Source organism: Cutibacterium namnetense, assembly GCF_001642025.1.
GTDB lineage: Bacteria > Actinomycetota > Actinomycetes > Propionibacteriales > Propionibacteriaceae > Cutibacterium > Cutibacterium namnetense.
Window position 1 is genome coordinate 507,216 of record NZ_LWHO01000001.1, and the last position, 57,137, is coordinate 564,352.

Genomic DNA, 57,137 nt, shown 5'->3' on the forward strand with positions numbered 1-57,137 from the left:
AATGTCGAGGTTGAGCTTGCTGACGGCTGCGCGATCGGTGCCCGGGTAAACCCGAGTCGCCTCTTTGTATTGCACGGTTGCCATGACCGTTGTTCCTTTCCACGGGCAGGTACGTGCCCGACGATCCGTTGTGGAAAATCGGCGACGGATGTCACCGGGGCTCTCCGAGGCTTCGAGGAACCAGAATTGATCATAATGGACACGAACCATCAAGGAGGCCCGGGGGATGAAACCGGGGTGATTCTCCTTGCTGCCACCATTTTTTGCCGTGCCTGACAAAAAATGCCGATGATAACGTCACCACTACCAATCCAGACTGCTTTTGGCAGGAACGGACAACCTGCCGAACTGTCGATCCCGGTCCCTGATGCGTCGAGCTGCTAGCACTCGACGATGTTCACGGCTAAGCCGCCACGCGCCGTCTCCTTGTACTTGACCTTCATGTCGTGTCCAGTCTCCATCATCGTCTTCATGACCTGATCCAAGCTGACGATCTGGGAACCATCCCCGGCCATGGCTAGGCGGGCAGCCGTGACCGCCTTGATAGCGCCCAGGGCGTTGCGTTCAATGCAAGGGATCTGCACCAAGCCGCCGACGGGGTCGCAGGTGAGCCCAAGGTGGTGCTCTAGGCCGATCTCGGCGGCGTTGCAGACCTGGGCCGGCGTCCCGCCCATGACCTGAGCTAGTCCAGCTGCAGCCATTGAGCAGGCCACCCCGACCTCACCCTGGCAGCCGACCTCGGCCCCAGAGATCGACGCAGACTGCTGATAGATCTCCCCGACGGCGCCAGCCGCTAGCAGAAAGTCGACAATGAGCTCGTCATCACCGGTGTCAACACCAGGAGTACCCGAATCAATATCCGAACCGGGGGAAAGGAACTTCACCGCAAAGTGCAGGCAAGACGGGATAATACCTGCCGCGCCGTTAGTAGGGGCAGTAACAATACGTCCACCCGCGGCATTCTCCTCATTGACTGCTAGAGCCCACACCGTTAGCCAGTCAACGGAACCGAATGGTTCTGGCTTACCGGGGGCGATCCGCTCCCGAGTGACAAGATCGCGGTGCATCTTCATGGCGCGGCGGCGCACATGCAGACCGCCCGGAAGAACCCCGCAGCGCGAGCAACCGCGCTCGACGCAGGCGTGCATAACTGCCCAGATATCGAGGAGCTGGCCGCGTACCTCCTCCTGTTCACGAACGGTCGTTTCATTGGCCATTGCGACCTCGGGGATGCTCATCCGATAGTCCGAGCACTGCTGGAGGAGTTCTTTGCCGGTCTTGAAGGGGTAAGGGACCGGTGCCGAGTCGCGCACGATGGCGGGATGCTCGTCCTCTCCATGCTCAACGACGAAACCGCCACCGATAGAATAGAAGGTGCGCTCGACTACGACGTCCTGACCAGACCAAGCGGTGAACGTCATGCCGTTGGGATGGAAAGGTAGGGACCGGTTGCGGTGGAGGATGAGGTCAGTCGCGACGTCGAAGGGAATCTCCCGGCCGCCATCAACAGCATCCAGGGTGATACGGCCGTCATCGGCGATGGTCGCGGCTCTAACCGGAGTCTGATCCGTGTCGACGGTGGCCGGATCCTCTCCCTCCAGACCCAGCAAGACGGCGGCCTCAGATCCGTGTCCATGCCCAGTCGCTCCCAGCGAGCCGAACAACTCGGCGCGCACGCGGGTGACCTCGGGCCACACCGGTGACTGGGCCAAATCAGTCACGAAAATCCGGGCGGCTCGCATGGGGCCGACGGTATGAGAGCTGGACGGACCGATGCCGACCTTGAAGATGTCGAAAACGCTGACTGCCACGCCGCTGATTTTGCCAAAGACTCGGACGTCATGTCAGCGAATCGCAATGGCTGGGTCGCAGCAGATTGTCTTCGTTGGCACTGGTGTCGGAGCGCCGGCGATGAGCGAAACGGTGATGAATTTTTCGTAACCCCTTGACCAACTCGTCAAGGTGATCCATGCTCATCCTAAGCGGGAAATGAAACCACGTTTTGAAATGCATCTTCACAAAGGTCGTGAAGGGGTGGATCGTGAGCCGTGGATTCGGAAATGGAGTGACTGACAGTGACCAAGCGTGATCGACGCAGCGAACGAGCTGACGACGTCCTGCTCGAACTGCGTGCCGGAGATGCGATGAGTACTGCTGACCTGGTGAAAGCCACCGGTATATCTCGTCCGACCGTCATCTCGATCCTCAGCGACCTCGAATCGTCCGGGTGGGTGGTCCGTGGCACCTCCGACCCCGGTGGTTTGGGGCGGCCTGCCACAACGTGGTCGCTCGGCGATGACGTGGGAATCATTATCGGGGCTGACATCCTCGCTGATTCCATGATGCTGGTGGCGGTGACTTTCGGCGGGGCCATCATGGATGTTCGGAGCTCCCGGCTCGACCAACAACGCTCTGACACTCGTGTTGAAGTCGTTGTCGACGCTATCGAGTCGCTGCGGGACTCCTGTCGAAGCAAGGGACCTTTACTGCATGTGGCTATCTCCACGACAGGTGTCATCGACGGGGAGGGCCGCGTCATCCGGAGCGATCTTGTACCACAATGGACCGGGCTAGATCTAGGCCATGTACTCGCCCAACGTCTCGATGTTCCCGTCACCGTCGATAACGACATCAACATGGCTGCCTACGGCGAGTTTTGTCAACGTCGCCAGTGCGGCGAACTGAGCCCCGACGCTGACATGCTCCTGGTGCGAATGAGTCGTGGTCTGCACACCGGGCTTGTGCTCAACGGACAGCTGCACCACGGGCGGACGTGGAACGCCGGTGAAATCAGCGATGTGCTTGACCTGCGACTGGACGGCGACGAGATGCCCGACGACGGCTGGATTGACCGGGCGGCCCTGACGACTGGTTCAGTAGCAGCGGTCATTGATCCAGACGTCATCGTCATGTCCGGGCCTACAGACGCTTCCGTCAAGGTGATCGGTAGGGTCATCGCGCGACTCATTGCCAGGCGTCCTCCCGGCTCGGAGACGATGAGCGCCGAGATCGAAGAGTTAGGCAGGGCCGCGTCGGTCATCGGGGCTGTCAACACCGCATTGGAAGTGGTGACGAGGGAGGCCCTCGGTACGAAGCGTCCACATCCCGTCGCCCTGCGAGGAATGGCCAAGGTCGCTTCCGAAGTCGAGAAAGGACAGCACAGCGTCATGACGACACATCGAGAAGGACGCCCAGATGATCATATGAAGGTAGGCGTCGTTGGCGTCGGAGCTCGTTGTCGGCTTGCCCTCAACGCCGAACTGAAGGGCAACGAAGGCGTCGTCACTGCGGCCTGCGAGCCACATCACTTGGCCCGCAAACGGGTAGCAGAGCGATTGGGGAAGGATCCCGACTCCATCACGATCACCTCCGACGTTACCGGACTCATCGCCTCAGGTATCGACGTTGCCTTCGTCACCTCCCCCGACGACACTCACGCTGAGATCACCTGCCAGCTCTTAGAGGCTGGGATTCCGGTGTATCTGGAGAAGCCCTTGGCTATTACGGTGACCTCGGCTACTAGGGTCCTGACAACCGCCTTCGAGACCGGTACAAAACTTTATGTCGGTCACAACATGAGGCATATGAACGTAGTTCGGTCCATGCGCGACCTCATCCGCACTGGTCGGATCGGTGAGGTCAAGGCGATCTGGTGCCGTCATTTCGTAGGGTCGGGCGGCGACTTTTACTTTAAGGACTGGCACGCCACCCGGGAGCACGGTACAGGTCTGCTGTTGCAGAAGGCTGCCCATGACATCGACGTCATGCACTGGTTCGCAGACTCTCACACCACCGATGTCGTCGGCATGGGGGGATTGACCCTCTACGATCAGGTCACCGATCGCCGTGACAACTCAGACCAGCTCATGGGGGACTGGTTCTCGCTGGATAACTGGCCACCGCTGACCCAGAAAGGTCTCAATCCGATCATCGATGTTGAAGATATTTCGATGATGCTCATGCGCATGGAATCAGGGGTTTTTGCCTCCTATCAGCAATGTCACTACACCCCCGACTATTGGCGCAACTATACCGTCATCGGTACGGAGGGCCGGATCGAGAATTTCGGGGATGGTGAAGGAGGCGTTATTCGGCTGTGGAATAAGCGAACCCACTACGACGCCAACGGTGACGAAACCTTCCCGATAATAGGGGATGCTAATGGACACGGCGACGCCGACGTATTGACGGTTACCGAATTCCTTAACTTCGTGAGGAACGGAACCCCTACGGATACCTCGCCGTTGGGTGCCTGGTACGCCGTCGCTGCGGGAATCGAGGCCACTGAGTCGTTGCGTCATGGGTCGACGCCGCGTCAGGTGCCGACGCTGGATGACGAGACCATTCGGTACTTCAACAACAACCAGGTCAAGTGATCACAACGAGACAGAGAGGTCAATCATGGATCGCAGAGTTTTCCTCGAGGCTGCGCTCGCCGCCTTAGCCATTGCCGGATGCTCATCTAATAACAAAGATGAGTCGGACATCTCGCCAAGCGTCGACTCCAAAACGTCGGCTGAGCTGACCTTGGCTTACTGGGACAAGAACCAGACGAAGACAATTGAGGAAAACCTTAAGTCCTTCGCTAAGAAGTACCCACACATCAGGGTCAAGACGGACTTGGCTGGGTTCAAGGACTACTGGAACAAGCTGCGCACCCAGGCCCAGGGCAACGAACTTCCCGACGTTTTCTGGATGAATGGCCCCAACATTCAACTTTACGCTGCCAATGGCATGCTCGCCCCCGTCGACAAGATCACCGATGCGGGTGTCAAATGGTCTGACTATCCGAAGGCGTTGGTAGATCTCTATATGTATGAAGGCAAGCATTACGGCGTTCCCAAGGATTTTGACACCATTGGTGTTTTCTACAGCAAGAAGATTTTCAGAGAAGCTGGAGTCGAGGCACCTACTGCAGACTGGACCTGGGACGACTTCCACGACAAGGCCAAGAAGATCTCTGACTGGGGGAAATCCAAGGGCATCTACGGATGCGCTACCGCCATCAATGGTGATGGCCAGAGCACGTATTACAACACCATCGCTCAGGCTGGTGGTTATGTCATCAAAGACGGCGTTTCGGGGTTCGACGATGCCAAGAGCATCGAGGGTTTACAGTGCTGGGCCGACTGGGTTGACGATGGATCGGTTGCATCGCCAAGGATCGTCACCGACACGAAACCGTCACAAATGTTCAGGAGCGATAAGTCCGCCATGTTCTGGACGGGTGACTGGACAGCTTCCGAGTTGGCCGAGGAGTTTAAAGGTAAAGAAAGCGATTACGACGTCATTGACCTGCCCAGGAAGGCAAAGAGGGCCACCATCATCCATGGCCTTGGCTGGGTCGCGTCCGCCAAAAGTGAGAATATGGCGGCGGCTCTAGCCCTCATCGCCCACATGTCCGGCAGGGAGAGCCAGGATGTCGAGGCGAAGAACGGCACAGCCATCCCGGCGTTCAACGGTACTCAGGACGCATGGGTCAAGAGTTTTCCGAAGTGGAACTGCAAGATATTCGTCGACGCGGCGACCAACTATGCCGTGACCTACCCGGTGAGCCGGAGCACTAATTCCTGGGCCGACCGGGAGGCCGATTTCCTAAATCCTGCCTTTGGTGGCGAGAAGCCGGTTTCCGAAGCAGCCAAGAAGCTGGCGGCCTTCATGAACGACGCCTTGAATAAGGAACGGCGATGACCCCGTCCAGTGCGCGAAGTGGTCAGGCGCGCGTTTCGACCTCCCGGCTGGGGCCCCACCGGCCTGGCCGACGGAATCCGACGAGTGTGGGGGCGTGGCCTATCCTTTTCGTGGGCCCGCTCATGCTCGGCATCGCGGTGTTCTATTACTGGCCCATCGTCAAGAACATCGTCTCTTCGTTACAGCAGACCGACGCTTTCGGGCGGCATGCTGAGTTCGTCGGGCTGCAGAACTACAGCGACCTGTTCTCGAGTCCGGACCTGAGTTCGGCGATGCTCAATACCCTGCTGTACACGTTGAGTGTCCTGCTGGGCATTCCCCTGTCGGTCATCATAGCGTCGATGATCGAATTGCCGGGTCTGCGGTTTAAAGGGTTATATCGAGCCTTGTACTTTATGCCCTATCTGGCGATGCCGATGGCTGTCGCCCAGGTCTGGAAGATCGTCTACAACGGGCAGTTTGGCTTATTGAACCAGATCCTCCGAGGTTTGGGAGTTAATGATCCACCTTACTGGCTCGTCACGCCAGGATGGGCCTTAGCTGCGGTCGCGCTGTTCGGGTTATGGGCATCTATTGGGTTCAACGTCATCATTCTGTCAGCCGGCTTAAAGTCGATACCTCGAGAGATGTACGAGGCCGCATCGATCGATGGCGCCTCGAGATGGCGCCAGTTCCGGTCGATCACAGTTCCACTACTATCCCCATCGATTTTCTTCCTGGTGATCATGACGTCAATCAGTGGCTTCCAGCTGTTTGACGCTTTGTACGCCATGATCGGTACTGGTAACCCAGCCGAGCCTAAGACGCGGTCGTTAGTTTCGCTATTTTATCGGGAGGCATTCATTGACAATAACCAGGGGGTCGGAGCTGCGATCGCCATCGTCATCTTTCTCCTGGTAGCCTTCGTCACCTTCGTTCGGTTTCTGGGTCAGAAGAGGTGGGTCAACTATGTCTGAAATTTCACGGGCAGGTGTGGCCTTGAGTCAGCAGGAGATCGATCGGCTTATCAAGAAGGGGGATCGGAATCCCCAAAAGAGTCTGCTGGGCGTTCATGCGTTGTTGCTCCTCGGCGGAATTTTCATGGTATTCCCGTTCGTCTATCAGGTGCTTATGTCGTTGTCGACGAATGCTGAGATTCAAGCCGTCCCGCCCAAATTTGTTCCTGACAAGTGGCAGGTTAGGAATTATGCCGAGGTCTTCACGAGGTTGCCTTTTCTCAAGCAATTCGGTGTCTCTGTGACGATCACCGTGCTGCGAACTGTCGCACAGCTGGCCTTGTGCGCTATGGGCGGGTACGCGTTCGCTCGGATGAAGTTTGGGGGCAGGTCGATCTTCTTCGGTCTCGTGTTGGTCATCCTGATGGTGCCGGGACAGTCGTACCTCATTGGGCAGTACCAGATCATTCGTGGCCTTGGCTTGCTGGAGACGCCGTGGGGCATTGTGCTGCCTGGTTTCTTTTCTGCCTTTGGTGTTTTTCTCATGCGACAGTCGTTCATGAGTATTCCTGTCGAACTTGAAGAGGCCGCCCGGCTGGATGGCTGCAACCCTTGGCAGACCTTTTGGCGAGTCATGGTTCCCGTCGTCAAACCAGGGTTGTTCGCCGTCATGATCACCACCGTTCTATGGTCCTGGAACGACTTACTGTGGCCACTGATCGTGACTACTCGGGAGGAATCCATGCCGTTGAGCGTTGGTATTGCCACCCTGGCAGGCCAGCACTCTAGTGACTTCGCCGTCATGATGGCTGCCTCAGTGATGGCCATGGCACCGATTTTCCTGCTGTTCTTCACGATGCAGAAGAGGGTCATCGAGGGGCTAGCTAGCTCTGGTTTGAAGGGCTGAGCCGATGGTTGCCGGCTGGGTGTGCATCCTCGGTCGGGTAGTGGCAGAGTTGTTGCTGTCACAAGGATGTGGTTTGGGGGCGGTCCCCCGGAAAGGTGAGCGACGATGAAGGCCTTGGCAAAGACCCGGCCAGAACCCGGGCTTGAACTTATTGACATTCCAGACCCGATACCGGGGCCCAACGATGTCGTCGTTAAAGTGCTGCGCAGTGGGATTTGCGGCACCGACGTCCACATCGACAAGTGGGACGGCTGGGCCGCCAAAACGGTGCACACCCCGCTGGTCCTCGGTCACGAGTTCTGCGGCGAGATCGTCGAGCTCGGTTCGGAGGTTAACGATCTGGAGGTTGGACAGTTCGTCTCCGGTGAGGGCCACTATGTCTGCGGACGCTGCCGGGCCTGCTTAGCGGGCAGACGTCATCTGTGCCGCAATACCCAAGGTATCGGATATGCCGTAGATGGAGCCTACTGTCAGTACTTCGTCATGCCGGCTGGCAATATCTGGGTACATCACATCCCGGACCTTGATCCCGATATCGCGGCAATCTTTGATCCGTTCGGCAATGCCGTACACACCGCTCTCCAATTCCCCTGCCTGGCTGAGGACGTCCTCGTGTCCGGGGCTGGGCCAATCGGGATCATGGCGGCTCTAGTAGCTCAATTTCAGGGGGCGCGGAACGTCATCGTCACCGACCTGTCCGATGAGAGGCTGGAGCTGGCCCAGCAATTGGGCTTGAAGAACACTGTCAATGTTTCCCGCGAGGGTTTGGAGACGGTGTGGAACAGGTTTGACATGAAGGAGGGGTTCGACATCGGGCTGGAGATGTCCGGATCTGGCGCAGCTTTGACGTCCATGATCGGCAATATGACTCATGGTGGACGGATCGCGTTGCTGGGAACACCGAGCAAGGACATCACCCTCGACGTCTCCAAGATCATCTTCAACATGATCACAATTCAGGGAGTGACCGGCCGTCAGATCTTCGAAACCTGGTATACCATGGCGTCCCTCATCCGTTCTGGTCTGGACATCTCCGGAATCATCACCGATCGATACCCCATTACTGAATTCCGCGAGGCTTTTGACGTTGCAGGCTCGGGTCATGGCGGCAAGGTCGTCATGAACTGGGAATGCCTCGACTGATAAGACGCCTCACAGAAAGGACAATTATGTACGGATCTATGAAAGACGAACTCAGCTCTAAGATCGCAGCCCTTAAGGAGGAGGGGCTGTACAAGGCTGAGGCTCCGTTGACCAGCCCTCAGTCGGGCGAGATTACCGTCGATGATGGGCGCGAGGTTATCAACCTGTGCGCGAATAACTACCTCGGCTTGGCTGATTCCCCGGTACTCATTGAGGCTGCCAAGAAGGCCCTCGACGAATGGGGCTTCGGAATGGCCTCGGTGCGGTTTATTTGCGGCACTCAGACCCTTCACCAGAAGCTCGAGCGGGCCATCACTGAGTTCCTTCACCCCGATGATCCCGATAACTGGGACACCATTCTTTACTCGTCCTGCTTCGACGCCAACGGCGGTCTCTTTGAGGTCCTTCTCGGCCCCGATGACGCGATCATTTCCGACGAGCTCAACCATGCCTCGATCATCGACGGAGTCCGGCTCTGCAAAGCTCAGCGCTTCCGCTACCGCAACCAGGACATGGCCGATCTAGAGGCCCAGCTGCAGGCTGCCAAAGACTGCAGGCACATCATGATCGCCACTGACGGTGTCTTCTCGATGGATGGGTTTGTTGCCCCGCTGCCGCAGATCTGTGATCTCGCCGAGAAGTATGGCGCCATGGTCATGGTCGACGACTCCCACGCCGTCGGATTCGTCGGTGAGCACGGCGCCGGAACGCCCGAACAGTGGGGTGTCCGCGACCGCGTCGATGTCCTCACCGGCACCCTTGGCAAGGCACTGGGTGGAGCTTCAGGTGGTTACACCTGCTCCCATCGGGAGGTCGTCGAGATGCTGCGGCAGAATTCGCGACCCTACCTGTTTTCTAACTCGCTTGCCCCATCGATCGCTGGAGCATCGCTTGCCACCCTTGACTTGCTGAAGTCCTCCGGCGACCTGCTCACCAAACTGCGCGAGAACACTGAGTACTTCCGCTCCGAGATGACGCGTCGCGGTTTCGAAATCCCCGAGTCGGACCACCCAATCGTGCCCGTCATGGTGGGTGACGCCGTCAAGGCCGCGAAGATGGCCGACGCCATGCTCGCCAAAGGCATCTACGTTCGTGCCTTCAGCTACCCGGTGGTTCCCAAGGGGAAGGCACGCATCCGTACCCAGATGTCTGCCGGGCTCACCCGGGAACAGCTCGACAAGGCTATTAAGGCTTTCGAGGAGGCACGCGCGGAAATAGGCTAAACCATTGGCTGGCCGATCATGAGGCCAGCCCCTTTTTCGCTAGCCAATCCTTGGCGATGGTGGCTGCCGATGCTTTCTCGTCGCCCTGGGAACGTTGATTCATCCCGATGAGATCGTCGGTGGTCAGCACCTTCGACACCTTGGCCAGCTGAGCACGTGCCTTACCGTTAACCTTCTTACTCAAAAGCGGGACGACGTTTTGCGGCACGATGAGGTGCTTGGGGTCGGAGAGGACGACGAGGTGCTGTTCTTTGATTGCGGGGGTCGTTGTGTATAGGTCAATGAGATCAACGGCCCCCGTGGTAAGTGTTTTGACGGTGAGCGGTCCAGAGGAATCTGACAGGGCAGTGAACTTGATGATGGATGCTGGCACGCCGTACGCCTTCGTCAATCCCTTCGGGCCGTAGGGGCGTTCCTTGAGTTCTGGATTGCCGCCCACCTTGAGAGAACTCAGCTTGGCCAAATCGGCTAGGGAAGTCACCTTGTGGGTTCGTGAGAATTCGGCAGTGACGCACCAGGAATCGGCATCCTGAGCTGCTGAGGGCTCTCCCACCGACATACCGGCGGGAAGGACCTTGCGTAGGGTCGCCATGACGGATTTCTCGTCGGAGGCGGACGACGCTGCCTGAAAGAACTGCAGCAGATTTCCCGAGTACTCCGGGATGAGATCGACCGAACCGTCTTGAAGGGCCTTGACGTAGACGTCTCGGGCACCGATCTGCATGCGTCGCTTGACCGTGATCCCGGCTGTCTCAAGACTCTGGGCGTAGAGCTCGGCGATGATCTCGGACTCGGTGAAATTCGCCGAACCGACAGTGAGATTTGCGCTACCGGATCCCGAGTCATTCGAGTCGAGAGGATCGTTCGAGGAACACGCTGTCAGGCCGGTCAGCAACGCTGCTCCGAGCAGGGTTCGACGGGTCATGGTCGTTGTGGTCATCGGGTGCTCCATTCGGTCGGATCACTGCGGGGTAAGGGCCAAGGCGTGTCTGACACCCGGGCCAGTGAGTAAGCGGGTAGCGAGGGAGAGCAGCCCGTCAACTATCAGGGCCAGCACGATGATGACGATGGAACCGGCGAGCATCTGCGGGTAGTCGGAGACCGCGAGCCCGTCAAGGATGAAACGGCCGAGGCCTCCCATACCCACATACGAGCAGATCGTCGTCGTCGCGATCACCTGCAAGGCGGCCGATCTCAGCCCGCCCAACAGGAGGGGAGTGGCTAGTGGCAACTCGACGCGGCCTAGAACCTGCATTTCTGTCATGCCGCAGGCTCGAGCGCCGTCGGCTACCTCGTCGTCAACGGCCTCTACACCGGCGTAACTACCGGCCAGCAAGGGCGGAATTGCCAGGATGGCTAGCACGATGGTGGAGGGTACGACGGGATTCTTGATTCCGATCGTCGTCGAGATCGTTAGCAACGTGAGCAGCCCGAGAGAGGGCAGAGCACGCAAAGCTCCAGAACATGCCACCGCAACGGTCTTTCCGCGGCCAGTATGACCGATGGCTAGCCCGGCGGGAGTAGCGATGATGGCGGCGACGGCGAGTGCCAGCAAGGTGTACCAGAGGTGCTCGCCAATGCGGACCCCGATAGAGCCGGAACCGGTCCAATGGGAGGAGGCCGTTAGCCAGGCCAGAGCAGCTGCGATCTGGTTCATGTCGTTGCTGCTGTCTGCCACGGTGTCAGGAGCCGACCGACACAGACGATGACGAGGTCGAAGACGATTGCCAGTACGAGGGTCCCGATGATCCCTACCCAGATCTCGGTAGGGAAGGAGCGCTGGTAGCCGTCGGTGAAAAAGTAGCCCAGCGAGGGGACGCCGACGAGAGCTCCAACGCTGACTAAGGACAAGGTGGATGCCGAAACTACCCGCATTCCGGCAACGAGGGCCGGGACGGCGAGCGGGAGGGCAACCCGCCAGAACACCTGGGACTTCGAATGACCCATGGCGACGGCTTCACGGCGTACCGCTCGTCCCACCGAATCGAAGGCATCAGTGGCGGTGCGTACCAGCAGCGCGATGCCGTATAGGGTCAGCGCGACGACGACGTTGATCGGATCAAGGATTTTTGTTCCGAGGATGAGCGGCAAGAGGACGAACAGTGGCAGAGATGGGAGGGCGAAGAGGATCGATGCGCTTGGCACAAGAATGCGCCTGGCGGTTCGCGAGCGGTGCGCCCACCATCCCAGCGGGACCGACAACAGCAAGCTCACTAGTACAGGAGTGACGCCTAGCATCGCGTGGTGGCTAGTCAGTTGCCATATCTGATCCCAGTTCTCGCTAATCCATCGGGTGTTCACGAACTCTCCTGGACGGTTGTGGACGTCTGATCGGCGAAACGTCCTACGAGTCGACCACCGGCGTCAACGATGGTCGGATAGTCGTCATGGCGCTCCATGTGAAGGTTTCGGCGATCACCGCCGATGAAGGAGGAGACGAAGTCGTCAACCGGGTGGAGGAGAATATCGTCGGGTCGTCCTCGTTGCGCGACCTGGGCTCCCCGCCGCAAGACGAGAACCTCGTCGCCGAGCAGGAATGCCTCGTCAACGTCATGGGTGACGAACACGATCGTCTTCGCTAGATCCGCCTGGATTTGTAGCAGGCCCTGCTGCAAATCGGCCCGCACAACCGGATCGACAGCGCCGAACGGCTCGTCCATGAGGAGGATGTTGGGGTTGGCGGCCAGGGCGCGTGCTACCCCGACCCGTTGCCGCTGCCCGCCTGATAGCTGGGCGGGGTATCGACGGGCCAGGGAAGAATCTAAGCCGACCCGTTCGAGTAAGTCCATCGCCCGGGTGCGGGCAGTAGCTCGGGGAACCCCCGAGAGGAGAGGCACAGTGGCAATGTTGTCGACAACAGTGTGATGAGGGAGTAACCCGCCCGATTGCATGACATATCCGATCTGACGGCGCAACGTGACCGGATTGACGGTGGCGACATCGGTGTCATCGATGAGTATTCGTCCCTCAGATGGATCAACCATCCGGTTGACCATTCGCAGCAGGGTTGTCTTGCCACACCCCGAAGACCCCAGGAGGACCACTAGGTGGTGTGATTCCACTCTCAGATTGAAGTTGTCGACGGCGACTGTTCCGTCATCGAAACGCTTGCTGACGTGGTCGAAACGGATCATGTGGTCCTTCCTCGCCCGGCGGGGTTCGCGTGTGCTGGGTGAAGCGAGTTACTACGCTAGCGCTGAGACAGTGCTGTGAGCAGGGTGTTTCCCCCTCGGCAGATATTGCCGATGCCGGGTTGTCACCGGTTCTGGGTATCCTCAACGGCGTGCAGGACGAGATGAGCACTGCGGTGGCAGGTGAAAAGGATTCCTTCGCCGTTGCCGCTACTTCCCTGGCTGTGGCTGAAGATGAACTGGCGCGATCTTCCGCCGGAACTGACTCCGCAGTAGAGGAGGAGTGGTGGAAAGCCGAGGGCATGCCGTGGAACCACAAGCCGGGTCGCTCTGACTATTGGTGCATGGGGTGGATCGGGTTCCTTGGCATTTTCTCCTTGGTGATGCTCCCATTGCGCGGTTGGCTGCTCGGCCTTGATCCGCCCATCCTCATGGGGTTAACCGGGTCTCGTACCGGCGCTGCCGCAACCGGGGCGCTGGCATCAGTGGGGCAGGCTCCGTACTGGTTTTTGTGGCTGTTGCTGGGCTCGATCATGTCGATCAAACTCGACTGGGTCTACTGGTGGGCTGGAAAGCTGTGGGGCCGGGGCATGATTGAGGTCTGGGCTGGACGATCCGAGCGGGCGCGTCGCAAGTATGACCAGGCGGAGAAGTGGGCCCGCAAACTTGGCTGGCTGGGAGTGCTCGTCGCCTACGTGCCGATCCCCCTTCCGATCATGCCGGTTGTCTTCGTCTTGACGGGGGCATCCGGAATGAAGGTGAGGTGGTTTGTTGCCCTGGACTTCATCGCTGCAACGATCTGGAATCTCGGCTATTTGGGGCTGGGATGGGGCATTGGCGACCCCATCGTCGGAGCGCTGAAGTACTACGCCAAGATCGCTAACTGGGTGGCCATCGCCCTCCTCATCGTCATCTTGGTGCCCATCTTCTTCAAGAAGAAGCAGAAGGCTTAATCCCCGCGTGACACAGTTGAGGTCATGACGACCTTCCATGCAGTAAATATTCGTGACGACCTCAAAGAGGGCCCTGCCCAGGGGTACCGGGTCTTGGTTGATCGGATGTGGCCGCGAGGAGTCAAGAAGGATGACGCTGCCCTGGACGAACGGCGTACCGATTTGGCCCCGTCCGCCGATCTGCGCACGTGGTGGAACCACGATCCTGAGCGCTTCGATGAGTTCGCAGGTCGCTATGAGGCTGAGCTTGACGAGTCCGGTGCGGCGAAGAAATTCCTGGCCGAATGTGCCGAGCGTGACGAGGTGATCTTGCTCTATGGTGCCGGCGATCGCGAAGTCAATCACGCCGTTGTGCTAGAACGTATTCTTACTGAGCTGGCCAGCTGAATTGTCCGTGCCTTCGTCCGAATACCCGGATCACTCGAGGGCAGCTCGATAACCTGCTTCGGCCTCGGCATTGAACGCAACAAGGTAGATCATCTCTACCTTGGTGCCAGTGTGGCGGCAGGTCTCGACGGCGATCCTGGTGGCCTCGTCCATCGGGTAGCCATAGACCCCGGCAGAGATGGTCGGAAAAGCGATTGTTCGTGCGCCGATCTCGTCGGCGACCTGCAGGGAAGTCCGGTAGCAGGAGGCGAGTTGATCAGACTTGTCGATGGTTTTGGCCCATACCGGGCCGACGGTGTGGATGACCCACTTCGCGGGCATCTTCCCGGCAGTGGTGGCCACCGACTGACCGGTGGGTAGACCGTCGGGCAGCGTGGTCTGGCGTAGCTTCCGGCAGGCAGCCGACAGCTCCGGCCCGGCAGCCCGGTGGATGGCCCCATCAACCCCGCCGCCACCGGCCAGTTGACGATTTGCTGCGTTGACGACAGCCTCGACGTCGAGGGTGGTGATGTCTGCTCGGAGGATCGTAATGCCGGCCATAGCCCCTATTGTGCATGACCCACGATCACCCTCCGCGGAATCGTCTGGTGCGATCGTGCCGCTCGCGCAAAGGTTAGCTAGGAAAGCTGTATCGGTGTCGAGAAGAGGAGTACTTCCATGAACACCACACGTCCCACGACCACCCGTGCCGTCCACCTGGCCTCCCGTCCAGACGGCGTACCGACCCAGGACAACTTCCGTATCGAGGAGATCAGCCTCCCTGAGCTGTCCGACGGCCAAATCCTAGTTGCCAATGACGTCATGTCTGTGGATCCGTACATGCGCGGTCGGATGAATGACGTCAAGTCCTATGTGCCGCCCTTCCAAATTGACCAGCCCCTCGACGGGGGTGTCGTCGGGACCGTCATCGAGTCGCGTAGCGAGGGGGTTCCGGAAGGTAGCCACGTCGTTCACCAGCTCGGGTGGAGAGAGCATGCCGTCCTCAACGCCGATGATGCCCGCATCATTGACACCGACATTGCCCCTGCGTCCGCATATCTAAGTGTGCTGGGAATGACGGGGCTCACCGCTTACGCTGGCTTGACTCGTGCTGCCGAAATGAAGGCCGGTGACGTCGTCTTTGTCTCCGGGGCCGCCGGAGCCGTCGGATCGATGGTCGGTCAGCTGGCGCGGCTGCTTGGTGCCTCGCGGGTCATTGGTTCGGCAGGCACCGACGCTAAAGTTGCCCGGTTGCGCGACCTCGGTTTCGACGCCGCTTTCAACTATCACGATGGGCCAGCCACGAAATTGCTCGGCCAGGCTGCACCTGACGGCATTGACGTCTACTACGACAACGTCGGGGGAGACCACCTGGAGGCCGCCATCAACCACCTCAACACCGATGGTCGCGTGGCCATGTGTGGGGCGATCTCCCAGTACAACTCCGTCGAGCCGCCGTGTGCCCCGCGCAATCTGGGGCTGGCCATCGGCAAGCGGCTGACGCTGCGGGGTTTCGTCATCGCCAAGTACGCCGAGGAAGTCCGTCCGGAGTTCCAGCAGAAGATGGCCCAGTGGTTGGCCAACGACGAGATCCACTGGGACGAGACCTACCGGGATGGCCTCGACGCGGCACCCAAGGCCTTCATCGACATGCTCGAGGGTGCCAACACCGGGAAGATGCTCGTGAGACTGTGAGATTCCCCGGCACGGAATCTCACAGGTCCGGAAGGCTCTCCACCAGCTCGTGCAGGTCGATATCCCGGTACATGACGATCCCATTCGTCAGCGCGAGGGAGTAGTCGCAGTCACGGTGGGTGCCTCCGGACAGGGCCGACAGCATGACGCGCAGGGTGTCCCCGTGACTGACCATGACGACGGCCTCGGGGGGATTCTGGGCAAGCTCGTCCAACAGATCGCGACAGCGTCGCCAGACGTCGAGAAGTGACTCCCCGCCACCCCAGCCGACCTCGGCAATGTCGGCATCCTCGGGGATCGGCATCTCGTGCAGTTCACTGGACAGCTTGCCCTCCATGTCACCCAAGTACTGCTCCCGCAGCCGGGCGTCAGCCTGAGGTGTCGACCCGATCGCGCAACCCACACGTTGAGCGGTCTGCAGGGCACGTTTCTGGTCCGAACTCAGCAGTGCGGTGTGACGAGGCACCAATACGGCGACCTTCCGTCCGGCCTCACCGGCCTGACGATGGCCTCTCCTGGTCAGGGGGACCTCCATCGTCTGTCCCTGGACGCGGTGCTCCAGGTTCCAGGTGGACTGGCCGTGGCGTACCAGGACGATTCGAGTCATTGCCGTAGCCTAACCCCCCATGACGAATGTCATGGCGAAGTCGTGACGCCGGACCATGGGCGGAACCACGCCTGGTGGGGTGTCATGGAGGCATGAACGAAACAGCGGTGGTCGTCGAGGATCTCGTCAAGGCCTTCCCTGCCAAGGGAGGACACCTGACGGCCGTCGACCACATCAATTTCACCATCAAGCAAGGGGAGGTTGTCGCCTTCCTCGGCCCCAACGGCGCCGGCAAGACGACAACCATCGACATGTTGTTGGGGATCACCGACCCGACCTCCGGCCGAGTCGAGTTGATGGGCCGGAACGCCGAGGAGGGGGCCCGATTCGGCCGGGTCTCGGCGGTACAACAGACCCGTGGCCTGCTCGACAACTTCACTGTCCACGAGACCCTGCGAGTCATCGGATCGACCTTCAAGCTCCCGCGCTCCCGGATCGATGAGCAGATGCGGGTCTGGGAGCTGGAGGATTTCGCCTCCCGGAAGGTCGGAAAGTGTTCAGGCGGTCAGCAACAGCGGTTGCGCTTCGCCCTGGCGATGCTGCCCGATCCGGATCTCCTGGTTCTGGACGAGCCGACGATGGGTCTCGACGTCGATGGACGGCGTCACTTCTGGGCCCAGATGCACAAGGCCGCTGACGACGGCCGCACCATCATCTTCGCCACCCACTACATTGCCGAGGCGGACGAGTTCGCCGACCGGGTCATCCTCATCAACCACGGCCGCATCATCGCAGACGGACCGATCGCCGAGATCCGTGCGTCGGTCTCCGGTTCGACGGTGACCGTCGTCTGGCCCGACGTGGATCCCGCGACCCTCGATCGCCTGCCCTACGTCAACCACTACGACATCAAGTCCGACACCGTCACCTTCACCACCGACGACTCCGACGAGTTGGTGCGCCATTTGCTCAACCACACCGAGGCCCACGACGTGCTGGTCGCCCGCACCACTCTGGAGGACGCATTCCTCTCACTCACCAGCGAGAGCATCGACCGGGCGGAGAGTGCCTCATGAACATCACCTACTCCCTTCTCGACATCCGGCGGATGGTTCGCACCCCGTCGATCATCATCTTCGCCTTCGTCATGCCGGTCGCGATGTACGTGCTCTTCGGTGCAATCCAGGACTACGGCACCATCCTGGTGGCACATGGAAACGTCAATGCCGCGGTGATGGCGTCGATGGCCCTCTATGGCACTGCCACCGCCGCCTCAGGTCTGGGGTCGTCGTCGGCTCTGGAGCAACAGGCGGGATGGGGACGGCAGCTGGCGACCACCCCGATGACCCAGTGGAACTACCTCGTCACCAAGATCGTCTCGATCCAGGTCGTCGCGGCCGTGCCGGTGGCCCTCGTGCTGCTCGTCGGCGCCCTCTCGGGTGCGCGTATCGACGGCATCGGATGGCTGTGGACCTTCCTCCTGGCATGGGTGTGCTGCGTTCCCTACACCATCTTCGGTCTTGGAATGGCGATACTCATCCGCAACGAGAACGCTGCCTCCCTGGTGTCCTTCTTCGTGCTGGCCTTCGCTTTTCTCGGCAATGTCTTCATGCCCTTGGGCGGGTTCATGCTCAAGCTCTCCCGCTTCACCCCGCTGTGGGGTGTTAACCTGCTGCCGCGGTGGCCGATCATGGGAGGATACGAGATGACGACCCAGGGGCCGGTCGAGGTCGACCTCTTCCGTGCCATCATCAGCGCAGTGGCGTGGGCTGTTGTCTTCGTCGTGTTGGCATGGCTGGTCTCCCGCCGTCACAGGGACTGCTGAGAGGCCAGTTGGGAGGAGAACAGGCCGATGCGCAAACGCTCCAGACGCTCGCTGTCGATATGGGGCGCGCGCGGGACGCAGACCTTGTACGCCGGGATTTGGACGATCTTCCTTGCCTATCCCATCGAGCACATAGCTGCCAACCCCGAGCTCGTGAGGTCCCAGCGGGTCACCGGGTTCGTCCTCATCGGCCTCTTCGTGCTGGTCTACCTGTTCGGATTCTGGCTGGGGGTCGACACGCTGGAGACCTGGCTCTCGCGACGTTGGATGCCTCGCTGGCCTTGGGCATTTCTGGCCGTAATATGTCTGCTCAACGGCGGGGTGGCCCTCGTTGATCCGCCGGCGGCCGTCGAGATGTTCGCCTTTCCGTTGGCCTTCACCCTCTTCCTAATGTCGACATCCGCAGTCCTGATGGTCCTCGTGCTCGAGGTCGCCGCGCTGTTGGTGGCCCGGATCGTCGACGACCAGCGACAGTGGTGGCTCATCGGACTGCCGTCAATGGCCATGATTCTGCTGGCCGGATGCATCAGGCGGGTGTGGCGCAACAACCGACTCGAGCAGAACAAGCAGCACAAGATCGAGGCCACCTATGCCGAGCGGGAGAGGATCGCCTCCGACGTCCATGACCTTCTCGGCCAGAGCCTGACGGTGATCTCCATGAAAGCCGAACTCATCGGCAAACTCATCGACATCAACCCGGAGGCTGCCAAGGAACAGGCAGCGGACACGCACAACCTGACTCGCGAGGCCCTGGCGCAGGTTCGAGGCCTGGTCAGTGACCTCAACGAGGCTGACCTGGACTCCCAACTCGCCACCGCGGCGACAGCCCTGACGACAGCTGGCATCTCCCTTCGGGTCCGCGACGAGCGGACCGGTGAGTCCGACCATGACGCCGTGTGGGGATGGGTGGTGCGTGAGGCCGTCACCAACATCATCCGCCACTCTCAGGCCAGGTGCTGTTGGATCGATCTGTCCGACGACCGGATGTGCATCATCGATGACGGCATCGGTGTCGGCGACGCCGAGGAAGGTTCCGGTCGGGCGGGGATGAGGCGTCGGGTCGAGGGCGTCGGTGGGCAGCTGGACATCGGTTCGGGGGACAATGGTCGGGGAACCAAGGTGGTGGTGTTATGACCGACGAGTCGATCAAACTCGTTCTCGCCGATGATCAGGCCTTGGTACGCGGTGCCCTTGTCGCTCTGCTCTCCCTGGAACCCGACATCGAGGTGGTCGGCCAGTGCAGTCGTGGCGACGAGGTCGTCCTGACGGTTGAGAAGACCCGTCCCGATGTGCTGCTGCTCGACATCGAGATGCCCGGAATGGACGGCATCGAGGTGGCGGACCGCTTGGCTGGGGCTGACGTCAAGATTCTCATCGTTACCACCTTCGGACGCCCTGGGTACCTGCGCCGGGCGATGGATGCCGGGGCGGCGGGATTCGTCGTCAAGGACACCCCGGCCTCCGAACTGGCCCAGGCAGTGCGCAAGGTTCATCAGGGAGGCCGCGTCATCGACCCATCCTTGGCCGCAGAGTCCCTGCTGGAGGGGTACAACCCGTTGACGGAGAGGGAGCGAGGTGTGTTGCGGGAGGCGGAGTCGGGGGAGCCGATCGCCGTCATCGCGAGGAAGCTCTCCCTGTCGACCGGAACGGTCCGTAACCACGTGTCCTCAGCGATCGCGAAGACCAACAGCGTCAATCGGGCCCAGGCAGTTGCCGAGGCCAGGAGACGCGGCTGGTTGTGAAGGCGGAAGTGCTCCCAGCTTTTGGAACCACCGATTGTCCAGGTTTGTGTCAGGCAGTTCAAGGAGGCACCGTGAAAGCGCCCGACACCCACTCCCCGCGTCGAACCAACACCAAACCTCTGATTCGTGGCTGCTCGTGTGGTGCGGTCCCGGTGCCCGTCACCACATGCCGTCAACCCAGAGCCCGCATGAGGTGTCGGTCGGCTCCTGCTGGATTAGGCCGCACTGGTCAGTCCTTTCGTGGGGCGGGGTACCAATCCCTCTGGACCCTTCATCAGCGACTCCTCTCCTCATCAGTCCGGGCCGCTGCTCTAGGGTGTGGGCATGCTGTGTCATCGTGACCGTCGTCGTGGGCTCGGGTTGGCCGCCCGGGCAGTGGGGCTGGGAGTAGGTGTCGTCGCCGATCGGTTGTTCGGTGATCCGCAGGAACACCACCCGGTGGCGGTCTTTGGCAATGCCGCCGCTGCCCTCGAGAAGCGTGACTGGGCCGACTCCGTCGCGCGTGGCGGTGCTCATGTGGCTGCATGTCTCGTCCCTCTGGCCCTGTTGGGGGCAGGGGTCGAGAAGGTCACCGCGAAACACCCGATGCTGCGCGTGATCACGACGGCTGCGACGACCTGGGCGGTCATCGGGGCGACCTCGCTGGCCGACGAAGGTCAGCGAATGTACGTCCGGCTCGACGAGGACGACCTGGCCGGGGCCCGCGAGCAGCTGTCCCACCTGTGCTCCCGTGACGCCGACCAGCTCGACGAGCCGGAACTGGCTCGGGCGACCGTGGAGTCCATGGCCGAGAACACCGCCGACGCCGCCGTGGCATCCCTGTGGTGGGGAGCCGTGGCCGGAGTACCGGGAATGCTGGTACATCGAGGGGCGAACACTCTCGATGCCATGATCGGACACCACAACGAGCGTTACGAGAACTTCGGCAAGGTTGCCGCCCACCTTGACGATCTGCTGGATCTCCCTGCCGCCCGGCTGACCGGACTGTTCGCCTGCCTGCTGGCGCCCACCGTCGGGGGAGACCGGCGTCGGGCAGTGCAGATCATGATGCGTGATCATGGTCATCACCCCAGTCCGAACGGGGGATGGTGCGAGTCGGCCTGGGCGGGTGCCCTCGGGGTGCAACTGGGCGGACGCAATGTCTACTACGGCAATCGTCACGAGGATCGCCCCCTACTGGGAGACGGCGCACGCCCGGACGGTCGGAAGGTCGCGGACGCTGCCGACCTCGTCACCGGGGTCACCGGGATGGCGACGGCTGCCGCCTGCCTCGGCGTAGCGGCCATCGCCCACCTCAGGTTCTACGGCGGCATCCTGCCTCGTCGTTACGACTCGAGCGCGAAGGAGAAGTGATGAGTGGAATCCTCGTCGCCGGAACGTCTTCTGACGCCGGGAAGTCGCTGGTCGTCACCGCCCTCTGCCGGGCCGCGTGGCGTCGCGGGATCGACGTCGTTCCCTACAAGGCCCAGAACATGTCGAACAATTCGATGGTCTGCCCCGACGGGTCCGAGATCGGCCGGGCGCAGTACCTGCAGGCCAGCGCCGCCAGGGTGACTCCGGAATCAGCCATGAATCCGGTGCTGCTCAAACCTGGCACCGATCGTCGCTCCTTCATCGTGCTGCGTGGCACGCCGGGAGGCGTGCTGGAAGCGGGACAGTACGCCACCGGACGACGTCACCTCGCGGAAGCCGCATGGGCCGCCTACGACGAGCTCTCCGCCGCCCACGACATGGTCATCTGCGAGGGTGCGGGCTCCCCGGCCGAGATCAACCTGCGTGCCGGTGATTACACGAACATGGGACTGGCAAGGGAGAAGAGCCTGCCGGTGGTGCTCGTCGGGGACATTGACCGTGGCGGAGTGCTCGCCAGCCTCTTCGGCACCTGGGCGCTGCTCGACGACGCGGACCGTTCCCTGCTGGCCGGGTACGTCATCAACAAATTCCGCGGTGATGAGTCCGTTCTCGCTCCTGGTCTGGAAGAGATCACTCGTCGCACCGGAATGCCGAGTTTTGGGGTGCTGCCCTGGGTCCCCGAGGTGTGGCTCGACGGTGAGGATGCGTTGGAGGTGGGACGCTGGCGTCACGACGGGAACTCCGTTTCCACCGACGATCTGCGGGTTGCCGTCGTCCGGCTGCCGAGAATCTCCAACGCCACCGATGTCGACGCCATGGCCGCCGAGGCCGGGGTCGACGTCCAGGTGACGACCAACCCCAACACCTGCGAACTGGCCGACGTGCTCGTCCTGCCCGGATCGCGGTCCACCGTGCGTGATCTGGAGTGGCTGAGGTCCACCGGAATCGCTGAGGTCGTGGCCCGCCGTGCCCGTCAAGGTCGCACTGTGCTGGGCATTTGTGGCGGCTACCAGATGCTCACCCGCCTCATCCTCGACCCCGAGGGTCAGGAATCGCCGACCGAGCGAACCGAGGGACTCGGGCTACTGCCGGTCGAGGTGACCTTCGGTGCCGACAAGACCCTGGCCATCCCGAGCGGATCCTGGCGGGGGATCGAGGTCGGCGGCTACGAGATCCATCACGGCCGAATGGATGTCGACCTGTCGGCGGGGGAGCCCTTCCTCGACGGAGTCCGCGTCGGAAGTGTCTGGGGGACGATGTGGCATGGTGCCTTCGAATGTGACGATTTCCGGCGCGCCTGGCTGGCCGAGGCTGCCGAGCATGCCGGATCGGCGTGGCGCCCGGTGGAGGGTGCCATCGGGTATGGGCAGCGCCGCGAGCAGATGATCGACGTGCTGGCCGACGCCGTTGAGGAGCATCTCGGTCTTGACCGTCTGTTCTCCCTGGCAGGCGGGAGCTGACCCCGGCCGTGTCATGGTGTGGTGCCACGATGTGGGAGGATCGATACAACGACCGATCTCGAGGAAGCCGGTGCGAGTCCGGCGCGGTCCCGCCACTGTGACCATCGCCGCGGTGATGGCAGCCAGACACTCGAACGGTTCGTTGCGCACGTCATCGGGCGAGGACACCTGAGGAGGCCGTCATGAGCTATGCCCCTGTACATCCTGACCACAAGTCGGGACGAACCCTCATCGGGGTCGGAGTGGGGCCGGGTGACCCAGAGCTGGTCACCCTGAGAACCGTGCGCATCCTGCGCGAGGCTGATGTCATCCTCGTGCCCTACACCGAGGCCACCACCGACGGGCCCGGACGTGCCGAGACCATCATCACTGCCGTCGCCCCGGAGATCGTCGAGCGCATCAAGCGCATCCCCTTCTCCATGCGGGAGAGGTCTGGTGTCGGCGAGAAGCGCAGGGCCTCCTGGCAGGCATCCGCCGATGCGGCGATCACGGCCTTCGACGAAGGGGCTCGCACTGTTGCCCTGGCCACCGTCGGCGATCCGACGGTCTTTTCCACCTTCACCTACCTGCGCGCCAACGTCGAGGAGAGACTCCCCGACGTCAGCGTCGAGCTGAGCCCAGGTATCACCGCCATGCAGGCCCTGTCGGCGGCGTCCGGGCGCCCGCTGGTGGAGGGCAAGGAGGTCCTGGCCCTCGTCCCCGCCACCGTCGGGATGGAAAAACTTGGCCAGGTCCTCGACCTCGTCGACTCAGTGGCGATTTACAAGGGGGGACGCAAACTCCCAGACGTTGTCGAGCAGCTGCGGCAGCGGGATCGTCAGGCTGTCATCGGCACCGACGTCACGCTGGAGTCCGAGCAGATCGTCACCCTCGGTGAGGTCGCTGATACTCAGGCTCTGCCGTACTTCTCGACCGTCCTCACCACTCCAGAGCGCACCATCACGGGAGGAAAACTGTGAACGAACCTCAAGCTGCACGACCCACTCAGCACGCCTCTGAGAGGGTCTTGGAGGATCTGGACCACAACGCCATCGAGCCGCCTCCGGTACCGTGGCGGGAGATCCCCGAGGGAGCAGGCAGGGTCGTTTTCGTCGGTGCCGGACCGGGCGCTCCGGACCTGGTGAGCCTGCGCGGAGCCCGTGTCATTGAGACCGCTGACATCATCATCTGGGCCTCCAGCCTCGTTCACCCCGACATGGTGGCCCGTCACAAGGCGGGAGCCGAGCTCATTGACTCCGCCTCCATCCCGCTGGAGGACCTCGAGCCCCTCTACACCCGCGCCCGTGACGAGGGGCTGGTGGTGGCGAGGGTCCACACCGGTGACCCGTCCATCTATGGCGCCACCGCCGAGCAGCGCGACCTGTGTCGTCGCATCGGTATCGACTTCGAGACCATCCCGGGCATCTCGGCCTTCTCGGCCGCTGCCGCCCGGATGGACGTCGAGATCACCGTCCCAGAGGTATCCCAGTCACTCGTCCTCACCCGACTGGAGGGCGGGCGGACCCCCATGCCCGACGGGGAAACCGTCGCCTCCTTCGCCCGTCACGGTGCGACAATGGCGATCTACCTTTCCGCGGCCCGTAACAAGGCTCTTCAGGATGCCCTGCTGGAGGGAGGCTACCTGCCCGAGACTCCCTGCATCATCGGGTACGCGGTCAGCTGGCCCGAGGAAATCATGTTCCGCTGCGACCTGGCCCACCTCTCGGAGACGATGCGCAACCACAAGCTGTGGAAGCACGCCGTCGTCCTCGTCGGACCGGCCCTGGCAGAGGGCCCGATCAAGACTCGCAGTCACCTCTACCACCCCGGTTTCCGTCACGAATACCGCGGAGCTGACGCCCAGGCCCGCGCTGACCTCAAGGCCCACGGCACTCGCGGCGTCTACGACCAGAACCCCACGAACTCCGACACGAAGGACAATTCATGATTCGCGTCCACGGATATCTCGGTACCATTTCCGACTCCTTGCGTCAGGAGGTCGCCGATGCTGACCTCGTCGTCGGAGGTCAGCGTCACCTTGACGCCCTCAACGTTCCCGACGAGAAGCGTCAGAAGCTCGGCCTCATCGGCCCTGCCGTCGAGCGAGTTCAGTCCCTGCCCGGCGACGCCAACGTCGTTGTCATCGCCTCCGGTGACCCGCTCTTCTTCGGTGTGGTGCGACGTATCCGCCAGGCCGGTCTCAAGGTCGAGGTCGTGACGGCCCCGACCTCCTTGCAGGCTGCTTTTGCCGCCGTGGCCCTGCCCTGGGACGACGCCCAGTTCGTCTCCTCACACTCCAAGGACATCGAGACCGCCATCCGGCTTGCCAAGATCCATCCCAAGGTGGGCGTGCTGACAGCCCCCAACCGAGGCCTGGCGGAATTGGTCGACGGGCTCGCGGGTCGCGGCAAGACCTTCGTCCTCGCTGAGAGGATCGGTGAGGAGGGCCAGCGGGTGCGTGTCCTCGACGAGGAAGCAGCCAGGGCCGTCATTGCTGACGCGGACATCCTCAGCCCCAACGTCGTGCTGGTCCTCGAGCATCATCCGGACTCCCCGGCGGCCCTGGGCATCAACCCGGAGCTGGCCGGTGACGTCAACGTCAATGCTCCCGAGGCCCCCCAGCCCGGCGTCGACACCAACCCCGACGGTTCCGACCGTGATCCGATCATCGGACAGATCATCAACTCCGACGCCGCCGCAGCCCATGCCGAGGCCATCGACCACGCCCTCAAGCGTGAGACGAAAAAGTACGTCGGGTCATCGCGCACCGGCCTGGCCGCAGCGTGGGGGGAGTGCGATCTCATCATTTCCCACCTGGCTTTGGGCGCTACCACGCGGATCATCGCCCCGCTACTTGAGTCTAAGAAAACCGACCCGGGAGTGGTTGTCGTTGACGAGGCTGGACGCTTCGCCATCCCGTTGGTGGGTGGGCACGTCGGTGGAGCCAACGAACTCTCCCGCACCATCGCCGAGGCTCTCGGCGGCACCGCCGTCGTGTCCACCGCCACCGACTCCCTCGGTGTCCCGGCCCTCGATCAGCTCGGCTGGGCCTACGAGGGTGACGTCGCCGGGGTGACCGGATCGATCATCGCCGGACGCCCGGTGCTGGTCATCCGCGAACAGCCCTGGCCGCTGCCCCCACTGCCCAAGAACGTCACCGAGGATGCTGAATCCCCGGTCGCCCGAATCATCGTCTCCGAGCGGGTCGCAGAGCGAATTCGGACTGACCATGGTGACGACCTGCCCACCGTCGTCCTGCACCCGAACTGCCTGGTCGTCGGGATGGGATGTAACAAGGGCACCGAGGTCGAACCGCTGCGAGAGCTTCTCGAGAAGACCCTCGCTGACAACGGTCTGGCTCTTGGATCGGTCACTCGTCTGGTCTCCCACGAGGTCAAGGCCGGTGAGCTCGGTCTCGTGAAGCTGGCGAATCAGCTCGGCGTCGATTACCGCACCGAGTCCGCGGAGGAGCTGGCCGCCCAGGATGTCCCGACTCCCTCCGACGTCGTCGCACGCGAGGTCGGCACACCGAGTGTCAGCGAGGCTGCCGTGCTGTGCCAGGGAGCCGAGCTGCTGGTCCACAAGACCAAGACTCCCGAGGCCACCTGCGCCGTCGGTCGCATCCCGGCTCGTGGTCACCTCTCGGTCGTCGGCCTCGGGCCCGGCTCGCGAGATCTTCTCACCCCGCGCGCCGTCGATGCCATCCGCAATGCCACCTTCATAGCGGGTTATGCCCCCTACGTCCGTCAGATCCGCGACCTGGTGCGTCCGGGTGCCACAATCCTGGCCACCAAGATGGGCACCGAGGAGGAGCGCACCCAGGCGGCCATTGACGCGACCCGCGACGGTCGCAACGTGGCTTTCGTGTGCGGCGGCGACCCGGCCATCTATGCCATGGCCTCCCCGACCCTGGAGATGGGCACCGATGGCATCGACGTCGAGATCGTTCCCGGTGTCACCGCCGAGCTCGCCATCTCGGCGATCCTCGGTGCTCCGCTGGGCCATGATCACGCCACGATCAGTCTCTCGGACCTGCACACCGACTGGGATCTCATCCTCAAGAGGGTGAGAGCGGCTGCCGAGGGGGATCTCGTCACCACCTTCTACAACCCGCGTTCACGTACCCGAACCCACCAGCTTCCCGATGCCTTGGCGATCATGGCCGAGCACCGTCCACCCACCACCCCGGTGGCCTTGGTCTCCCACGCTGAGCGTCGCCAGCAGCAAGTGATCATGTCCACCCTTGAAGAGTTCAAGCCCGAGTGGTGCGGCATGACGACTCTGGTGGTTGTTGGCTCGACGACGACCAAGTACGTCAGCTCCGGGGACGGCCGACGCCTCATGGTCACCCCGCGTGACTACCACTGGATGGACGGGCACGTCTCTGGTGAGGCTCGCAAGAACTACACCCACAAGGACCTGCCCAAGGCCGACGAGGAAACTTACCTTTCCAAGCCTCCGGTCCAGTCGACTCGCATGCCTGAGTTCACGAAGGACACCGACACAAAGGATTCGAAATGACCGATCCCCTCGCCAGTGGGACTCCACTGGTCATTGCTGCCCACGGCACTCGCGATAAGTCAGGTGTGGCTGAGTGCCGTGCCTTGGCCGAACGCATTGCCGGCAAACTACCCGGCATCCCAGTGGAACTGGGATTCGTTGAGCTCGCTGAGCCTGGCATCCCGGAGGCTGTCCGTGCTGCCGTCGCTCAGGCCCCCAAGAAGCCCGAGGAAGCTGACGGTGACGAGGAGCCGGCAGCCGCCGTTGTCGTTCCGCTGATGTTCAACACCGGCGGTCACGTCCGCGAGGACATTCCGGAGGCGATTGATGAGGGTCGAGGGGACGCTCGGGTGGTGTATTCTGCTCCGCTACTGCCGGATGTCCGGATGCGCAAGGCTCTCAGCCGCCGTCTTAGCGAGACCCTCGCCGCAGGCGAAGGACGCGAGGAGTGGCGTTCTCGCGACACCGCCGTGGTGTTGGTGGGGCGCGGTGCCCTGGTGCCGGACGCTAACGCCTCCCACTACACCTTGACGCGAATGTTTTGGGAGGAAAACGACCTGTCGCGGGTCGAGCCGGCTTTCATCCAGGTGACCCGTCCGTCGGTTCCGGAAGCCCTGTCTGCCTTAGCTGCACAGGGGGCCGACCAGATTGTCGTGCAGGGTAATTTCCTGTTCCCAGGCTTGCTGCATGTATGGATGACTGAGCAAGTGGAAGCTTGGCAGGCTAGCCACCCCGGAGTCGAGATCCGTATTGCCCCGGTGATCGGTGACTGCGATGAAGTCGCAGACGTCGTCGTTGATCGTTACCGTGAGCCCCTTGACGAAGTCGGTCTGGGGGAGGGGGCTCCGGTCTATATGTCGGGCCTGAGGCTGCAGGGGCGCAAGGTGCTGGTCGTTGGTGCTGGACACGTGGCCGAGCGTCGCGTGGTGCGGTTGTTGGAGGCTGGCGCGGACGTTCATGTGGTAGCCCCAAACTCCGGTATCCAGCTCACCCGGATGTCCCGTAAAGGACTGGTCAATCTGGAGCGGCGGGCCTTCCAGGTCGAGGACCTCGATGGGGTCTGGTTCGTCCAGGCACTCACCAACGATCCTGAGGTCAATGCCCTGGTGGCCCAGGAGGCTGACAGTCGGGGCATCTTCTGCGTGCGCGGTGACAAGGGTCGTAAGGGTAGTGCCTTTACCCCGGCCACTCAGCGGGCCGGCGGTATGACGGTCAGCGTCGTCGGTGATCGCACCCCACGTCGCTCCGCCAGACTTCGTGACGAAGTGCTGCGCGCTCTGCAGGGCTGATCCGGTCGTATGACACGTCGTGGGATTGCCCGACCGTGACGGGTGATGGTGCCTATCATCGTCGGGTGATTTCCCACGATCTGCATGCCCTAGGCTTCGACGCTCCTGATCTCGACGCTCTGGTCAACTCTGCGGCTGAAGCTGGTGCCGTCGGTGTGGAGGATGTCGGCGGATTTGACTTGCTGGCTGCCTACACCGACCCGTCTGGAGCGCGGCTGGCGCTTATGAAGCAGAAGGGTCATGACGAGATGGAGACGATGGCCTCCGTTGTCGCCCCGACGACCCATCCGGCAGATCTGGTGCGATTCAGCCCAGCGGTGGCATTGGTCGACATCTATTCCCACGCCGGCCTTGCCTCGATGCTTACCGGGGAATCTGTCCTGAAACTGCCGACGGCGAATCGCACGCACCTGGCGCGGTTTCTGGCTAACGTTGACGATCCGGTCGAGGTGCCGTTGTGCCCCGAGCCCGGCGATGACACCCCGCGTTTCATCGAGCATCTACGTGTGGGCGCGGTCGCTAACCAGATGTTGCGAGTTTTTGAATCTGAGGAGGAGTACGGGCGTTCCCACGAGGGCTCGCTAGGAGGTTCCGGAGAGCTGCAGTTCGCCGCTGGGACCCTCATTAGCCCGTGGCTTCTCGAGATCAATGCCGGTCGTGCTACCCGTGGCGAGGCTAGCGCCGTCGCTGAGATGACGATGGTGTGCAAGAAGGTCGAGAAGCGCACGAACGCGCTGACCGGGGTGGACTGGTACCGGATCGTGGGGGACACCTCGATTCCTATGACCCTGGCCGTGCCCGCGAACCTTCCTCGGGTGCCTCATGAAGGCTCAGTTGTCACCGGACAGGTCGTCCCGGTGGTGTCGACGGGAACCTGGGAGGGTGACGCCCTCTGGGGGTAAGCAATGAGCGGTCCCATGTTGCGACGTCCCGCACCTCATCGTCATGACAGGCTGGTCATATTCGCAGTGTGGGAACGTCACACTTCAATTCACACTCCAAGTTTTGCAGTGTGAATTGAAGTGTGAGTTGCAGTGTCCGGGGCTTTCCGAGTGTGGATCGTGGCGGACGGTTTCCGGTGGCAGGCAGCGGGATTCCTTCGCGGGCGTCCATGTTTCACGTCGAGCGTCCACAGTTGTAGCTGCCTGTCGCGGTGACGCCGGAAGTACGGCTTCGTGCGTCTACCTGATGCGGAGCAGCGGACCTCGGAATCACTCAGGAACGCGGAGAGGGAATCAAGAGAATCTTCCTGGAAATGCGGGAGATGGTCTTGTCAGGGGCTGTGCGGCATGGAATGGAGGTCCCTGATATCCTTCCATGAGTCTGCATGGTGTGGCCCCGATGAGGCCGCGGGAACCCGGTGCGATTCCGGGACTGTTGCGCAGCGGTGACGGTGACGATGTCGGCAAAACCACTGGGAGTGATCCTGGGAAGGGCCGACTGAGGGTGATCCGAAGTCCGAAGACCCCCATGTACGGCGTTGTGTCGTCCGGATCTCGCATCAAGGTCCTCGCACCAAGAAGGAACTGCCATGTCCTCTTCGAGGCGGTCGGTTGAGCGTGACCGCAGGTTGCCGGTGACACCGCTGCTGCTGCTCCTCGTCGTGTTCATCGTCGTCAGCACCGTCGTCTCGTTGGCCATCGGTTCTGAACCATTGCCGCTGCGTGGAGTCCTTGACACCGTTGGGGCTCGAGTGACCGGCCAACCGGGACCCGATCCGACGGTCGACGTGATCGTCTGGGACCTGCGTGCCCCGAGGGCACTACTGGCGGTCATCGTTGGGGCCGGTCTCGCCCTGGCCGGAAGTGGCATGCAGACTTTGGTGCGCAACCCGTTGGCTGACCCCTATCTGCTGGGCGTGTCGGCTGGCGCGAGCGTTGGAGCAACCGCGGTCATCGCTTTGGGGATGTTCTCTTCGTGGGGGACTCACCGCCTCACTCTTGGTGCCCTTGCTGGGGCCTTGGCGGCGGCTGCACTGGTTTATCTCATCTCGATGGCGCAAGGTGGGATGACGCCGCTGCGGTTGGTGTTGTCGGGTGTGGTGCTGTCCTCGGCGTTCTCGGCGTTGGCGAGTTTCCTCGTCTTCCGGAGTCCTGACCCGCGCGCGGCGCAGTCGGTGCTGTTCTGGATGCTGGGGTCGGTTGCGGGTGCCACCTGGGACAGCCTGTGGGTGGCGGCCCTTGTCACTGTTGTCATCGCCGTGCTCATGATCGCGTTCTCTGGATGGCTCGACGCCCTGGCAGCCGGCACTGACGTCGCGCGTTCCCTGGGCATACCTGACACGCGCGTCCGCAAGGCGCTGTTCGTCGGTAATTCAGTGCTCGTCGGAGTGCTCGTGGCCGTTTCCGGCGGCATCGGGTTCGTGGGGCTTGTCATCCCCCACATGGCTCGATTGCTCGTGGGAGCCAGTCATAGGTCGATGCTCCCAATCGCTGCCGCTGTCGGCAGCCTGTTCCTGTTGTGGGTGGACGTCGGTGCGCGAGTTATTGCGGCTCCGCAAGAAGTGCCCCTCGGCGTCGTAACCGGATTCATTGGTGCGCCCATCTTCCTGTACCTCATGGGTCGCAGCCAATACCGATTCTCGAGTGAATCATGACGTGTCTTGACGTTCGCAATGTGCAGTGCCGGATCGGTGATCGCGTCATCGTCGACGACGTGAGCTTCACCGCAGAAGCGGGAAAGCTCACCGCCATTGTCGGGGTCAATGGTGTGGGTAAGTCCACGTTGTTGCGATCCATCGCCGGCGTCAGAAAGGTCAATGCCGGGGATGTTCTGCTCGATGGGAAGTCTGCGAGCCAGTACACACCCATGCAGCGGGCTCGGCTCATGGCGTTCGTCGGACAGGAGGAATCTCCTTCCCCGGATCTCCTGCTGGGAGAGATGGTGGCGCTGGGACGCACCCCGCATCGGAAGCCGTGGCAGGTTGGGCAGCGTTGCGAGCGTGCGATCATTCGTGATGCGTTGGCTTTGGTTGGGTTGGATCATCTGATCGACCGCCGGTGTGACCACTTGTCGGGCGGTGAACGGCGACGTGCCGTCATCGCTCGTGGACTGGCCCAAGGGGCCGACCTCATTCTGCTGGACGAACCGACTAATCACCTCGATGTGCGGCATCAGTTGCAGTTGTTGGAGACGCTGCGTGCTAGTGGCCGGACGGTCGTGGCCACTATCCATGACCTCAGCATGGCGGCTTCCCACTTCGATCGCGTGGTCGTCTTGGCCGACGGTGGGGTCCTCGCCGCGGGACCCGCGCAGGAGGCGCTCAGTCCGTCGAACGTGGCGGCGGCATTCCATGTTGTTGCGCATCATGTCACCACTCCTGAGGGCAGCCGGGAGCTCGTCTGTACCGCAGCGCTGCCCGAACCCCCCAGAAAGGAAGTCTGAAGTGTCTATCCCCCGTTTGCCTATCGCCATGGTCGCGTGCCTGGCCGTAGCTCTTGCCGGATGCAGTAATGGATCCACTCCCAAGGGCGACAATGCCAAGAGCTCATCCGAAGTCACCTTGACTAACTGTGGGAACAAGGTGACGTATCCCAAGGTCGCCCAGCGCCTCTATGTTAATGACGGCAATATCATCGCGACGGCCCTCAGTGCGGGGGCCGTCAAGCAGATTGCTGCTGTGAGTTCACTAGGTGATGACAAGACGATCCTTGCCGCCAAGTACGGCTCAAATGTCATCAACAATTTGCATGAGGCTGTCAAGGGGTATCCGACACTGGAATCGATCATCGCTAACAGGCCCGACGTCGTTGTCGCGGGCTGGAACTATGGATTCTCTGAGGAGGGAAACCTCACTCCCGACAAGCTCCATGAGCGAGGCATCAACAGCTACCTGCTCAGCGAATCTTGTCGGCAGAAGGGCAGCGAGAAGGCTCGTGGCGTCATGCAGCCGTGGGACGCCGTCCGTACCGATCTGGGCAACCTTGCCAAGCTCACCGGCAATGAACCGACGGGGAAGAAGGCAGTCAAGGATCTCGACGACCGACTTGACGCTCTCAACAAAGCTCCGAAGGCTGCGAAAACCCCTGTGGTTCTGCTTTTTGATTCAGCTAAGGACACCATTCTCACTAGTGGCAACAAAGGCGGTCCGCAAGCCATTATCAACGCTGCCGGTGGGCAGAATGCGACCCACGACGTTAACGATACGTGGGTGAGGATCGGCTGGGAGAAAGTGGCGACCCTCAAACCTGACGCCATCGCCTTTGTTGATTACGATGCCCAGCCCTTCTCCGAGAAGGTAAAGATCCTGCAATCTAACCCGGCGACCAAGAATCTTGCTGCGGTGCAGAAAAAACGCTTCCTGAACCTTCCCTACGCTATGTGGACCTCCGGCCCCCTCAACATTGATGCTGCCGAGCACCTGCGGGTCAGTTTGGAGAAGTGGGGGTTAGAGCCCAAATCGTCAATCAAGCCGCAACTCACCATCCCCGCATCCGTGCCGGGGCACGAGGGCTGAGGAATCTGGGCCGTCCTGCTGCCATAACCTTCGGGATGAAGCTTCGACCGGTTTATGTGGCCGAGTCTCGTCTCATCACGACCACAGCGACGAGACGGGAAGCGATTCGAGCCGATCGCCGGCTTTTTGCCCCGTGCTGGTTGTCAAGACGATACCGGCAAGGAATTCGTCACCAAGCCGGTCTCGGAGAGCCTTGAGGTGCTGGAAGTGCCGGGCAGTGGCCGCAACAGCAGATTTCACTTCTACCGCGATAATGCCTGTCGGAGTCTCCACGATGATGTCTACTTCGGCACCTTGGCGATCCCGATAATGGAAAAGTTTAAAGGGTGTTGCCGACCATCCTCGTTGCCGCAGCAACTCACAAACCACGAACTGTTCGAGTAGAGGACCAAGGTGGTCGGCACCCTGCATCGAGCTCAGGTGGGCGGCGTCCATATTTGACAGTGCGGCGTTGAGTCCCGTGTCGGTGAGGAACACTTTGGGACGCTGGATCTGTCGTTTCGTGAGATTGCGGGACCACGCCGGCAAACGGTGGATAAGGAACAAGGATTCCAAGAGATCTGAATAGCGAACCACGGTCCCGCGCGTCACCTCGAGTTTCTGCGCAAGCCTGTCCTGGACGAGCTCGGCCCCGGGGGCACCCGCCAGCAGTTGGAGTAACTGGCCAAGGATGGGGATTCGGGTCTGTGCCATGTCGGAGGCATCTCGCTGGACCAGTCTGTTGGCGTAGTCCTTGAGCCATGCGGTTCGTACACGAGGTGACATGGACTGAACGAGTGGGTATCCCCCGACTGTGAGGCGCGTGATGACGTCTGAACGGTCGGCTTCTGGGGCTGTTCTTCGGTCCGGGCTGAGCAACCAACTGACCCAATCCTCCTTATGCCCTTCTAACTCTCCTTGGCTAAATGGATGTAGCCGGGCGGTCATGGCGCGTCCGGCCAGAGAATCCTGGGCGCCGGGAAGTCTCAGCAGGTTTGCTGAGCCAGTGAGTACGAAGCGACCGGGGCGACGGTCGTTATCCACGACGGCCTTGAGTGGAAGGATGAGCTCTGGGCAACGTTGGATCTCGTCAATCACGAGACGCCCCTCTTTGGCCGAGCTAAGGAAGCCCGCCGGATCGTCATGGGCGAACGTGCGGGTGAGGTCATCGTCCATGGTGGTGAATGTGGTGTTGGCGTCGTCAATCATGCCTGTCAATGTCGATTTGCCGACCTGTCGAGCGCCTTCGATGACCACGATTGGTGAGATGTCCAGTAACTCTTGCACCCAAGCAGTGATGTTGCGCTGTAACAGCTGCATGCTAAGACAGTAGCAGTTTGCTACCGCTGAATCAGCAAAACGCCGTACCTAGAATGACGATTCGCTGTCCTGGAAAGAGCGATTCGCTGCCGTCAGCGATGGCTGTTGGTCAACTCATCGGTCGATGCGATGGCGTTAACGGCGGCTACTGCAATCGCCGAACCGCCGCGTCGTCCCAGCAGGGTGAGGTACTCCAGCCCCAGTTTCGAGTCGACGAGGGCCTGCTTCGATTCCGCTGCGCCGACGAACCCGACCGGAATGCCGACGACGGCTGCTGGGCGAGCGCCGGTCTCTTCGCACACCTCAAGCACCCGGAATAGGGCGGTGGGGGCGTTGCCGATAGCGACAATGGCCCCGTCGAGCTTGCCTTCCTCGGCCCACAAGTCCACCGCGGCGCAGGTCTTCGTCATGCTTTTTGCCCGAGCGATCTCGGCCAGGCGAGGATCCTTGATGTAGCAGATCGTCTCATTGTCGCGCGGCAGTCGGGATCGGATAATGCCGGTGGCCGTCATGGAGGAATCACACAGAATTGGTGCACCCTCGCCTAGCGCCTTGCGAGCTGCCGTCACCACACCGGGAGTAAAAGCGATGTCGTCTGCGATGGCCGGATCGGCCGCGGCATGGATCATGCGGACGACGACTCCCTCGACGTCAGTGGGGAAGCGATCCAAGTTCGCCTCGCAGCGAATAATGCGGAAGGACTCGCGGTAAATGTCGGATCCATTGTTGACGTACACGTGGTCCACGATCTTGCTCCTGACGACGGCGAAGACTTATAGGGCCTTCGTAGAAGAGTAGCACCAGACCATTGCGCTGCAGCGAGAGAGAACCATTCTTAGGCAACCCTCGGATACAAATTCTGCAGTGGGTGTGTTTAACTGTTCTGTGTACAACTCGAGAATGTCCTGATGACGTGGTTGAAGCCGGGAAGCGCCGGCACGGACGCGCCACTGTGAACGATCCTATGCGGTTCGAAAGTCAGATCTGCCATGCACGTCAGGCCTTTCCAGGACGGGACGCGAATCCCGAGAAAGGAGATGACACCTCATGCACATTGCTGAGGGGGTTCTCTCGCCGGCCCAGTGTGCGGTTTGGTATGCCGCAGCTGCACCGTTCGTCGTTCATGGCGGCTACCGGGTCGTCAAGGAAGTCAAGGAGCACCCCGAAAACAAGCTTCTGCTCGCCACCGCGGGTGCTTTCACCTTCGTACTCTCGGCCATCAAGCTGCCCAGCGTTACGGGATCGTCCTCGCACCCTACCGGAACGGGAGTTGGGGCGGCGCTGTTCAAACCACCGGTCATGGCATTCTTGGGAATGATCGTGCTGATCTTCCAAGCACTGTTATTGGCTCATGGTGGCATCTCCACTCTCGGTGCCAATACCTTCTCTATGGGCATTGCTGGACCATGGGCCGGTTACGCCTTCTACAAACTCACTAAGAAACTCCATGGACCTGACGCGTTGGCGATCTTCCTGTGCATGGTCTTCGCCGACTTCATCACCTACGTTGTTACTAGCTTCCAGCTGGCTTTTGCCTTCCCGGATCCTGCGGGTGGTTTCTGGGGAGCTGTCGGCAAGTTCCTCGGCATTTTCGCCATGACTCAGGTTCCGCTGGCCCTCATTGAGGGTCTCCTGGGCATCCTGTTGTTCCGTTTCCTTGCCAAGGTCGCAGCCCCGCAGCTCCGGCAGCTTGGCGTCCTCGGCGACAACACGGAGGTGGCTCATGCCTGAGAACACTATTGCTAAGGCCCGTCGGGATAGCTCGCTGACCGGCAAGAGCAAGTGGGTCACCCCGGTCATCATCATCCTCGTGGTTGCTCTCTTCGTCATATGTATGGTCCTCGGTGCCAAAAAGACCAGCGGTGGCGAGGAAGGTTTCGGAGGAACTGACGACGCTGCTGCAGAGGCCGCTGAGAAGGCCGGCGCCAAGAAGTGGATCGAGCCGATCTTCGAGCCGAATTCCTCTGAGGTTGAGTCCGGTCTGTTCGCTCTCCAGGCAGCCCTGGGTGCTGGCATAGTTGGATATGCTCTGGGGCGTATGAGCGGGCGCGTGAAGGGCCGTGAGGAGGCTGAGCACGCGTCTGATCTCCATAGTGTTGACGACGTGCCCGAGGCCGCTGTCACCTCGTCGGAAGCCAACTCGACTGCCAAGTCATGACGATTACCTCTCTCGACGACGCCGCCTGGGATTCCCCCTGGCGGCGTCGTCCAGTCGGAGAAAAGGTTGCTCTGTCGACGGCCCTGCTGTTGACCGCCCTGTGTACCCCGTCAATGGAGGCTTCGCGGTGGGTGAGCCCGGTCGTAGGCTCTGGTATTTGGCCCGGGGCGTTGTTGGCTGGGATCCTCAGCGTGATCGTCATTCTAGGGCCAGCTCACATTGCTGGACGGGTGCTATGGCAGGCGGTCGTTGCCCCGCTGGTCTTCCTCATTATCGGTGGCATCTCCGTCCTGGTCAGTCTTGGATCGACCCCCGTCGGAACGGTTTGGTGGCATGCCGGGGCGTTCAGCGTTGGGCCGGTTTCCAGCGCCCAGGCGATGTCCCTGATTGAGCACGGCGTATGCGGCACCCTCACCCTCATGGTGCTGGCAGTGACCACGCCGATGGTTGATCTCCTCACCTGGCTGAGGAAATTCCATATCCCTGACCCGCTGCTGGAAATAGCGTCTTTGACCTACCGACTCATATTCGTGTTACTCGATACCGTTGTGACGGCTAGCGAGGCCCAGCACGCTCGCCTCGGCGATGCCCCGGCAGGACGATTCGGGGGGTTCAATCGGCGCATGAACAACACAGCTGCTTTGCTGGGATCAGTGGGGATCCGGGCATGGACGAGGGCTAATCGTCTCAACGATGGACTCGTCAATCGTGGCTTCGAGGCCGCATTGGTCACCCTGCCCATCAAACGCACCGGTTCGGTGCGATACAAGATCATCGTCGTCATCGCCATCGCCGTCCTGTGGGTGATCAGCTGGACGACGACCGGAAGGATTTTCAGATGAGTCCCGAGGTCCTGCTGTCGACCGAGCACCTGTACGCCACCCACCCTGGCCGTCCTATGGTGCTGACCGACGTTAATGTTTCCTTTCGTGCCGGGGTCCGCGTAGCGATCCTGGGAGCTAATGGGTCCGGCAAGACGACTCTCTTGCGCTGCCTGTCCGGCTCTCTTAAGCCTGTCAAGGGCCACGTCGTGAGAGGCAATTCCGTGCTCAGCTACGGTCGTGCCCAACTGCGTGAGCATCGGCGAGCCGTCCAGTTGGTGCTGCAAGATCCTGACGACCAGCTCTTTAGCGCCGACGTCAGTCAGGATGTCTCCTTCGGCCCCATGAATATGGGCCTCGACGTTGACGAGGTGCGAGATCGGGTCTCCGAAGCTCTAGAACTGCTCGGGGCCAGCCACTTGGCCGAGCGTGCCACGTATCAGCTGTCTTACGGTGAGCGTAAGAGGGTCGCTGTTGCCGGCGCTGTGGCCATGCGCCCGGATTTGTTGCTCCTTGATGAGCCTACTGCCGGACTTGACCCGGTCGGAGTCACGCAGATGTTGGAGGCCCTGGATCGGCTGCGCGATCACGGAACGACGGTGGCGATGGCCACCCACGATGTCGACCTAGCTCTCGCGTGGGCTCAGGAGGCCGTGATTGTCGTCGATGGTCAGGTGCATCAAGGGCCGATCGACGAGTTGCTTGCCGACGCTGACTTGGTGGGGCGGGCGCATCTGCATATCCCGTGGCCCCTCGAGCTCGCCCGTCGACTCGATGCTCGGGATCTTCCCAGGACGATGGACGAGGTCGTGGCGATGCTGTCCGACAGCCCCTCGCCAGCTCCCTCGAATTGATGGTAAAGGTGCGACGCAGCGATCTTGGCGGTTTGAGTACAGCGGTGGTTCGATGGACCCCATGAACAGATCATCGTCGAGTGCTGCGCTGCTCATCGGCGCAGTCGCCGTGCCGATCGCCGTCTGTGCGGTGTTGAGCGCCCTCATCGACGTCTTCGTCGCACCAGCGGCGGCCCTCGTGCTTGTTATCGTCATCGTTATCGTCTGTCTGAGAGGGTCGTGGCTGGCCGACATCCTGGTCATCGTCGTCAGTGCCGTCGGCTTTGACTTCTTCCTCACCTACCCCTACCGGAGCATGAAGATCGCCTCGCGCCCTGACATTGAGGTGACGATCGCGCTATTTGTCGTCGGTGCCGCTATCGCGGGCATCTCGCGGTGGGCGCTGACGGCGTCTGACCTGGCGGAGCGGAGACAGGGATATGTCACATACGCTCTGGACGCGAGGTCGGGGGGAATGACTCGTGACGAGGTTGCTCAGCGTCTGGCTGGTCTGGTCGGCGCCGAGGCCGGAGCTTGGGTGGACGGAACCCCACCGTCGGGGGAAGCTGTCATACAGGATGCCACCACCATGCGCACCGACGTCGGTCTGGAGGATCCTTCCCGGGTCGGGTTCCCAACCGACCGCTTTATCTGCTTCCCCGCTACTGGCGGCTACATCCGTGTCTCGGCGGCGTCGCGGCACGTGCGTCCCACCGGGGAACAGATGAGGGCAGCTTGCCTGCTGGCTTCCCAGATTTGATCCCCCGCTGGGATAGTCACTCAGCGCGTTGCCAGGTCCATGCCACGACAGTGCGGGCCGGCTTCCAGCCGCGTAGTCGTCCGATGTTGTCGGCGGTCTCGACTCCGAACCTCATGAGGTTCCCGCCCAGATCTCGGTGCAAAGCCTCCACTAGCATCTCCGCCTCCATCGTCACCCCGTGAATGACAAGGCGCCCTCCGATGGGTAGGCGAGGTCGGCACTGGGCCACGAGGGTTTCGGTGGCACCGCCGCCAATAAAGATGGCATCTGGGTCAGGGAGCCCTTCGGGTAGACCCTTCGTCAAGTCAGCCTCAATAACCTCGAATTGCCCAGGCAAGGTGAGCTCGGCGGCATTAGTACGGGCGTTGGCGGCCCGCTCCACCTTGCGCTCTACTCCAAGGGCCCGGCAACTCGGATCGGTGCGGCACCATTCCACTGCGATGGACCCAGCCCCGGTCCCCAGATCCCACAGCAGCTGCCCCGGCATGGGTCGCAGTGCGGCCATAGCGACCGCGCGTACCGGGTGCTTAGTGATGAGGCCGTCATGGACGAAATGCTGTTCGTCCAGGCCAGGGGTACGTCCGAGAAGGGTGGCGTCAGGATCATGGGTCATGTGGGAAGCCTAGGGCAGTGTGGTGTGAGAACAACACAATCAATATGACAGAATCGGATCAGACCCGCGGGAGGAATCCGGTGCGAATCCGGAGCGGTCCCGCCACTGTGAGCGTCCCAGCGCAAGCCAGGTCTATCCCGCAGGTCATGTCACGGAAATTCCGCGACACGACGGGCGCGGACCCGCAAGGAGGTCGTTCATGCCGCACGCGCGCACTAGCGCCGAACCCGACGACGGACTGTCCACGAGGCAGCGGCGGTTACGCCCGGTGCTGGCGGTCAACACCGGTGAGGGTAAGGGAAAGACGACGGCGGCCATGGGAACCGCCCTGCGTGCCTGGCACCAGGGCTGGCGAGTTGGGGTCTTTCAGTTTGTGAAGTCCGGACGCTGGCACGTTGGTGAGGAAGACGCTCTTCGAGCCCTCGGGCAGCTACATGAGGAAACCGGAGTCGGCGGCCCAGTCACTTGGGAAGTGATGGGTACCGGATGGTCTTGGGCGCGATCCTTTGATGCCGCGCAGACCCCTGAGGCTGCCGCTCGCGAGGGATGGCGCCACGTGTCTGATCTGCTGGCTCACGAAGCTCTCGACTTTTACCTCCTTGACGAGTTCACCTACCCGATGGATTGGGGATGGCTCGACGTCGAGGAAGTAGTCGAGACCCTGGTCAACCGCCCCGGAACCCAGCACGTCGTCATTACTGGCCGTCGAGCACCCCACGCGCTCATCGAGGTGGCGGATATCGTCACCGAAATGACGAAGATCAAGCACCCCTTTGACAGCGGTCAGCGTGGCCAGGCAGGAATCGAGTGGTGATGCGGCTGCCACGAATTCTCATCGCTGCCCCAGCCTCTGGTGGCGGCAAGACGACTGTTGCCACTGGTCTCATGGCGGCGCTTCGCGCCAGTGGCCGGACGGTGGCCCCTTTCAAGGTCGGGCCGGACTACATCGATCCGGGATACCACTCGATGGCGAGTGGACGTCCCGGTCGCAACCTCGACTCCGTGATGTGCGGTGACGAGCTCATGGCCCCCCTGCTAGCCCACGGTTTCGTCACCCCTGACCGGGCTGATGTCGCGGTCATTGAGGGGGTTATGGGGCTCTTCGACGGCCAGCTTGGGACTGGCCGCGGCTCCAGCGCCGAAATCGCCACGACGACCCGAACCCCGGTTGTCGTGGTCATCGACACCGCACATGCCTCGCTCACCCATGCCGCCGTCGTGGCCGGTTTGGCGACGTTTGACCCTGACGTCACCGTTGCGGGCGTGATCCTTAACCGGGTGGCCTCGTCGCGCCACGGTGCCGAAGTCGCTCGCGGCTTAGCCCGCCTGGGCATCCCGGTGCTCGGACAGATCCCGCGTACTGAGTCCATCTTCGTGCCGTCGCGCCACCTCGGTCTCGTGCCGGCGGGGGAATGGGAGGACTCCGCAGCCAAGGTTGCCGGGTTGGGGGACCTCATTGCGGAACACGTCGACCTTGAGGCGGTCATGGATCTGGCTGCCGGCGCCCCCGACCTCGACGTCGAGCCATGGGATCCCGCTGCCGCCCTGGAATCCGCGGGTTGGCGAGGCCATTGTTACCATGAACCGCCGCTTGTGGGCATCTTTGCCGGACGAGCTTTCACCTTCCGCTACCCCGAGACCACTGAGATGCTGACTGCGGCAGGGTTTCGGGTCGTTGACGTTGATCCCCTTAGTGATCGGCGCCTCCCTGACGACATCCAAGGGCTGTACTTGGGGGGTGGCTTCCCCCAAGTACACGCCACCGATTTAGAAACCAACTCGGAGCTGGCAGCGGACGTGCGGTCCCACGCTGAGGCCGGGATGCCGATCGTCGCTGAGTGTGCCGGGTTGCTGTATCTGTGCCGTCAGCTTGACGGGCACGAGATGGCTGGTGTGTTGCCGATGGATGCGGCCATGGCAAAACGGCTCACGATGGGATACCGCGTCGCTACCCGTGACTCCATCAGCGTTGTTGGCCACGAATTCCACCGCACTACGACGACTCCGCTGGCCGACCTCGACCCGGCGTGGCATATCACGATGCCCGATGGCACCGACCGCGCTGAGGGGGCCTTGGGAGATCCGGGTGGGCTGGGCCGACCCACGATTCAGGCGTCCTACCTGCACCTGCACTGGGCTGGCCAACCCAGCCAAGCAGCGTGGTTTGCCCGGGAGGTGGCGAGGTTTTACGAGAGTCGAGATGGGCAAGGCGTTGAGCCCGATCTCGACCATCATGGGGACCGTGACATCGCCGAGGGCCTGGTAGACCTGGCTGTCAACGTCCGCGTGAGCGAGCCGCCGCAGTGGCTTCGCGACGCCATCACGTCCACCGAACATGACTGGGCCCGCTATCCCGACGCCACGCCGGGTCGTGAGGCCCTGGCAGCCCTGCACGGGGTGCCGACCGACATGGTGCTGCCCACCGCAGGTGCCGCAGAGGCCTTCCCGCTGGTCGCCGCACTCAAACCCCGGCACGCAGTCGTCATCCACCCCCAGTTCACCGAGCCCGAAGCTGCTCTGAGAGCGGCTGGGATGAACGTTAGTCGGCACATCCTTAAAGCTTCCGACGGGTTCGCCCTCGATCCGGTACTCGTCCCCGATGACGCTGACCTCGTCATTGTCGGAAACCCGACGAATCCCACTGGCAGGCTGCACCCGGCTACCGACCTGCTGGCCTTGCGCCGTCCCGGAAGAATTCTCGTCGTTGACGAGGCCTTCATGGACGCCACCGACGAGTCCCAGTCCCTCATCGGAAGCGGCATGGATGACCTCCTTGTTCTACGGTCCCTGACAAAGACCTATGGTCTGGCCGGGATCCGGGCCGGATATGTCGTCGGTGATCGGCACCTCGTCTCGCGGTTGGCAGCCCACCAGACTCCATGGTCGGTGTCGACTCCAGCAATCGCAGCCATGATCGCCTGCACTTGCGAGGAAGCCAGACGTTTTCGGGGCGAGCTGCGCGACGACATCCCGGCCGCTCGCGCCGACCTTGTTGAGAAGCTCAACGGCCTCGGGTTGAGCGTGGTTGACTCTGAGGCGCCGTTCGTTTTGGTCAACACATCGTCCCTCAGCGGGGACTCGATACGCCAGCCTCTCGTCGAGCGCGGTTTCGCGGTGAGGCGCGGGGAGACGTTTCCTGGGCTCGGACCCACCTGGATCAGGCTCGCGGTCCGTGACCCGAAGACCCACGCTGAACTCGCCCGAGCTATCTCTGACCTGACAACACACCGCAACTAAGGAATACCAATGACTTACTCTGCAGACCTCGTTCCCGGCACCGTCACCCTCGTGGGAGGTGGCCCTGGTGATCCCGGATTGCTGACCGTCGCCGGACTTGAAGCGGTGCGTCAGGCCGACGTCATCCTCTATGACCGGCTCGCCCCGGCTGTCGTCATGGACGAGAACCCCCAGGCCGAGAGGATCCCGGTCGGCAAAGTGCCGCGCGGACCATACGTTCCTCAGGAACGCATCAACGAACTGCTCATCGAGCATGCCAAGGCTGGGCGCAAGGTGGTGCGCCTCAAAGGCGGCGACTCCTTTGTGTTCGGCCGCGGCGGCGAGGAATGGCAGGCATGCGTTGCTGCTGGCGTTCCGGTGCGCATCATCCCTGGTGTCACGTCGTGCGTAGCCGGTCCCGAGCTTGTGGGGATTCCGCTGACCCATCGTCACATGGTGCAGGGATTCACCGTCGTTTCCGGTCACGTAGCCCCTGGTGATACGCGGTCCGAGTTGGACTGGGCCCAAATCGCCAAGACGGGCACCACCCTGGTGATTCTCATGGGTGTGGCCCACATTGACGGCATCGCTGCCCGTCTGATGGACGGCGGGTTAGCCGGAGACACGCCGGTCGCCATCATTGCCGATGCTTCACTGCCTACCCAGCGCTTCCTGACGACGACCCTCGAGAAAGCAGCCGACGATATGGCCGATGCCGAGATCAAGCCGCCGGCCATCACCGTCGTCGGCGACGTCGCCGGGCTTGACCTTGACAAGACCCAGGTCCACGAACCGTCTGATCACTGAGATATTGCCCGGTGAGGGATTACTGCTCAATCACGGTGGCGATGTGATTTCCCGTCCACTGCACCGCCTCGTCGACCGTGCTGAGCTCATCCCCCCAGCCGGGGGCCGGACCACGTGACACCATGATGACCTGGACATTAGTTTCGGCTGCCAGCCGAAGCTTAGGGTCAAGGCTGGTGCCCCCCGAGTCTTTGGAGACGAGGGTGGCCACCCCCTGCGAGAAGATCTCTCGCTCGCGGTCGAGAGTGAATGGCCCGCGCTCTTGCAGGACCGTCCAGTTTTCAGGAAGCTTCTCCTCAGGGGCGTCGATGCAGCGCACGATCACCCGACGCGGGCCAAGCTTTAGATAGTGCTTGACGGGCTGGCGTCCCACCGTCAGCAGGATGACGTCGGGCATATCAGCTAAAGCTTGAGCTGCGCCGTCGTGGTCGTCAACCCAGTACCAGGTGGCTGCCTCAGGTTGGGTACGCCAGCTTGGTGGTGCCAGCCGCGCCAGCGGAAGGTTGAGGTCGCGGCATGCATGGGCGGCGTGACCGTGCATAGTTGCGGCGAAAGGGTGGGAGGCATCCACCATGACCTTGACCTCGTTGTCAGCTAGGAATTCCTTGAGACCATCGATGCCGCCGAAACCACCGAGGCGGGTCGGGCCAGGAACTGGTCGCGGGGATTTCGTGCGTCCCGCTAACGAGGTGCACAGGTCCACCCCTTCATCGAGTAGTTGGGTGGCTAACTGCCGAGCCTTCGTCGTGCCGCCAAGAATGAGGACGTCCATGAGTCCATCAAACCAGCCTGTGGAACAATGAGGTTCGATCGCGGTGGAACACCGGTGAGAATCCGGGACGGTCCCGCCACTGTGACGCCTTTGGGTGAAGTCAGACCAGAACCGCGCTCACCCGCCCCGACCGGGGTGGGACCACTGCGGCGCACGTGCGTGGCACCCGGGCCTGCGAGGACACAGACTTGGGGGATGCGGCGGCGTCCCCGACGATGGAGCATGATGGCCCGCCTGCCCGAATCCTTATCCGTTGACAGCCTGCTCGCGCGCACGGTGCGAGGTATCCGAGGCGCTGATGCCAAAGCTCTGGAGGCAGCTCGAGCTCGCCAGCAGCTACTTACCAAACCTGAGGGATCGTTGGGGCTGCTGGAGGACCTGTCGATTCGGTTGGCCGGAATGTGCGGGCAGGTGCCAGTGACGGTGCCGAGCCATCCAGTTGTTGGGCTATTCGCTGGTGATCACGGGGTATGGGCGCAAGGTGTTTCGCCGGATCCTCAGGAGATCACCACCCAGCAGATGGTCAATATGGCGGCTGGTGGGGCGGCGATCAGCGTGCTGTCGCGCCAGATGGGTGCCCAGCTGTGGATCACCGACGTCGGCGCCCGATGCGAGGTGGACGCCCCAATCCGGCAGCGGTGTGTGCGTCGCGGCACTGACGACATCTCTCAAGGCCCGGCGATGAGTCTCGACGAGGCTGTCCAGGCTCTCGAAGTTGGTATTGAGACTGGGGTGGAGGCCGTCGAGCAGGGGGCTGACATCCTTGTCACCGGAGAGATGGGAATCGCCAACACGACGCCGGCGGCGGCCCTTATTAGCGTTTTCACCGGATTGGCGCCCGCCGAAGTGACTGGAAAGGGGGCCGGGTCGGACGATCGTCGTCATCAGCACAAGATCGGTGTCGTCGTTCGTGCCCTGCAAGTTAACCAGCCTAAAGCCGAGCACCCGGTTGAGGCGTTGGCGAAGGTCGGAGGTTTCGAGCACGCCGCCATGGCCGGTTTCATTCTGGCCGCGGCTTCGTCGCGGGTCCCTGTGCTTATTGACGGTGTCATCGCGTGTTCGGCCGCCCTGACGGCCACCGCGATCTGTCCCGAGGCGCGAGATTTCATCATCACGAGCCACGCCGGTGCCGAACCAGGAATCACGGCATCGACCTCTGCCTTGGGCTTGCCCGCTCTGTTGGACCTCGGTATGAGGCTGGGGGAGGGGTCCGGGGCCATCTTGAGTTTGCCGATCGTGCAGGCCAGCGCCCACATCCTTAACGAGATGGCCACCTTCGAGGACGCTGAGGTCACCGACATCAAGGTGAGCGGCGAAACCGAGATTCCCGACACCGCCCAGGCCGGCGCTCCTGCCTGTCGGATGCTTGTCATTGGCGGTGCGCGCTCGGGGAAATCGACCTTCGCCGAGTCGAGGCTGCCCCGCGATTCCCGCGTCACCTATGTTGCGACTTCCCAGCGCAACCCCGGCGACACCGAGTGGGAGGAAAGGATCCGCTTGCATCAAGCTCGGCGCCCGGCGACGTGGCGAACCATCGAGACCATCGATATCGCTTCAGTGTTGCTGGCCGACGATGATTCCCCGGTGCTGGTTGATTGCCTTGGGGTGTGGATCACGCGGATTCTTGACGAGGTTGGGGCCTGGACTGCCGCTGCCGAAGATGAGACCTGGCACAACGACTTACGAAGCCGCGTCGACGAGTTAACCGGCGCTATCCGTCGTACCCGTCGGGACGTCATCTTTGTCTCCAACGAGGTCGGGATGGGCGTTGTGCCCGACACCCCAGCCGGGCGGCTCTTCCGTGACGAGCTGGGGCGTCTCAATGCAGCTGTCGGGGATGCCTGCGACGAGGTCTGGATGTGCGTGGCCGGAATCCCGAAGAGGTGGGCATGACCGACAAACAGCATGCGGATCTCGGGAAGCTCGGGCCGCTGCGTGGGATTGCCGAGGCCCTGTCTCTCTTCACGATCTTGCCTGGGCCATACCTGAACGACATTGACCGTCCGCTAGCGCGTCGTGCTATTACCGCTTTTCCGTGGCTGGGTCTATTCCTGGGCGTGGTGGCGGGAGGAATCGTCGCCCTGGTACTGGGATTGGGGGCCGGGTCTTGGCTGGCTGGGGTGCTAGCGCTGTGCTGGCTGGCCGGGGCGACGGGTGGCTTCCATCTGGATGGGGTTGCTGACACCGCGGATGGTTTGGGATCCCGCGCGGTACCGGAGAAAGCCCTCGAGATCATGAAGAAGTCCGATATCGGGCCGATGGGCGTCATAAGCATCATCCTCGTGCTGCTCGTTGACGCGGCCGCGGTGGTGAGCCTAGCTGGAACAGCTGGTCCGGGGTCATGGTGGCGAGTGGCGATTTTGGTGGGACTTGGCCCTGTGCTGGGTCGTGCGGCCATCCTTTTCGCGACGATGACCGGAGTGCCATGTGCCCGCCCGGGTGGGTTCGGGTCTTTGGTCGCGGGAGTAACGACGCCGAGGTCAGCGGCGATCAACCTCACAGCGTTGGGGTGCGTGTGTGCCCTGGCCGGGTTGGCGGCTGGTGGCTGGAGGTGGTGCTTGGTGGCCGTTGGCTGTGCCGCGGTGACCTTGCTCATCGCTCGAGGATGGATTCATCACCTGGTGAGACGCCTGTCCGGGATGACGGGTGACACTTTCGGAAGCGTCAATGAGGTGACGCAGTTGATGTTCTGGGTTCTGACGGCGCTGACCGTGGCGGTGATGTCGTGATCGACGATCTCGGTGCCGAGGTTCCGGTGACTAGACCCGTCCAGCGGGTGGTGAGCCTGGTGCCATCGATTACTGAGGCCATTGCAAAAACCTGTCCACAAACCTTGGTGGGGTGCACCGATTACTGCATTCGTCCCGCTGATCTGGAGGTGGTCGTCGGTCAGCCGGTGGCACGAGTGAGGGGTACGAAGAATCCTGATCGCAGAGCCATCGTGGGCCTGCATCCTGACCTGGTGGTAGCTAATCAGGAGGAGAACCGTAAGCACGACGTCATCTTGCTCCGCCAGGCCGGAGTACCGGTGTGGGTGACGCGAATCGACACCGTCGACGAGGCTGTATCCAGTCTGACGAGGTTGTTCGAGGAAGGTTTTGGCGTCAGGTGCCCCCAGTGGTTGGAGGAGGCCGATCGGCAATGGCGTGAACCGTGGTGCGGCGAGGTGCTTTCCGCTGTGACGGCCGTCTGGCGGGATCCTTGGATCTGTGTCGGACCGGACACCTACATCGCTGACGTGCTGAGGCATGTCGGAGTACAACCCATCGATCTACCGGGAGGGGCCAGATACCCTCACGCAGCGCTGGATGACCTTGTCGCGGCCCGACCGGACCGAGTTATCTTGCCTGACGAGCCTTACCAGTTCGGTCCTGACGATGCCGGGGCTTTCCCCGATCTCGACGTCCGTTTGGTCGACGGTCAGAAGTTGGCGTGGTACGGCCCGTCCATGGTCGGGGCGCGTCAGTACCTCTCCTCGGCATTGAGGTGACTGACGCTGAGTCGGCAACATGTGCCACAATGTTCTACGTCGCTGTGATGTGACATGCCTCTGTAGCTCAGTTGGTAGAGCGCCGCTCTTGTAAAGCGATGGTCGCGGGTTCGATTCCTGTCAGAGGCTCCATCCCCTTTAGCTAGCCCCGTGATGGCAGCCTAACGTCGAGGCGTCAGGACGCCATCACGGGGGGCTTGCGTTACTTCACCCGGTTAAGGATGGAAACGTTTCGTCCGGTACGTAGCGCGATTTCGGGGTGACTGTCGTTTATTACCTGGAATGAATCTCTCGTCACTGCCAGGTAAAGCTCATGGACTTTCTCCCCTCGGAGATACCCCTTCATGAAGGGTGAAAAATTCGGGTCCTTGAAGTAAGAGTCAGGAACTTCGATGGCTGCGTCGTAATACCGCGGGGTAGTGGTGAGCCCACGTTCGCGATGACTCAGCATTGACCAGGTCGTCTTGAGGCGGCCATCGATCGAATGGAGCTTCACCGGATATTTTTTCCCACCTACGGTGAGGTCGACCGTTCGGGTCGTCGATTGGTACGCGAAGTCTTTGATGCTGATGTCCGCTTTGCCCTGCAGATTTCCCGAGTAGTTGACTCCGCTGGCGGATCCGAGACCCACCTTCGACGTATCGCGCTGCGGGTTGTCGAGGGATTTGCCCTTGAGGCTCTGGTCGGTGGGGACGAACGTCCACGCTTTCGCGTCGATCATCTTGGACCAGTAGCCAGTATGGCCGTCACGACGTCCCTCGACGCGCAATTCTCGGTTCTGTGATCCGGGAGCTGTCGACACCACGGTGAGCCTGTCCGTGATCGCGCCAGGGATCTTTGGCTGATGCTTCCAGCCCGCCGGCGGAAGCTTGATGGCAGCGTAACGGGAATTGGTCTTGCCCTGCAGCCACGTGGAAGGACTGGGAAGACCACTCTGGTCCTGCCAGGTGTAACGGAACTGGGCGGGATCGGTTCCAGCGATGTCGTAGTCCCACAGCCTCGTGAACATGTCGCCATGATCGTTAGTGATGAGCGCCACTGACCCTGACGCGGACATTGAATGCACACGGAATCGTGAGTTGTACGGGGTCGAGGCTTCGAAGGAATAGTCGTTCTGCAACCAGGGATCGTGCTGGTAAATGTGAGCTCCGTCTTTGGAGAGCATCATGATTTCGGTGCACATTGCCAACGAGATTGGGTGATCGTGGCCGTCGGCGCCGCGGTAGGTGCGATCGGTCCGGTTGTCGATGAGGGATAGAGCCCATTGGTTCTGGTCATGGTTGTCGAGTTTGAGGCCGCGACCGAACCAGAATGGGCTGCCCCACGCCCGAAACCAGCCCCAGTCTTTAGGGGAGGAGAGCAGATTGTTAAGGGTGTACACCCAGCCGCTGGAATCGACGGCGACCAGCATGGCGTCATTGACGGAGATGGCTGAGATTTGCCCGTCGAGACAGGATGGCGTGTCGATATGACGCCACTGATTCTCAGATTGGAAACGGCCGTATACCTTGCCGTTTCGTAGCGCGAAATCCATGCGCTGGTTGAAACCCTCGGTGTTGTCACGCATCACGACCTTGTCGGGCAGATCGGAGCGGCCGGTGGGATCCATTCGTTGCCAACCGTCGGTTCCCCAGTTCGGTGGGATAACTCCGAGGGGGAGTTGTCCTGAGCTACCGGGGCGCCCGAGGAAGGGCACACACGTCATTGGACCGGTCTGTTGGGTTCGCGCCCCCTGCGATGGTCCAGACGCGCGAGCGGACTGAGCAGGAACCATGGCGTTGATTCCGGAGGTGGCCATGAGCGCAGCCACCGCAAACGTGAGTAGTTTGTGCGTTTTCATGCGAGATTGTGTCCTTGGCGAGTAATGACGTTCTAGGTTGGGTCGTCTTGGTCATCCGATGAATGGCATCGGCGTGCAGTGGACGGTGTGTGCGTGGGCCGGGTCGAGTTCGTTGTCGACCAGCTGGGGGATGTTCGGGTCGTAGGTGATGTTTCCGTGGCCGGTCTGGTCGGTGGGACAGACGTCCTGCAGGAGCACGTTCTTGACGCCAGGCTCGTGAAGGTAGGCATTCGTGTATGGCACGACGACATGGTCATGGGTGCTGGTGATGACGGTGTACTTGACTCCCGGCTGGGTGACGGGAGTGTCGTAGAGGGCCTTGTTGAAGGCTGATCCTTGCAGTTGCTGGGGAGCCGACAACCCATTGAGCTTCTCCATATCGTTGTCGAAGTGGACACCGAGACGGCTTGTCGTCGAATTCAGGAAGAGGTTGAGACCGTAGGCGGTCGTGCCGTGGTTGGATGGCACGAGGCCGACGAAGTGGTCCACCTTCTTCGCCCCGTCTCCGAACTTGAGGTATTGATTCGGAAGTGGACCGGCGCCTTGGGACCATCCAACCAGGTCAACTTTGGTGGTGTGGGTACGTTCCAGCACCATGTTGACGAAGGCTTGTAGTCCCTTGGCTGATACTCGCATGTCTCCAGTTAGAGAAACGGCACTGGTGTGTGGCACTCCGTTGAGGTTAAACGTGTAAGTGCAGTATCCGCGCCGGGTTAATTCTTCCGACATCTTTGACCATGAGGAATAGGCATTTGTCACTGTTCCTGGGATAAGAACCACTGGGTGCTGACCCGCCTTGGGCTGGCAACGGAAATTGTTAGCGCCAGCGGGCAGCGGGGCCTGGTGTGAAGCGGAGTATCTGACGGCGCTCCAGTAGTTAGTCTGCACGGGGCCAGCGGCCTCGGAGGGCAGACCCAAGGGACTTCCCGGCATTTGTTGCTCGGTGAGGATCGCCCGATCTTGCGGTGAGATGGCGGTGTCGTGGGGTGTTGATGCCGCTACCGCGGGTGGGGCCGACATGGCGGCGATGGCGGCGAGCGACACGGCGGCTACAGCGAGTTTTATGGGTCGTTTTGAGATGAGCATTGTTGGCGTCTCCTTTGTCGCCTAACAGATACAATATGTGCCACCATTTTGGTGGTGGTTGTGTGAACGATTGGCTCTTGGTGAGTTATCGTTCGATGTCAGTAAATCGTGAATACGCGGTGAATCTACGGCGGATGCTGCGATTGGCGACTCATGGTGCCCCCAAGGTGGCTGTTTTGATCACGGCATCGCCCTTCGACAAGGGTGCTCAGGGCAACGTTGACCGGTGAATGGGAGGCTAGCACGCGAGTGGCTCATCCATGAGAGTCCGCATGGATGAGCCGTCGAGCCGTGGAGAATGGCCTTGTCGCGTGGCTAAGTTGTGAGGTTGTCCCCGGCTGCGGAGGTTGTTACAGCCCTAACTCATCTCGAGATGGCGGCTTCGGTGCCCCCTCAGGAGGGGTGATGCGGTGGTTCACCGTAAATGTCGTTGCCATACGCGCGGTCTCGCCTGGGTCATCGTTCCTCTCCTCGGCGGTGGCGATGGCCGACACACCGGCCGATGCCGATCCTCGTGCTGGAGCTGGGTCCCAACCGGTGGCGACGGCACGGCGCTGCACCAAGATGGCGGTACCGAGGATGGTGGCACCGATGAGGGCGAGAATGATGGATCCGGAGGCAGTGCCGGTTCGGGCCCCGTACCCGATGAGTATTCCGAACCATCCGAAATCGGCATCGCCGAAGGTCGTATTGGCCGAACCGAACGGCCCAAGGACTTTGAGGAGGAAAGCCGGCAGAAAGGTCACGAGTAGACCGTTGACGAAGGCTCCCGCGACCGCGCCGCGTCGTCCGCCGGTTGCATTGCCGTAGACCCCGGCGGCTCCACCGGTGAAGAAGTGGGGTACGAGCCCGGGAAGAATCAAGGCGAGTCCCAATGCTGGCCCGAGCACGGTTGCAAGGATCGTTAGCCCGACCAGCCCTCCGATGAACGACGAGATAAATCCGATGAGGACGGCATTCTGGGCGTAGGGAAAGACGATGGGGCAGTCGAGTGCTGGGATAGCGCCGGGGACCACCTTGCTGGCGATCCCCTGGAAGGCAGGGATGAGCTCACCGAGGATGGTGCGGACGCCAAAGAGGATGACGGCCACCGCGATGCCGAACTCGAGACCTTGAGTGACTGACGCCATGATGTAGTTCCCAGTGCCGGTCGCTGGCTTCGGGAACGTCTGGAACGCGGCCTGCTTGCCACGGCGAGCCAGGAAAATGATGGCGACGACGACGTACATAAGAACCATCGACAGTGCCGTGGCCACCATGGAATCTCGAAGGAACCGCAGGCCTTCGGGAACTTTAATGTTCTCGGTTGATCGGCTCTTGCCGTGTGGATCGACCAAGCGTCCGGTGGCAGCAGCCGCAACGTATGCGGAAGTGCCAAAGTGTCCGATGGCGACGTCCTCCCCTCCGGTGACTTTTCGCGTGAAGGGGTGAGCTAAGGCGGGAAGGCTCACCATGAGCACCCCCAGCAGTAGTGAGCCGAGCCCGACGACGATGAAGGTCGGCATCGATGCCGATGCCATAACAATGGTGATGAGGGTTGCCATGAACAGCATGTGGTGCCCGGTGAGGAACACGTAGTGGAGTGGGGTGATGCGGGCCAGCAGCAGTGAGATAAGGAACCCCGCGAGCATGATCCATGCGACTTGGGATCCGAATTGTTGCTGGGCGATGCCGGCGATTGCTTCATTGGTGGGTACGACGCCCTGGGTCCCCAGCGCTCCCTCGATCATCTTTCCCAGCGGCCCGAGAGAGTTGACGACCAGCCCTGCCCCAGCTCCGATAAGGAGGAAACCGAGGGTGGCTTTGATAGCAGCGCCGGCGACCTGGCCGACAGATTTGCGCATCGCCGCCAGCCCGACGGCCGTGATGATGCCGATGAGGAAGGCGGGCACGCTGAGGATCTCGTTTACGAGGAATTGGACGATGGCCAGGGCGATGTTCATGGGGTTAGTCTCCGGGGACGAGGTAGGCGTGGCAGCTGATAGTCAGCGGTCAAACGTCGTAGATGTGGCGCAACGCAGCATCGACTTGCGACATCGATGTGAAGTCATCGACGACCTCGACAGGGATGGGTAGTTCACCGAGGGTTTGGGCAATGGCTTCCGATGTCAGAATGGCGTCTGCTTCGCTGCAGCGCCCTCTCGCCGAGATGGTGTCGGTCGCCTCAACTGACAGGTAGGGGGTCCACGCCCAAGCATCAAGGACCTGCTCGGTGGTGTTTTTGAGAAACAGACTGGTGCCTAGCCCGTTGCCGCAGACTGTGAGCAAGAGATTTTGGGACGTCGAGGTCTCAACTGGATGGCGGCCGGTCTCGTTAGAGAGGATCGACACGACCTGCTGTGGCGTCGTCGCAGTGTCGAGGGCGTTGCGTCTGTTTGGATCGGCTAGTGCGCTCGCCAACGCGGCCAGAACATTTTGGTGGGCAGAGGCGTCCGTAGCTGCGAGTCCTGCTACCAGAGTCACAGGATCGTTCGTCTCATGACCAAATGCCACCGGTTCGTCAAGGCGTATCCATGACATGCCTGTTCGCAGCACCGAGGAGTCCGGTCTGGCATGGGCCAACGCAAATCCAGGGGCGACGACGATGTAGGGGCCATTTTTCTCGACATTATCGATCATGGCCTGGGTGTATCTGGGTGTAGCGGTGCCGGTGGACACCAGCAGACGCCCGACGGCCTGGAGAGCTTCTCGCCAATCGTCGACGTGCTCGTCTAGACGAATGGCCGTTAGGGGCAGGATGTCTGTCAGGTCAATCACCGTGCGGCCTTTCCATGGCTGTGGGAGCCTCAGCGTACGCCCTCGCGAGGGTACAAGGCCACGGTTCTTAGGCCATTACCTGTTCCCATTCGTCGCGGTGGTTCAGCATTGTGTGGGCGGCTTCTTGGGCGGCTTTGATGGAGTGGTTGGCTCCCCATCCGCACTGGACGTCGTTGGCGGCGGGGGTGGCGTCGAGGTTCAGGATGTCGCGCAGGGTGGTCTCGACGAGTTCGCATGTGCCTGGGATATCCGGTGTTCCGATCATGATGAGGTAGAACCCGGTCTGGCATCCCATCGGCCCGAAGTCGATGACGGACTCGGAATGATTTCGCACGCACTCAGCGAAGGAGTGCTCCAGGGAGTGCACCGCAGGCATCTCTAGATGTTCCTTGTTGGGTTGGCAGAACCTCACGTCGTACTTGGTGAGGGTATCGCCAGCGGGGAGGTGCTTGACGTCGGCTACGCGCACAAATGGTGCTGCCACCTTGGTGTGATCCAGATTGAAACTTTCGACGTTCATTTTGTGTGCCATGAATCCATCCTCTCGCATTGGCACGAATCCCACACGGGCAACCAGCCAGCTGCGGTTAGAGCCCGGCGGCGGCAATAAATCCCTCGCAGTCTCCGTCAACTTGTAGCTGTTCACCCGCTGGAACCCAGATGGCCTGACCGCGCACGATCTCGTCAGTTCCGTGAGAGCTTGAGCAGACCGCATAGCCATCTGTAATGAGAAGTATTCGTGCTAGTCCGCTGGCTGGTGCCATGGCGGGATGGGTGGTGTCGAGGTCGAGGTGCCAGAGTCGGAACTGGTCGTCAGTGCCAGGGAACACTCGCACTCCGGGGTCTACCTCTTGCGCCGCCATGATTCGTGGCTCTTGGGTCTGGAACGAGACGATTTGAATGAGGGAGTCGACGTCAATGTGCTTATCGGTGAGCCCGCCACGCACGACATTGTTGGAGTCGGCCATGATCTCGACGCCCGTGCCCGACAAGTATGAGTGCATGATTCCTGGGGGCACAGACAGCGCCTGACCCGGTTTCAGGTGAACTCGATTGAGCATGAGTGCTGCCAGGATTGAGGGATCCCCAGGAAAGTACTCGTCGAGTTCTACGGCGGTGCGGGCGAATTCTCCCAGCGGTGTGTCTTCTCCTACATGGTTGACCGCTCCTGACACCACCTCGGTGACGATCTGACGGCGCATATCGTCACCGGCAAGACAGTCGAGGAAGGTCTCGGCAAGGGCGGCCGAACCGGAGCGTTCGGTCAGCGATCCCAACACCGGATCAGTCGGGGTGAGGACCTCAAGCCCATCGAAGAGTTGGCGGGTCTCGTGCGGATCTCGGAACCCGCACAATCCCTCGAAATCGCTGAGGGCGACGAGAATTTCGGGCTTGGGCCAATCGTCGACGAAGGTGCGGTGGGGGTCGTTAACGTCAATGCCGTTCTGGTCCTCTCGGACGAATCCAGCCCGCGCCATCGCGGCGTCAGGATGCGCTTGCAGACTTAACGGGTGGCGGGCTGAAAGGATTTTGAGGAGGAAGGGCAAGCGGGTACCGAAGACGACTCGGCTGCGGTCGCCGAGCTCGTCTGGGTGAGCGTGGATGTAATCGGTGAGCGGTATGCCATCGAGAGTCGATGATGAGGCCTCGTGGGCCCCAAGCCAGTACTCAGCCCACGGCTGTCCATCGGCGTCTTTTCCGAGGATATCTGGGATCGCATCATAGGAGCCCCAGGAGTACGTCCGGACCGTTCCGGTCAGGCGTTTCATAATGTGCCTCTCGTTGATGGCGTCGCATCGTTGACGACGCCGTAGGTGTCATCCGAGCAGTTGTGCGCTACGGGAGCGGCGTTGCTGGCTGCGAACCCGCTGGAGTCGCCCCACGACGGAGGGCGCGTACCGGGCGGCCCTGTTATCGTCGATGAGCTCGTTGAGTCGCAGGTAGTACCGGGGGGACGACAGACCGAGACTGTCGCGAATGACGGTCTCCTTGTCAACTCCCAGATTCCCGGTTTGCCAGGATTCCTCAAGGTCTAAAATCGCGCGGTCCAAGGCGCACAACTCGGCGGACTCGGGAGTGATGGAATCTGACACAGTGCCAGTCTAGGGGCCACCCGGTAGTGGACGGGTAGTGACGCGGTGGGGTCTCCGCCGTTATCGGTGGCAGCACAACTGGTTATTTGTCGCCCACAAACTCTTTGCACTCGCTGGGTGGGAGTGCTAAACATGTCATTGGCACTCCGGAAGCGAGAGTGCTACCGCCCGGATCGGTGTTGCGAGCGCCGGAACGAGTGGTCCTCCCGGTGATGAGATCACCAGATCGTCCGTCGCGGGCATCACGGGGAATCACAATGCGGGGTCGCTCCCGCCACATCATCTGACGTCCACGGGCTGCCAAGCCCACCGGAGCGGAGGAATCCCCCAAACATGGCAAAGCTCATCGAATTCAACATCGAGGCCCGCCGCGGACTCGAGGCGGGTATGAACACCCTCGCCGACGCGGTCAAGGTCACCCTCGGCCCCAAGGGCCGCAACGTCGTTCTCGAAAAATCGTGGGGTGCTCCCACTATCACCAACGACGGTGTCTCCATCGCCAAGGAGATCGAGCTCGACGATCCCTATGAGAAGATCGGCGCTGAGCTCGTCAAGGAGGTCGCCAAGAAGACTGACGACGTCGCTGGCGACGGCACCACCACCGCAACCGTTCTCGCCCAGGCCATGGTCCGAGAGGGCCTGCGCAATGTCACCGCCGGCGCCAACCCGATGGGCCTGAAGAAGGGCATCGAGACTGCTGTCGAGGCGATTAGTGCTCGCCTGTCCGACATGGCCATCGACATTGAGACTAAGGACCAGATCGCCTCCACCGCCTCCATCTCGGCCGCAGATCCCACCGTCGGTGAAATCATTGCCGAGGCCATGGATAAGGTCGGTAAGGAAGGTGTCATCACCGTCGAGGAGTCCAACACCTTCGGCCTGGAGCTTGAGCTCACCGAGGGCATGCGCTTCGACAAGGGCTACATCTCGCCCTACTTCGTCACCGACACCGAGCGTATGGAGGCCGTCCTCGAGGACCCCTACATCCTGATCGTCAACTCCAAGATCTCCTCGTTGAAGGATCTCCTGCCGATCCTCGAAAAGGTCATGCAGTCGGGCAAGCCGCTGTTTGTCATTGCCGAGGACGTCGAGGGTGAGGCCCTGGCCGGCCTCATCGTCAACAAGATCCGCGGGACCTTCAAGTCCGTCGCTGTTAAGGCCCCGGGCTTCGGCGACCGCCGTAAGGCCATGCTCAACGACATTGCCATCCTCACGGGCGGCCAGGTGATCTCCGAGGAGGTCGGTCTGTCCCTCGACGCTGTGACGTTGGACTTGCTGGGCCACGCTCGTCAGGTTGTCGTTACTAAGGATGAGGCCACCATCGTTGATGGTGCTGGGGACTCCGAGCAGATCGCCGGGCGTGTTTCCCAGATTCGTAAGGAGATTGAGAACTCCGA

Annotated in this window: 54 protein-coding genes, 1 tRNA gene and 3 riboswitches (2 of these 58 cut by a window edge); of the genes, 36 read left to right on the forward strand and 19 right to left on the reverse strand. The window is 61.6% G+C overall.

All coding sequences use genetic code 11. The features are described 5' to 3' along the window. Together A5483_RS02200 and A5483_RS02205 are read right to left on the reverse strand one after the other, a co-directional pair. Positions 1-84: the beginning of an ABC transporter ATP-binding protein gene (locus A5483_RS02200; protein ID WP_063810966.1), read on the reverse strand. 1,017 nt of this gene lie to the left of the window's left edge; the window shows 84 of its 1,101 coding nt (coding positions 1-84); the start codon lies at positions 82-84; its stop codon lies beyond the left edge, outside the window. Positions 85-380: 296 nt separating this feature from the next. Beyond that, positions 381-1,811 carry an L-serine ammonia-lyase gene (locus tag A5483_RS02205; protein ID WP_002549485.1) on the reverse strand — a complete coding sequence of 477 codons (1,431 nt, stop codon included), beginning with the start codon at positions 1,809-1,811 and terminating at the stop codon, positions 381-383. A 258-nt stretch (positions 1,812-2,069) separates the two neighbouring features. Between A5483_RS02205 and A5483_RS02210 the strand changes: the two genes are divergently transcribed. The 6 genes from A5483_RS02210 to A5483_RS02235 all read left to right on the forward strand — a co-directional run bounded on the left by A5483_RS02210 (position 2,070) and on the right by A5483_RS02235 (position 9,899). Then, a complete protein-coding gene (locus tag A5483_RS02210) occupies positions 2,070-4,376 on the forward strand; it encodes an ROK family protein (protein WP_241497668.1) in 2,307 nt (768 codons plus the stop codon). A gap of 25 nt (positions 4,377-4,401) precedes the next feature. Beyond that, a complete protein-coding gene (locus A5483_RS02215; protein WP_063810864.1) occupies positions 4,402-5,691 on the forward strand; it encodes an ABC transporter substrate-binding protein in 1,290 nt (429 codons plus the stop codon). Further along, entirely contained in the window at positions 5,688-6,647 is a 960-nt protein-coding gene (locus A5483_RS02220) for a carbohydrate ABC transporter permease (protein WP_417033708.1), read from the forward strand. The genes A5483_RS02215 and A5483_RS02220 overlap by 4 nt, the downstream gene beginning before the upstream one ends. Beyond that, complete coding sequence (locus tag A5483_RS02225) at positions 6,640-7,533, forward strand: carbohydrate ABC transporter permease (RefSeq protein ID WP_063810865.1); 894 nt, start codon at positions 6,640-6,642, stop codon at positions 7,531-7,533. Before A5483_RS02220 ends, A5483_RS02225 begins: the two co-directional genes overlap by 8 nt. A gap of 105 nt (positions 7,534-7,638) precedes the next feature. Further along, positions 7,639-8,676 carry an L-threonine 3-dehydrogenase gene (gene tdh, locus A5483_RS02230; RefSeq protein ID WP_063810866.1) on the forward strand — a complete coding sequence of 346 codons (1,038 nt, stop codon included), beginning with the start codon at positions 7,639-7,641 and terminating at the stop codon, positions 8,674-8,676. Between the two features lie 38 nt (positions 8,677-8,714). Beyond that, entirely contained in the window at positions 8,715-9,899 is a 1,185-nt protein-coding gene (locus A5483_RS02235) for a glycine C-acetyltransferase (RefSeq protein ID WP_082863977.1), read from the forward strand. Positions 9,900-9,915: 16 nt separating this feature from the next. Here the strand turns inward: A5483_RS02235 and A5483_RS02240 are convergent, their stop codons facing one another. From A5483_RS02240 to A5483_RS02255, 4 genes are read right to left on the reverse strand one after another with little or no spacing between them, the layout of a single operon-like run. Next, the gene (locus A5483_RS02240; RefSeq protein ID WP_042842940.1) at positions 9,916-10,851 is read right to left on the reverse strand and encodes an ABC transporter substrate-binding protein; all 936 of its coding nucleotides are present in this window, start codon (positions 10,849-10,851) and stop codon (positions 9,916-9,918) included. 9 nt (positions 10,852-10,860) lie between these two features. After that, on the reverse strand, positions 10,861-11,556 hold the full coding sequence (locus tag A5483_RS02245; RefSeq protein ID WP_002549580.1) for an ABC transporter permease: 696 nt from the start codon (positions 11,554-11,556) through the stop codon (positions 10,861-10,863). Continuing rightward, a complete protein-coding gene (locus A5483_RS02250; protein WP_002549515.1) occupies positions 11,553-12,200 on the reverse strand; it encodes an ABC transporter permease in 648 nt (215 codons plus the stop codon). Before A5483_RS02250 ends, A5483_RS02245 begins: the two co-directional genes overlap by 4 nt. Further along, positions 12,197-13,033, reverse strand: a complete 837-nt coding sequence (locus tag A5483_RS02255) for an ABC transporter ATP-binding protein (RefSeq protein ID WP_063810868.1) — start codon at positions 13,031-13,033, stop codon at positions 12,197-12,199. The genes A5483_RS02250 and A5483_RS02255 overlap by 4 nt, the downstream gene beginning before the upstream one ends. A 119-nt stretch (positions 13,034-13,152) precedes the next feature. On the opposite strand from A5483_RS02255, the gene A5483_RS02260 reads away from it, so the two are divergent. Together A5483_RS02260 and A5483_RS02265 are read left to right on the forward strand one after the other, a co-directional pair. Next, complete coding sequence (locus A5483_RS02260) at positions 13,153-13,983, forward strand: DedA family protein (protein WP_042842942.1); 831 nt, start codon at positions 13,153-13,155, stop codon at positions 13,981-13,983. A 24-nt stretch (positions 13,984-14,007) separates the two neighbouring features. Beyond that, positions 14,008-14,370 (forward strand): DUF488 domain-containing protein, encoded by a 363-nt coding sequence (locus A5483_RS02265; protein WP_063810869.1) that lies wholly within the window; start codon positions 14,008-14,010, stop codon positions 14,368-14,370. Positions 14,371-14,400: 30 nt separating this feature from the next. On the opposite strand, the gene A5483_RS02270 is transcribed toward A5483_RS02265, so the two are convergent. Then, positions 14,401-14,910, reverse strand: a complete 510-nt coding sequence (locus tag A5483_RS02270) for an O-acetyl-ADP-ribose deacetylase (RefSeq protein WP_063810870.1) — start codon at positions 14,908-14,910, stop codon at positions 14,401-14,403. 117 nt (positions 14,911-15,027) lie between these two features. Between A5483_RS02270 and A5483_RS02275 the strand changes: the two genes are divergently transcribed. Further along, positions 15,028-16,044: an NADP-dependent oxidoreductase gene (locus A5483_RS02275; protein ID WP_063810871.1), complete on the forward strand. Its 1,017-nt coding sequence runs from the start codon at positions 15,028-15,030 to the stop codon at positions 16,042-16,044. Positions 16,045-16,063: 19 nt separating this feature from the next. Here A5483_RS02275 and A5483_RS02280 read toward each other — a convergent pair whose 3' ends face one another. Then, complete coding sequence (locus A5483_RS02280) at positions 16,064-16,651, reverse strand: histidine phosphatase family protein (RefSeq protein WP_002549555.1); 588 nt, start codon at positions 16,649-16,651, stop codon at positions 16,064-16,066. A 92-nt stretch (positions 16,652-16,743) separates the two neighbouring features. Here A5483_RS02280 and A5483_RS02285 point away from each other — a divergent pair, with 92 nt between their 5' ends. The 14 genes from A5483_RS02285 (at position 16,744) to A5483_RS02350 (ending at position 33,195) form a co-directional block, all read left to right on the forward strand. Beyond that, positions 16,744-17,667 (forward strand): ABC transporter ATP-binding protein, encoded by a 924-nt coding sequence (locus tag A5483_RS02285; RefSeq protein WP_063810872.1) that lies wholly within the window; start codon positions 16,744-16,746, stop codon positions 17,665-17,667. Further along, positions 17,664-18,416, forward strand: coding sequence for an ABC transporter permease (locus tag A5483_RS02290; protein WP_063810873.1), 753 nt, complete (start codon positions 17,664-17,666; stop codon positions 18,414-18,416). Before A5483_RS02285 ends, A5483_RS02290 begins: the two co-directional genes overlap by 4 nt. A gap of 27 nt (positions 18,417-18,443) precedes the next feature. Beyond that, on the forward strand, positions 18,444-19,550 hold the full coding sequence (locus A5483_RS02295) for a sensor histidine kinase (protein ID WP_063810874.1): 1,107 nt from the start codon (positions 18,444-18,446) through the stop codon (positions 19,548-19,550). Next, positions 19,547-20,158 (forward strand): response regulator transcription factor, encoded by a 612-nt coding sequence (locus A5483_RS02300; RefSeq protein ID WP_002549688.1) that lies wholly within the window; start codon positions 19,547-19,549, stop codon positions 20,156-20,158. Before A5483_RS02295 ends, A5483_RS02300 begins: the two co-directional genes overlap by 4 nt. 324 nt (positions 20,159-20,482) lie before the next feature. Further along, a complete protein-coding gene (gene cbiB, locus A5483_RS02305; RefSeq protein WP_016667029.1) occupies positions 20,483-21,511 on the forward strand; it encodes an adenosylcobinamide-phosphate synthase CbiB in 1,029 nt (342 codons plus the stop codon). Beyond that, entirely contained in the window at positions 21,511-22,971 is a 1,461-nt protein-coding gene (locus A5483_RS02310; RefSeq protein WP_002549709.1) for a cobyric acid synthase, read from the forward strand. Before cbiB ends, A5483_RS02310 begins: the two co-directional genes overlap by 1 nt. Before the next feature lie 16 nt (positions 22,972-22,987). Beyond that, positions 22,988-23,215: riboswitch (cobalamin riboswitch) on the forward strand. Beyond that, entirely contained in the window at positions 23,202-23,930 is a 729-nt protein-coding gene (gene cobI / locus A5483_RS02315) for a precorrin-2 C(20)-methyltransferase (protein WP_420911585.1), read from the forward strand. Its footprint overlaps the riboswitch before it by 14 nt. After that, entirely contained in the window at positions 23,927-24,898 is a 972-nt protein-coding gene (gene cobM / locus A5483_RS02320; protein WP_063810876.1) for a precorrin-4 C(11)-methyltransferase, read from the forward strand. Before cobI ends, cobM begins: the two co-directional genes overlap by 4 nt. Then, entirely contained in the window at positions 24,895-27,471 is a 2,577-nt protein-coding gene (gene cobJ, locus A5483_RS02325; protein ID WP_063810877.1) for a precorrin-3B C(17)-methyltransferase, read from the forward strand. Before cobM ends, cobJ begins: the two co-directional genes overlap by 4 nt. Next, entirely contained in the window at positions 27,468-28,739 is a 1,272-nt protein-coding gene (locus A5483_RS02330; RefSeq protein ID WP_002549546.1) for a CbiX/SirB N-terminal domain-containing protein, read from the forward strand. The genes cobJ and A5483_RS02330 overlap by 4 nt, the downstream gene beginning before the upstream one ends. Positions 28,740-28,804: 65 nt before the next feature. Next, positions 28,805-29,641, forward strand: coding sequence for a VOC family protein (locus A5483_RS02335; protein WP_063810968.1), 837 nt, complete (start codon positions 28,805-28,807; stop codon positions 29,639-29,641). A 409-nt stretch (positions 29,642-30,050) separates the two neighbouring features. After that, positions 30,051-30,226: riboswitch (cobalamin riboswitch) on the forward strand. Positions 30,227-30,315: 89 nt separating this feature from the next. Beyond that, on the forward strand, positions 30,316-31,335 hold the full coding sequence (locus A5483_RS02340; protein WP_193790424.1) for a FecCD family ABC transporter permease: 1,020 nt from the start codon (positions 30,316-30,318) through the stop codon (positions 31,333-31,335). Then, positions 31,332-32,123 (forward strand): ABC transporter ATP-binding protein, encoded by a 792-nt coding sequence (locus A5483_RS02345; RefSeq protein ID WP_063810879.1) that lies wholly within the window; start codon positions 31,332-31,334, stop codon positions 32,121-32,123. Before A5483_RS02340 ends, A5483_RS02345 begins: the two co-directional genes overlap by 4 nt. Position 32,124: 1 nt before the next feature. After that, positions 32,125-33,195, forward strand: coding sequence for an ABC transporter substrate-binding protein (locus tag A5483_RS02350; RefSeq protein WP_002549711.1), 1,071 nt, complete (start codon positions 32,125-32,127; stop codon positions 33,193-33,195). A gap of 75 nt (positions 33,196-33,270) precedes the next feature. Here the strand turns inward: A5483_RS02350 and A5483_RS02355 are convergent, their stop codons facing one another. Both A5483_RS02355 and A5483_RS02360 read right to left on the reverse strand, forming a co-directional pair. Then, positions 33,271-34,494 carry an ATP-binding protein gene (locus A5483_RS02355; protein ID WP_063810880.1) on the reverse strand — a complete coding sequence of 408 codons (1,224 nt, stop codon included), beginning with the start codon at positions 34,492-34,494 and terminating at the stop codon, positions 33,271-33,273. A gap of 92 nt (positions 34,495-34,586) precedes the next feature. Further along, positions 34,587-35,240, reverse strand: coding sequence for a precorrin-8X methylmutase (locus tag A5483_RS02360; protein WP_002549585.1), 654 nt, complete (start codon positions 35,238-35,240; stop codon positions 34,587-34,589). A gap of 301 nt (positions 35,241-35,541) precedes the next feature. Between A5483_RS02360 and A5483_RS02365 the strand changes: the two genes are divergently transcribed. Genes A5483_RS02365 through A5483_RS02385 form a run of 5 tightly spaced genes read left to right on the forward strand, consistent with a single transcriptional unit; the run spans position 35,542 to position 39,066 of the window. Next, on the forward strand, positions 35,542-36,225 hold the full coding sequence (locus A5483_RS02365) for an energy-coupling factor ABC transporter permease (RefSeq protein WP_002549650.1): 684 nt from the start codon (positions 35,542-35,544) through the stop codon (positions 36,223-36,225). After that, complete coding sequence (locus tag A5483_RS02370) at positions 36,218-36,652, forward strand: energy-coupling factor ABC transporter substrate-binding protein (RefSeq protein ID WP_002549512.1); 435 nt, start codon at positions 36,218-36,220, stop codon at positions 36,650-36,652. The genes A5483_RS02365 and A5483_RS02370 overlap by 8 nt, the downstream gene beginning before the upstream one ends. Beyond that, complete coding sequence (cbiQ, locus tag A5483_RS02375) at positions 36,649-37,494, forward strand: cobalt ECF transporter T component CbiQ (RefSeq protein ID WP_002549576.1); 846 nt, start codon at positions 36,649-36,651, stop codon at positions 37,492-37,494. The genes A5483_RS02370 and cbiQ overlap by 4 nt, the downstream gene beginning before the upstream one ends. Continuing rightward, complete coding sequence (locus tag A5483_RS02380; RefSeq protein WP_002549490.1) at positions 37,491-38,327, forward strand: energy-coupling factor ABC transporter ATP-binding protein; 837 nt, start codon at positions 37,491-37,493, stop codon at positions 38,325-38,327. The genes cbiQ and A5483_RS02380 overlap by 4 nt, the downstream gene beginning before the upstream one ends. 52 nt (positions 38,328-38,379) lie before the next feature. Next, entirely contained in the window at positions 38,380-39,066 is a 687-nt protein-coding gene (locus A5483_RS02385) for a DUF4118 domain-containing protein (RefSeq protein WP_063810881.1), read from the forward strand. A gap of 16 nt (positions 39,067-39,082) precedes the next feature. Here A5483_RS02385 and cbiT read toward each other — a convergent pair whose 3' ends face one another. Beyond that, a complete protein-coding gene (gene cbiT / locus A5483_RS02390) occupies positions 39,083-39,679 on the reverse strand; it encodes a precorrin-6Y C5,15-methyltransferase (decarboxylating) subunit CbiT (protein WP_063810882.1) in 597 nt (198 codons plus the stop codon). Positions 39,680-39,740: 61 nt separating this feature from the next. After that, a riboswitch (adenosylcobalamin (AdoCbl) riboswitch) is annotated at positions 39,741-39,825 on the forward strand. A 53-nt stretch (positions 39,826-39,878) separates the two neighbouring features. Here cbiT and cobO point away from each other — a divergent pair. The 3 genes from cobO to cobA are packed head-to-tail and all read left to right on the forward strand — an operon-like array spanning position 39,879 to position 43,702. Further along, the gene (gene cobO, locus A5483_RS02395; RefSeq protein ID WP_002549584.1) at positions 39,879-40,493 is read left to right on the forward strand and encodes a cob(I)yrinic acid a,c-diamide adenosyltransferase; all 615 of its coding nucleotides are present in this window, start codon (positions 39,879-39,881) and stop codon (positions 40,491-40,493) included. After that, the gene (locus A5483_RS02400) at positions 40,493-42,916 is read left to right on the forward strand and encodes a bifunctional hydrogenobyrinic acid a,c-diamide synthase/histidinol phosphate aminotransferase CobBC (RefSeq protein WP_063810969.1); all 2,424 of its coding nucleotides are present in this window, start codon (positions 40,493-40,495) and stop codon (positions 42,914-42,916) included. Before cobO ends, A5483_RS02400 begins: the two co-directional genes overlap by 1 nt. Before the next feature lie 9 nt (positions 42,917-42,925). Continuing rightward, the gene (cobA, locus tag A5483_RS02405) at positions 42,926-43,702 is read left to right on the forward strand and encodes a uroporphyrinogen-III C-methyltransferase (protein ID WP_063810883.1); all 777 of its coding nucleotides are present in this window, start codon (positions 42,926-42,928) and stop codon (positions 43,700-43,702) included. A gap of 19 nt (positions 43,703-43,721) precedes the next feature. On the opposite strand, the gene A5483_RS02410 is transcribed toward cobA, so the two are convergent. Next, the gene (locus A5483_RS02410) at positions 43,722-44,474 is read right to left on the reverse strand and encodes a cobalt-precorrin-6A reductase (protein ID WP_002549681.1); all 753 of its coding nucleotides are present in this window, start codon (positions 44,472-44,474) and stop codon (positions 43,722-43,724) included. Between the two features lie 222 nt (positions 44,475-44,696). Here A5483_RS02410 and cobT point away from each other — a divergent pair, with 222 nt between their 5' ends. From cobT to A5483_RS02430, 4 genes are all read left to right on the forward strand, one after another. After that, positions 44,697-46,367 carry a nicotinate-nucleotide--dimethylbenzimidazole phosphoribosyltransferase gene (gene cobT, locus A5483_RS02415; RefSeq protein ID WP_063810884.1) on the forward strand — a complete coding sequence of 557 codons (1,671 nt, stop codon included), beginning with the start codon at positions 44,697-44,699 and terminating at the stop codon, positions 46,365-46,367. After that, positions 46,364-47,203, forward strand: a complete 840-nt coding sequence (locus A5483_RS02420) for an adenosylcobinamide-GDP ribazoletransferase (protein WP_002549558.1) — start codon at positions 46,364-46,366, stop codon at positions 47,201-47,203. The genes cobT and A5483_RS02420 overlap by 4 nt, the downstream gene beginning before the upstream one ends. Further along, positions 47,200-47,964 (forward strand): helical backbone metal receptor, encoded by a 765-nt coding sequence (locus A5483_RS02425; RefSeq protein WP_063810885.1) that lies wholly within the window; start codon positions 47,200-47,202, stop codon positions 47,962-47,964. The genes A5483_RS02420 and A5483_RS02425 overlap by 4 nt, the downstream gene beginning before the upstream one ends. Positions 47,965-48,020: 56 nt before the next feature. After that, positions 48,021-48,096, forward strand: a tRNA-Thr gene (locus A5483_RS02430). A gap of 70 nt (positions 48,097-48,166) precedes the next feature. Here the strand turns inward: A5483_RS02430 and A5483_RS02435 are convergent. The 7 genes from A5483_RS02435 to A5483_RS02465 form a co-directional block, all read right to left on the reverse strand. After that, complete coding sequence (locus A5483_RS02435; protein WP_042843009.1) at positions 48,167-49,573, reverse strand: hypothetical protein; 1,407 nt, start codon at positions 49,571-49,573, stop codon at positions 48,167-48,169. Positions 49,574-49,855: 282 nt separating this feature from the next. Continuing rightward, positions 49,856-50,890, reverse strand: coding sequence for a lipase family alpha/beta hydrolase (locus A5483_RS02440; protein WP_063810886.1), 1,035 nt, complete (start codon positions 50,888-50,890; stop codon positions 49,856-49,858). A 350-nt stretch (positions 50,891-51,240) separates the two neighbouring features. Beyond that, positions 51,241-52,833 carry a PTS ascorbate transporter subunit IIC gene (locus A5483_RS02445; protein WP_002549562.1) on the reverse strand — a complete coding sequence of 531 codons (1,593 nt, stop codon included), beginning with the start codon at positions 52,831-52,833 and terminating at the stop codon, positions 51,241-51,243. A gap of 49 nt (positions 52,834-52,882) precedes the next feature. Further along, positions 52,883-53,647 carry a PTS sugar transporter subunit IIA gene (locus A5483_RS02450; RefSeq protein WP_002549513.1) on the reverse strand — a complete coding sequence of 255 codons (765 nt, stop codon included), beginning with the start codon at positions 53,645-53,647 and terminating at the stop codon, positions 52,883-52,885. A gap of 67 nt (positions 53,648-53,714) precedes the next feature. Next, on the reverse strand, positions 53,715-54,197 hold the full coding sequence (locus A5483_RS02455; protein ID WP_193790425.1) for an S-ribosylhomocysteine lyase: 483 nt from the start codon (positions 54,195-54,197) through the stop codon (positions 53,715-53,717). A gap of 37 nt (positions 54,198-54,234) precedes the next feature. After that, entirely contained in the window at positions 54,235-55,416 is a 1,182-nt protein-coding gene (gene manA, locus A5483_RS02460; RefSeq protein ID WP_063810888.1) for a mannose-6-phosphate isomerase, class I, read from the reverse strand. Between the two features lie 48 nt (positions 55,417-55,464). Beyond that, positions 55,465-55,740 (reverse strand): DUF3263 domain-containing protein, encoded by a 276-nt coding sequence (locus A5483_RS02465; RefSeq protein ID WP_042842946.1) that lies wholly within the window; start codon positions 55,738-55,740, stop codon positions 55,465-55,467. Positions 55,741-56,073: 333 nt separating this feature from the next. Here A5483_RS02465 and groL point away from each other — a divergent pair, with 333 nt between their 5' ends. Beyond that, positions 56,074-57,137: the 5' portion of a chaperonin GroEL gene (gene groL / locus A5483_RS02470; RefSeq protein WP_002549477.1), read on the forward strand. It continues 571 nt past the right edge of the window; 1,064 of the gene's 1,635 nt are visible here — the first part of the coding sequence; the start codon lies at positions 56,074-56,076; its stop codon lies off the right edge, out of view.

What these genes read in the sequence shown, in the direction of transcription:
- A5483_RS02215 (WP_063810864.1), top strand. Translation starts at nt 4,402, where the DNA reads ATGGATCGCAGAGTTTTCCTCGAGGCTGCGCTCGCCGCCTTAGCCATT.
- A5483_RS02220 (WP_417033708.1), top strand. Translation starts at nt 5,688, where the DNA reads ATGACCCCGTCCAGTGCGCGAAGTGGTCAGGCGCGCGTTTCGACCTCC.
- A5483_RS02225 (WP_063810865.1), top strand. Translation starts at nt 6,640, where the DNA reads ATGTCTGAAATTTCACGGGCAGGTGTGGCCTTGAGTCAGCAGGAGATC.
- tdh (WP_063810866.1), top strand. Translation starts at nt 7,639, where the DNA reads ATGAAGGCCTTGGCAAAGACCCGGCCAGAACCCGGGCTTGAACTTATT.
- A5483_RS02235 (WP_082863977.1), top strand. Translation starts at nt 8,715, where the DNA reads ATGAAAGACGAACTCAGCTCTAAGATCGCAGCCCTTAAGGAGGAGGGG.
- A5483_RS02240 (WP_042842940.1), bottom strand. Translation starts at nt 10,851, where the DNA reads ATGGAGCACCCGATGACCACAACGACCATGACCCGTCGAACCCTGCTC.
- A5483_RS02245 (WP_002549580.1), bottom strand. Translation starts at nt 11,556, where the DNA reads ATGAACCAGATCGCAGCTGCTCTGGCCTGGCTAACGGCCTCCTCCCAT.
- A5483_RS02255 (WP_063810868.1), bottom strand. Translation starts at nt 13,033, where the DNA reads ATGATCCGTTTCGACCACGTCAGCAAGCGTTTCGATGACGGAACAGTC.
- A5483_RS02265 (WP_063810869.1), top strand. Translation starts at nt 14,008, where the DNA reads ATGACGACCTTCCATGCAGTAAATATTCGTGACGACCTCAAAGAGGGC.
- A5483_RS02270 (WP_063810870.1), bottom strand. Translation starts at nt 14,910, where the DNA reads ATGGCCGGCATTACGATCCTCCGAGCAGACATCACCACCCTCGACGTC.
- A5483_RS02275 (WP_063810871.1), top strand. Translation starts at nt 15,028, where the DNA reads ATGAACACCACACGTCCCACGACCACCCGTGCCGTCCACCTGGCCTCC.
- A5483_RS02280 (WP_002549555.1), bottom strand. Translation starts at nt 16,651, where the DNA reads ATGACTCGAATCGTCCTGGTACGCCACGGCCAGTCCACCTGGAACCTG.
- A5483_RS02285 (WP_063810872.1), top strand. Translation starts at nt 16,744, where the DNA reads ATGAACGAAACAGCGGTGGTCGTCGAGGATCTCGTCAAGGCCTTCCCT.
- A5483_RS02290 (WP_063810873.1), top strand. Translation starts at nt 17,664, where the DNA reads ATGAACATCACCTACTCCCTTCTCGACATCCGGCGGATGGTTCGCACC.
- A5483_RS02295 (WP_063810874.1), top strand. Translation starts at nt 18,444, where the DNA reads ATGCGCAAACGCTCCAGACGCTCGCTGTCGATATGGGGCGCGCGCGGG.
- A5483_RS02300 (WP_002549688.1), top strand. Translation starts at nt 19,547, where the DNA reads ATGACCGACGAGTCGATCAAACTCGTTCTCGCCGATGATCAGGCCTTG.
- cbiB (WP_016667029.1), top strand. Translation starts at nt 20,483, where the DNA reads ATGCTGTGTCATCGTGACCGTCGTCGTGGGCTCGGGTTGGCCGCCCGG.
- A5483_RS02310 (WP_002549709.1), top strand. Translation starts at nt 21,511, where the DNA reads ATGAGTGGAATCCTCGTCGCCGGAACGTCTTCTGACGCCGGGAAGTCG.
- cobJ (WP_063810877.1), top strand. Translation starts at nt 24,895, where the DNA reads ATGATTCGCGTCCACGGATATCTCGGTACCATTTCCGACTCCTTGCGT.
- A5483_RS02330 (WP_002549546.1), top strand. Translation starts at nt 27,468, where the DNA reads ATGACCGATCCCCTCGCCAGTGGGACTCCACTGGTCATTGCTGCCCAC.
- A5483_RS02345 (WP_063810879.1), top strand. Translation starts at nt 31,332, where the DNA reads ATGACGTGTCTTGACGTTCGCAATGTGCAGTGCCGGATCGGTGATCGC.
- A5483_RS02355 (WP_063810880.1), bottom strand. Translation starts at nt 34,494, where the DNA reads ATGCAGCTGTTACAGCGCAACATCACTGCTTGGGTGCAAGAGTTACTG.
- A5483_RS02365 (WP_002549650.1), top strand. Translation starts at nt 35,542, where the DNA reads ATGCACATTGCTGAGGGGGTTCTCTCGCCGGCCCAGTGTGCGGTTTGG.
- A5483_RS02370 (WP_002549512.1), top strand. Translation starts at nt 36,218, where the DNA reads ATGCCTGAGAACACTATTGCTAAGGCCCGTCGGGATAGCTCGCTGACC.
- cbiQ (WP_002549576.1), top strand. Translation starts at nt 36,649, where the DNA reads ATGACGATTACCTCTCTCGACGACGCCGCCTGGGATTCCCCCTGGCGG.
- A5483_RS02380 (WP_002549490.1), top strand. Translation starts at nt 37,491, where the DNA reads ATGAGTCCCGAGGTCCTGCTGTCGACCGAGCACCTGTACGCCACCCAC.
- A5483_RS02385 (WP_063810881.1), top strand. Translation starts at nt 38,380, where the DNA reads ATGGACCCCATGAACAGATCATCGTCGAGTGCTGCGCTGCTCATCGGC.
- cbiT (WP_063810882.1), bottom strand. Translation starts at nt 39,679, where the DNA reads ATGACCCATGATCCTGACGCCACCCTTCTCGGACGTACCCCTGGCCTG.
- cobO (WP_002549584.1), top strand. Translation starts at nt 39,879, where the DNA reads ATGCCGCACGCGCGCACTAGCGCCGAACCCGACGACGGACTGTCCACG.
- A5483_RS02400 (WP_063810969.1), top strand. Translation starts at nt 40,493, where the DNA reads ATGCGGCTGCCACGAATTCTCATCGCTGCCCCAGCCTCTGGTGGCGGC.
- cobA (WP_063810883.1), top strand. Translation starts at nt 42,926, where the DNA reads ATGACTTACTCTGCAGACCTCGTTCCCGGCACCGTCACCCTCGTGGGA.
- A5483_RS02410 (WP_002549681.1), bottom strand. Translation starts at nt 44,474, where the DNA reads ATGGACGTCCTCATTCTTGGCGGCACGACGAAGGCTCGGCAGTTAGCC.
- cobT (WP_063810884.1), top strand. Translation starts at nt 44,697, where the DNA reads ATGATGGCCCGCCTGCCCGAATCCTTATCCGTTGACAGCCTGCTCGCG.
- A5483_RS02420 (WP_002549558.1), top strand. Translation starts at nt 46,364, where the DNA reads ATGACCGACAAACAGCATGCGGATCTCGGGAAGCTCGGGCCGCTGCGT.
- A5483_RS02435 (WP_042843009.1), bottom strand. Translation starts at nt 49,573, where the DNA reads ATGGATCCCACCGGCCGCTCCGATCTGCCCGACAAGGTCGTGATGCGT.
- A5483_RS02440 (WP_063810886.1), bottom strand. Translation starts at nt 50,890, where the DNA reads ATGCTCATCTCAAAACGACCCATAAAACTCGCTGTAGCCGCCGTGTCG.
- A5483_RS02445 (WP_002549562.1), bottom strand. Translation starts at nt 52,833, where the DNA reads ATGAACATCGCCCTGGCCATCGTCCAATTCCTCGTAAACGAGATCCTC.
- A5483_RS02455 (WP_193790425.1), bottom strand. Translation starts at nt 54,197, where the DNA reads ATGCGAGAGGATGGATTCATGGCACACAAAATGAACGTCGAAAGTTTC.
- manA (WP_063810888.1), bottom strand. Translation starts at nt 55,416, where the DNA reads ATGAAACGCCTGACCGGAACGGTCCGGACGTACTCCTGGGGCTCCTAT.